Source organism: Paenarthrobacter sp. 10L420 (assembly GCF_056395385.1).
Window position 1 is genome coordinate 1 of record NZ_JBFTJK010000015.1, and the last position, 56,893, is coordinate 56,893.

Annotated in this window: 52 protein-coding genes, 1 tRNA gene and 1 other RNA gene (1 of these 54 cut by a window edge); 24 read left to right on the forward strand and 30 right to left on the reverse strand. The window is 62.7% G+C overall.

Features of this window, described 5'->3' with window-relative positions:
• From AC1DD5_RS18580 to AC1DD5_RS18600, 5 genes are all read left to right on the forward strand, one after another.
• On the forward strand, positions 1–993 hold a 993-nt coding region (locus AC1DD5_RS18580), incomplete at its 5' end, for a sugar phosphate isomerase/epimerase family protein (RefSeq protein WP_477522391.1).
• 30 nt (positions 994–1,023) lie between these two features.
• Positions 1,024–1,923, forward strand: coding sequence for a TolB family protein (locus AC1DD5_RS18585; RefSeq protein ID WP_442017433.1), 900 nt, complete (start codon positions 1,024–1,026; stop codon positions 1,921–1,923).
• A 4-nt stretch (positions 1,924–1,927) separates the two neighbouring features.
• Complete coding sequence (locus tag AC1DD5_RS18590) at positions 1,928–2,962, forward strand: Gfo/Idh/MocA family protein (protein WP_442017434.1); 1,035 nt, start codon at positions 1,928–1,930, stop codon at positions 2,960–2,962.
• On the forward strand, positions 2,959–3,435 hold the full coding sequence (locus AC1DD5_RS18595; protein ID WP_442017435.1) for a heme-degrading domain-containing protein: 477 nt from the start codon (positions 2,959–2,961) through the stop codon (positions 3,433–3,435). The genes AC1DD5_RS18590 and AC1DD5_RS18595 overlap by 4 nt, the downstream gene beginning before the upstream one ends.
• The gene (locus AC1DD5_RS18600) at positions 3,435–3,608 is read left to right on the forward strand and encodes a hypothetical protein (RefSeq protein ID WP_442017436.1); all 174 of its coding nucleotides are present in this window, start codon (positions 3,435–3,437) and stop codon (positions 3,606–3,608) included. The genes AC1DD5_RS18595 and AC1DD5_RS18600 overlap by 1 nt, the downstream gene beginning before the upstream one ends.
• A gap of 85 nt (positions 3,609–3,693) precedes the next feature.
• Here the strand turns inward: AC1DD5_RS18600 and AC1DD5_RS18605 are convergent, their stop codons facing one another.
• The 3 genes from AC1DD5_RS18605 to AC1DD5_RS18615 form a co-directional block, all read right to left on the reverse strand.
• Positions 3,694–4,119: a ChaB family protein gene (locus tag AC1DD5_RS18605; protein WP_442017449.1), complete on the reverse strand. Its 426-nt coding sequence runs from the start codon at positions 4,117–4,119 to the stop codon at positions 3,694–3,696.
• 101 nt (positions 4,120–4,220) lie between these two features.
• A complete protein-coding gene (locus AC1DD5_RS18610; RefSeq protein ID WP_442017437.1) occupies positions 4,221–4,889 on the reverse strand; it encodes a response regulator in 669 nt (222 codons plus the stop codon).
• A 2-nt stretch (positions 4,890–4,891) separates the two neighbouring features.
• On the reverse strand, positions 4,892–6,463 hold the full coding sequence (locus AC1DD5_RS18615) for a sensor histidine kinase (RefSeq protein WP_442017450.1): 1,572 nt from the start codon (positions 6,461–6,463) through the stop codon (positions 4,892–4,894).
• 286 nt (positions 6,464–6,749) lie between these two features.
• On the opposite strand from AC1DD5_RS18615, the gene AC1DD5_RS18620 reads away from it, so the two are divergent.
• From AC1DD5_RS18620 to AC1DD5_RS18640, 5 genes are all read left to right on the forward strand, one after another.
• A complete protein-coding gene (locus tag AC1DD5_RS18620) occupies positions 6,750–7,760 on the forward strand; it encodes a Bug family tripartite tricarboxylate transporter substrate binding protein (protein WP_477514460.1) in 1,011 nt (336 codons plus the stop codon).
• Positions 7,757–8,260: a tripartite tricarboxylate transporter TctB family protein gene (locus AC1DD5_RS18625; RefSeq protein WP_216921747.1), complete on the forward strand. Its 504-nt coding sequence runs from the start codon at positions 7,757–7,759 to the stop codon at positions 8,258–8,260. Before AC1DD5_RS18620 ends, AC1DD5_RS18625 begins: the two co-directional genes overlap by 4 nt.
• Positions 8,260–9,870, forward strand: coding sequence for a tripartite tricarboxylate transporter permease (locus AC1DD5_RS18630; protein WP_477514461.1), 1,611 nt, complete (start codon positions 8,260–8,262; stop codon positions 9,868–9,870). Before AC1DD5_RS18625 ends, AC1DD5_RS18630 begins: the two co-directional genes overlap by 1 nt.
• The gene (locus tag AC1DD5_RS18635) at positions 9,867–10,259 is read left to right on the forward strand and encodes a universal stress protein (RefSeq protein WP_442006904.1); all 393 of its coding nucleotides are present in this window, start codon (positions 9,867–9,869) and stop codon (positions 10,257–10,259) included. Before AC1DD5_RS18630 ends, AC1DD5_RS18635 begins: the two co-directional genes overlap by 4 nt.
• Before the next feature lie 88 nt (positions 10,260–10,347).
• The gene (locus AC1DD5_RS18640) at positions 10,348–10,878 is read left to right on the forward strand and encodes an N-acetyltransferase family protein (RefSeq protein WP_477514462.1); all 531 of its coding nucleotides are present in this window, start codon (positions 10,348–10,350) and stop codon (positions 10,876–10,878) included.
• Positions 10,879–10,910: 32 nt separating this feature from the next.
• On the opposite strand, the gene AC1DD5_RS18645 is transcribed toward AC1DD5_RS18640, so the two are convergent.
• Entirely contained in the window at positions 10,911–13,046 is a 2,136-nt protein-coding gene (locus tag AC1DD5_RS18645) for an amylo-alpha-1,6-glucosidase (RefSeq protein WP_477514463.1), read from the reverse strand.
• Positions 13,047–13,086: 40 nt separating this feature from the next.
• On the reverse strand, positions 13,087–14,169 hold the full coding sequence (locus AC1DD5_RS18650) for a glycosyltransferase family 4 protein (RefSeq protein ID WP_477514464.1): 1,083 nt from the start codon (positions 14,167–14,169) through the stop codon (positions 13,087–13,089).
• A 218-nt stretch (positions 14,170–14,387) separates the two neighbouring features.
• Here AC1DD5_RS18650 and AC1DD5_RS18655 point away from each other — a divergent pair, with 218 nt between their 5' ends.
• Entirely contained in the window at positions 14,388–15,089 is a 702-nt protein-coding gene (locus AC1DD5_RS18655; RefSeq protein WP_477514465.1) for a DsbA family oxidoreductase, read from the forward strand.
• 81 nt (positions 15,090–15,170) lie between these two features.
• Here the strand turns inward: AC1DD5_RS18655 and arfA are convergent, their stop codons facing one another.
• The 5 genes from arfA to AC1DD5_RS18680 all read right to left on the reverse strand — a co-directional run bounded on the left by arfA (position 15,171) and on the right by AC1DD5_RS18680 (position 21,133).
• A complete protein-coding gene (gene arfA, locus AC1DD5_RS18660) occupies positions 15,171–16,709 on the reverse strand; it encodes an arabinosylfuranosidase ArfA (RefSeq protein ID WP_477514466.1) in 1,539 nt (512 codons plus the stop codon).
• 46 nt (positions 16,710–16,755) lie between these two features.
• Complete coding sequence (locus AC1DD5_RS18665; RefSeq protein ID WP_477514467.1) at positions 16,756–17,658, reverse strand: carbohydrate ABC transporter permease; 903 nt, start codon at positions 17,656–17,658, stop codon at positions 16,756–16,758.
• Positions 17,659–17,660: 2 nt separating this feature from the next.
• The gene (locus tag AC1DD5_RS18670; protein WP_477514468.1) at positions 17,661–18,581 is read right to left on the reverse strand and encodes a carbohydrate ABC transporter permease; all 921 of its coding nucleotides are present in this window, start codon (positions 18,579–18,581) and stop codon (positions 17,661–17,663) included.
• A 36-nt stretch (positions 18,582–18,617) separates the two neighbouring features.
• Entirely contained in the window at positions 18,618–19,952 is a 1,335-nt protein-coding gene (locus tag AC1DD5_RS18675; RefSeq protein ID WP_477514469.1) for an extracellular solute-binding protein, read from the reverse strand.
• 182 nt (positions 19,953–20,134) lie between these two features.
• Positions 20,135–21,133: a LacI family DNA-binding transcriptional regulator gene (locus tag AC1DD5_RS18680; RefSeq protein WP_477514470.1), complete on the reverse strand. Its 999-nt coding sequence runs from the start codon at positions 21,131–21,133 to the stop codon at positions 20,135–20,137.
• A 160-nt stretch (positions 21,134–21,293) separates the two neighbouring features.
• Between AC1DD5_RS18680 and AC1DD5_RS18685 the strand changes: the two genes are divergently transcribed.
• A complete protein-coding gene (locus tag AC1DD5_RS18685; RefSeq protein ID WP_477514471.1) occupies positions 21,294–21,980 on the forward strand; it encodes a TetR/AcrR family transcriptional regulator in 687 nt (228 codons plus the stop codon).
• A gap of 102 nt (positions 21,981–22,082) precedes the next feature.
• Here AC1DD5_RS18685 and AC1DD5_RS18690 read toward each other — a convergent pair whose 3' ends face one another.
• Together AC1DD5_RS18690 and AC1DD5_RS18695 are read right to left on the reverse strand one after the other, a co-directional pair.
• On the reverse strand, positions 22,083–22,727 hold the full coding sequence (locus AC1DD5_RS18690; protein WP_442018678.1) for a LytR C-terminal domain-containing protein: 645 nt from the start codon (positions 22,725–22,727) through the stop codon (positions 22,083–22,085).
• 22 nt (positions 22,728–22,749) lie between these two features.
• Positions 22,750–23,049, reverse strand: a complete 300-nt coding sequence (locus AC1DD5_RS18695) for a type II toxin-antitoxin system VapB family antitoxin (protein WP_062069994.1) — start codon at positions 23,047–23,049, stop codon at positions 22,750–22,752.
• A gap of 137 nt (positions 23,050–23,186) precedes the next feature.
• Here AC1DD5_RS18695 and AC1DD5_RS18700 point away from each other — a divergent pair, with 137 nt between their 5' ends.
• Positions 23,187–24,107: a Cof-type HAD-IIB family hydrolase gene (locus AC1DD5_RS18700; RefSeq protein WP_477514472.1), complete on the forward strand. Its 921-nt coding sequence runs from the start codon at positions 23,187–23,189 to the stop codon at positions 24,105–24,107.
• A gap of 47 nt (positions 24,108–24,154) precedes the next feature.
• Positions 24,155–25,744 (forward strand): stealth family protein, encoded by a 1,590-nt coding sequence (locus tag AC1DD5_RS18705; protein ID WP_477514534.1) that lies wholly within the window; start codon positions 24,155–24,157, stop codon positions 25,742–25,744.
• Here the strand turns inward: AC1DD5_RS18705 and AC1DD5_RS18710 are convergent.
• The 4 genes from AC1DD5_RS18710 to AC1DD5_RS18725 form a co-directional block, all read right to left on the reverse strand.
• On the reverse strand, positions 25,722–26,705 hold the full coding sequence (locus AC1DD5_RS18710; protein WP_477514473.1) for a phosphodiesterase: 984 nt from the start codon (positions 26,703–26,705) through the stop codon (positions 25,722–25,724). The genes AC1DD5_RS18705 and AC1DD5_RS18710 overlap by 23 nt on opposite strands.
• Positions 26,706–26,845: 140 nt before the next feature.
• A complete protein-coding gene (locus AC1DD5_RS18715; protein ID WP_442018676.1) occupies positions 26,846–27,328 on the reverse strand; it encodes a glutathione peroxidase in 483 nt (160 codons plus the stop codon).
• A gap of 99 nt (positions 27,329–27,427) precedes the next feature.
• Positions 27,428–29,011, reverse strand: a complete 1,584-nt coding sequence (locus AC1DD5_RS18720; protein ID WP_477514474.1) for a M23 family metallopeptidase — start codon at positions 29,009–29,011, stop codon at positions 27,428–27,430.
• 197 nt (positions 29,012–29,208) lie between these two features.
• Positions 29,209–29,586 carry a MarR family transcriptional regulator gene (locus AC1DD5_RS18725; RefSeq protein WP_442004331.1) on the reverse strand — a complete coding sequence of 126 codons (378 nt, stop codon included), beginning with the start codon at positions 29,584–29,586 and terminating at the stop codon, positions 29,209–29,211.
• A gap of 96 nt (positions 29,587–29,682) precedes the next feature.
• Between AC1DD5_RS18725 and AC1DD5_RS18730 the strand changes: the two genes are divergently transcribed.
• Together AC1DD5_RS18730 and AC1DD5_RS18735 are read left to right on the forward strand one after the other, a co-directional pair.
• Positions 29,683–31,122, forward strand: coding sequence for an MFS transporter (locus tag AC1DD5_RS18730; protein ID WP_477514475.1), 1,440 nt, complete (start codon positions 29,683–29,685; stop codon positions 31,120–31,122).
• 92 nt (positions 31,123–31,214) lie between these two features.
• Positions 31,215–32,138: an oxygenase MpaB family protein gene (locus AC1DD5_RS18735; RefSeq protein ID WP_477514476.1), complete on the forward strand. Its 924-nt coding sequence runs from the start codon at positions 31,215–31,217 to the stop codon at positions 32,136–32,138.
• A gap of 186 nt (positions 32,139–32,324) precedes the next feature.
• On the opposite strand, the gene AC1DD5_RS18740 is transcribed toward AC1DD5_RS18735, so the two are convergent.
• A complete protein-coding gene (locus AC1DD5_RS18740; RefSeq protein ID WP_477514477.1) occupies positions 32,325–35,786 on the reverse strand; it encodes a bifunctional proline dehydrogenase/L-glutamate gamma-semialdehyde dehydrogenase in 3,462 nt (1,153 codons plus the stop codon).
• A gap of 123 nt (positions 35,787–35,909) precedes the next feature.
• Here AC1DD5_RS18740 and AC1DD5_RS18745 point away from each other — a divergent pair, with 123 nt between their 5' ends.
• Complete coding sequence (locus AC1DD5_RS18745) at positions 35,910–36,845, forward strand: LysR substrate-binding domain-containing protein (protein ID WP_477514478.1); 936 nt, start codon at positions 35,910–35,912, stop codon at positions 36,843–36,845.
• A gap of 173 nt (positions 36,846–37,018) precedes the next feature.
• Here the strand turns inward: AC1DD5_RS18745 and AC1DD5_RS18750 are convergent.
• Positions 37,019–37,103 (reverse strand) — tRNA-Ser (locus AC1DD5_RS18750).
• Between the two features lie 303 nt (positions 37,104–37,406).
• Here AC1DD5_RS18750 and AC1DD5_RS18755 point away from each other — a divergent pair.
• On the forward strand, positions 37,407–37,730 hold the full coding sequence (locus AC1DD5_RS18755) for a hypothetical protein (protein WP_477514479.1): 324 nt from the start codon (positions 37,407–37,409) through the stop codon (positions 37,728–37,730).
• A gap of 14 nt (positions 37,731–37,744) precedes the next feature.
• On the opposite strand, the gene AC1DD5_RS18760 is transcribed toward AC1DD5_RS18755, so the two are convergent.
• The gene (locus AC1DD5_RS18760) at positions 37,745–38,233 is read right to left on the reverse strand and encodes a hypothetical protein (protein ID WP_477514480.1); all 489 of its coding nucleotides are present in this window, start codon (positions 38,231–38,233) and stop codon (positions 37,745–37,747) included.
• A 464-nt stretch (positions 38,234–38,697) separates the two neighbouring features.
• Here AC1DD5_RS18760 and ffs point away from each other — a divergent pair.
• The 3 genes from ffs to recR all read left to right on the forward strand — a co-directional run bounded on the left by ffs (position 38,698) and on the right by recR (position 42,839).
• Positions 38,698–38,794, forward strand: an RNA gene (gene ffs, locus AC1DD5_RS18765) — signal recognition particle sRNA small type.
• A gap of 34 nt (positions 38,795–38,828) precedes the next feature.
• Positions 38,829–42,206: a DNA polymerase III subunit gamma and tau gene (locus AC1DD5_RS18770; protein WP_477522392.1), complete on the forward strand. Its 3,378-nt coding sequence runs from the start codon at positions 38,829–38,831 to the stop codon at positions 42,204–42,206.
• Between the two features lie 33 nt (positions 42,207–42,239).
• Positions 42,240–42,839, forward strand: coding sequence for a recombination mediator RecR (recR, locus tag AC1DD5_RS18775; RefSeq protein WP_216921891.1), 600 nt, complete (start codon positions 42,240–42,242; stop codon positions 42,837–42,839).
• Here the strand turns inward: recR and AC1DD5_RS18780 are convergent.
• Positions 42,793–43,917 (reverse strand): hypothetical protein, encoded by a 1,125-nt coding sequence (locus AC1DD5_RS18780; protein ID WP_431118125.1) that lies wholly within the window; start codon positions 43,915–43,917, stop codon positions 42,793–42,795. The two genes, recR and AC1DD5_RS18780, sit on opposite strands and share 47 nt — an antisense overlap.
• Before the next feature lie 206 nt (positions 43,918–44,123).
• On the opposite strand from AC1DD5_RS18780, the gene AC1DD5_RS18785 reads away from it, so the two are divergent.
• The gene (locus tag AC1DD5_RS18785; RefSeq protein WP_431118123.1) at positions 44,124–45,470 is read left to right on the forward strand and encodes an aspartate kinase; all 1,347 of its coding nucleotides are present in this window, start codon (positions 44,124–44,126) and stop codon (positions 45,468–45,470) included.
• Between the two features lie 72 nt (positions 45,471–45,542).
• On the opposite strand, the gene AC1DD5_RS18790 is transcribed toward AC1DD5_RS18785, so the two are convergent.
• Positions 45,543–46,139 carry a TetR/AcrR family transcriptional regulator gene (locus AC1DD5_RS18790; protein WP_477522393.1) on the reverse strand — a complete coding sequence of 199 codons (597 nt, stop codon included), beginning with the start codon at positions 46,137–46,139 and terminating at the stop codon, positions 45,543–45,545.
• 140 nt (positions 46,140–46,279) lie between these two features.
• Between AC1DD5_RS18790 and AC1DD5_RS18795 the strand changes: the two genes are divergently transcribed.
• Positions 46,280–48,772: a beta-glucosidase gene (locus AC1DD5_RS18795; protein ID WP_477522394.1), complete on the forward strand. Its 2,493-nt coding sequence runs from the start codon at positions 46,280–46,282 to the stop codon at positions 48,770–48,772.
• A 157-nt stretch (positions 48,773–48,929) separates the two neighbouring features.
• On the forward strand, positions 48,930–49,229 hold the full coding sequence (locus AC1DD5_RS18800; protein WP_216921958.1) for a DUF4193 domain-containing protein: 300 nt from the start codon (positions 48,930–48,932) through the stop codon (positions 49,227–49,229).
• A gap of 103 nt (positions 49,230–49,332) precedes the next feature.
• Here the strand turns inward: AC1DD5_RS18800 and AC1DD5_RS18805 are convergent, their stop codons facing one another.
• The 9 genes from AC1DD5_RS18805 to AC1DD5_RS18845 all read right to left on the reverse strand — a co-directional run.
• A complete protein-coding gene (locus AC1DD5_RS18805; RefSeq protein ID WP_477522395.1) occupies positions 49,333–49,527 on the reverse strand; it encodes a hypothetical protein in 195 nt (64 codons plus the stop codon).
• A complete protein-coding gene (locus tag AC1DD5_RS18810) occupies positions 49,524–49,883 on the reverse strand; it encodes a LapA family protein (protein WP_477522396.1) in 360 nt (119 codons plus the stop codon). Before AC1DD5_RS18810 ends, AC1DD5_RS18805 begins: the two co-directional genes overlap by 4 nt.
• A 201-nt stretch (positions 49,884–50,084) precedes the next feature.
• Positions 50,085–50,315, reverse strand: coding sequence for a hypothetical protein (locus AC1DD5_RS18815; RefSeq protein ID WP_442004313.1), 231 nt, complete (start codon positions 50,313–50,315; stop codon positions 50,085–50,087).
• Between the two features lie 255 nt (positions 50,316–50,570).
• Positions 50,571–51,632, reverse strand: a complete 1,062-nt coding sequence (locus AC1DD5_RS18820) for an L-idonate 5-dehydrogenase (protein ID WP_477522397.1) — start codon at positions 51,630–51,632, stop codon at positions 50,571–50,573.
• Positions 51,632–52,402 carry an SDR family oxidoreductase gene (locus AC1DD5_RS18825; protein WP_477522398.1) on the reverse strand — a complete coding sequence of 257 codons (771 nt, stop codon included), beginning with the start codon at positions 52,400–52,402 and terminating at the stop codon, positions 51,632–51,634. The genes AC1DD5_RS18820 and AC1DD5_RS18825 overlap by 1 nt, the downstream gene beginning before the upstream one ends.
• Positions 52,399–53,391, reverse strand: coding sequence for an NAD(P)-dependent oxidoreductase (locus tag AC1DD5_RS18830; RefSeq protein ID WP_477522399.1), 993 nt, complete (start codon positions 53,389–53,391; stop codon positions 52,399–52,401). Before AC1DD5_RS18830 ends, AC1DD5_RS18825 begins: the two co-directional genes overlap by 4 nt.
• A 53-nt stretch (positions 53,392–53,444) precedes the next feature.
• Positions 53,445–54,587 carry a substrate-binding domain-containing protein gene (locus AC1DD5_RS18835; RefSeq protein WP_477520199.1) on the reverse strand — a complete coding sequence of 381 codons (1,143 nt, stop codon included), beginning with the start codon at positions 54,585–54,587 and terminating at the stop codon, positions 53,445–53,447.
• Between the two features lie 73 nt (positions 54,588–54,660).
• Positions 54,661–55,758 (reverse strand): ABC transporter permease, encoded by a 1,098-nt coding sequence (locus AC1DD5_RS18840; RefSeq protein ID WP_442018658.1) that lies wholly within the window; start codon positions 55,756–55,758, stop codon positions 54,661–54,663.
• 8 nt (positions 55,759–55,766) lie between these two features.
• On the reverse strand, positions 55,767–56,893 hold the 3' portion of the coding sequence (locus AC1DD5_RS18845; RefSeq protein ID WP_477520198.1) for a sugar ABC transporter ATP-binding protein. The gene runs 379 nt beyond the window's last position; only the last 1,127 of its 1,506 coding nucleotides appear in the window; the start codon falls outside the window, past its right edge; it ends in the stop codon at positions 55,767–55,769.

Genomic DNA, 56,893 nt, shown 5'->3' on the forward strand with positions numbered 1-56,893 from the left:
CCGTACACCCTGTTCACCGGCCAGTGGGCCGACCTCCCCTTCGAGGAAGTCGCGCGCCTCGCCTCGGGCTGGGGCTACGACGGCCTGGAAATCGCCGTCTCCGGAGACCACCTGGACGCCTGGCGCTGGGACGAACCCGGCTACGTCGAATCCAAACTCGCCGTCCTTGAAAAGTACAACCTGAAGGTCTGGGCCATCTCCAACCACCTCAAAGGCCAGGCCGTGTGCGATGACCCCATCGACTTCCGCCACGAAGCAATCGTCGGGTCCAAAGTCTGGGGTGACGGGGAGCCCGAAGGCGTCCGTCAACGCGCCGCCGAAGAAATGAAACACACCGCCCGGCTCGCCCGCGCATTGGGGGTCGACACCGTGGTGGGGTTCACCGGCTCCTCCATCTGGCAGTACGTCGCCATGTTCCCGCCCGTCCCCGAAAAAGTCATCGACGCTGGCTACCAGGACTTCGCCGACCGGTGGAACCCCATCCTGGACGTCTTCGACGAATGCGGGGTCCGCTTCGCCCACGAAGTCCACCCCTCCGAGATCGCCTACGACTACTGGACCACCGTGCGGACCCTCGAAGCGATCGGCCACCGGCCCGCGTTCGGCCTGAACTGGGACCCCTCCCACTTCATGTGGCAAGGCATCGACCCCGTGTCTTTCATCTGGGACTTCAAGGACCGGATCTACCACGTGGACTGCAAGGACACCAAGCTCCGCCCCACCGGCCGCAACACCGTCCTGGGTTCCCACCTGCCCTGGGGCGACCCGCGCCGCGGCTGGGACTTCGTCTCCGCCGGACGAGGCGACGTGCCCTGGGAATCCTCCTTCCGGGCACTGGCCGCGATCGGCTACAACGGCCCCATCAGCATCGAATGGGAAGACGCCGGAATGGATCGCCTCCACGGCGCCCCCGAAGCCCTCGCCGCCCTGAAGAAATACGACTTCCCCGCCTCCCAAACCAGCTTCGACGCCGCCTTCAGCAGCAAGGACTAGTTCAGCAGCAAGGACCAGGAAAGGACCGACGTGATCCGCACCCTTCAATCCGGCCAGCGCTGCGAGGTGTGGATCGCGTCGGTCAGTGGGGAGTCGGCACTGCTCTACACCACCGATGACCTTCTTCTCGAAGCGCCCAACTGGACCCTGGAGGGAAGCTCACTCATCCTCAACGGGGATGGCAAGCTATGGCGTTTCGATCTCGACGCAGGCTCTCTGGAACCTATCTCCCTCACTGGGGTCCCGGACCTGAACAACGACCACGTCCTGGCACCTGACGGCCAGGGCATCTTCGTCTCCGCGAACGACGGCCACATCTACCGTGCTTTACTGAGCGGCGGACCGGTCACGCGCATCACCGACGACGACGGCTCCTTCCATTTCCTCCACGGCGTCAGCCCGGACGGCAAGGAGCTGGCGTATGTGGGGATCGAAGCGGGAGACTTCACGCAGCCAGGTCGCCTGATGACCATAGCGTCCGACGGCGGCGCCAGCGCCAGCGTGGATGTCGGCCGCTTTGATGTGGGCCCAGGCCACTGCGACGGGCCGGAATACTCGCCCGATGGGGAATGGCTTTACCTGAACACGGAGTCCTTTTCGACCACACAGGGTCACGCCCAGCTCGCCCGGGTTCGCGTGGACGGCACTGGCCTCGAACGGCTCCTCGAATCCGAAACAGTCGACTGGTTCCCGCATCTCTCCCCCGATGGCAGGTACGCCAGCTACATTCGGTTCCCCAGCGGAACCGCAGGACACCCCGCGGACCTGCGGGTCGCCGTCGTGCTTGTTTCTACAGACGACTGGGCCACGCCGCTGCATACATGGCCACTTTTCGGTGGCCAAGGTAGCCTCAACGTCAACAGCTGGTCGCCGGACTCCCGGCGTTTTGCGTATGTGGCCTACCCGCTTTCTGACTCGACGAAGGACTAAGCACGTGACCCTCAGCAATGGCACCTCCGACGGAACAATCCGCTGGGGCATCCTCGGCACAGGATTTATTGCCGGACTCCAGACGCAGGACCTGAAAGAGAACGGCTTTACCGTGCAGGCTGTGGGCTCGCGCTCATTGGAGTCCAGCAAAGCATTCGCTGAGCTGCATGGAGTGATGACCGCCCACGACAGCTACGAGGACTTGGTGGCAGACCCGCTGGTTGACGTGGTCTACATCGCTACGCCGCACCCCTTCCATCATGCCAACGCACTCTTGGCCCTGAATGCCGGAAAGCACGTGCTGGTGGAGAAGGCCTTCACAATGAACGCCCGCGAAGCCCAAGAGATCGTGGATCTGGCCGAGTCAAAAGGGCTTGTGGCCCTGGAAGCCATGTGGACGCGCTTCCTCCCGCACATGGTGCGCATCCGCGCACTCATCCAGGAAGGCACCATCGGCGAGGTCCGGAAGGTGGTTGCCAGCCACAACCAGAGCCTTCCCAAGGACCCTGCCCACCGGCTCAACGATCCCGCCCTGGGCGGTGGAGCGTTGCTGGACCTGGGCATCTACCCGATCTCCTTTGCCTTCGACATCCTTGGTACGCCTGCCGTAATCCGGGCAAGCGCCTCCATGTCGGCCACGGGCGTGGACAGGCAAACGGCGGCGATCTTCGAGTACGCCGACGGGCAACAGGCCATTGTGGACTGTGAGCTCGACGCCGCCAGCGCCAACCGCGCCATGGTGATTGGCACAGAGGGCTACATCGACATCGAACACACCTGGTACAACCAAGTGCCCTTCACCGTTTTCCGCGTTGATGGCGAGGTGGTGGAGCGTTTCGAGCAGCCCGTGAAGAGCCGGGGAATGCAGTACCAGGCGGCCGAGCTGGAACGCCTGATCCGCGCCGGTGAGACCGCTGGCACCATCCTGCCGCCGAGCGAAAGCGTGGCCATCATGGCGGCCATGGATGAAATCCGCCGCCAGATCGGGCTGTCGTACGCGGCGGATGCTGTTGTTTCAGAAGAAGGTGCAACGAAATGACTGAATCTGCCCGCCTTGTGGAACTCCGCCAGCAAGAGGAAGAACTCGTCTTCGCAAGCTTTGACCACCACGACGCTTGGCGCCTGGGTTCGCTCATCGCCAACCACGCGATCGCTTCCGGTTATGGCGTTGCCATCGACATCCGCCGGCACAACCTTGTGCTCTTCCGCTGCGTCCTGCCTGGAGCCACGGCCGACCAAGAGGAGTGGATCCGCCGCAAGTCTGCCTCGGTGCTGCGTTTTGAACACAGCACCGCCTTGTTAACTGAGCAGTTCTCCGCCCGCACCCACAGCCCCCTGGGAGGCGGCTGGCTTGCGCATGAGGATTACACCCTCGCTGGTGGCTCGTTCCCGATCCGGGTGCGGGGTGCGGGTGTTATTGGTGCCGTTACTGTGGCTGGCTTGAGCTCTGATGAGGACCACCAAATGGTGGTTGATGGGATCCGGAATTATCTGAAGACGGTGGCGGGGTGATGTCAGCCGATGATCCAGAGTCCGTGCAGGAAACCCTCCACTGGCTATCCCAGCCCGGCATTCGCGAAGACCTTGCCCAGGCACGGCGCGACATCGCCGACGGCAATACCATCAGCGGCGACGATCTTCGCCGTGAATTCGAGTTGCCTATGAGAAAGTCTTACAAGATTTAGGAGACTTTATTGCGTTCTAATAAAGCGCCATAAGATGAATAAATCCCTGGCCGCTCCAAATTTGCACGGCCCAAGAGTGCAGAGACTAGCCCCCTCGCGCCTTCCGGGTTGCGGAGTCGTTGGCTTTCTGCAGCGCCGTGACGAGTTCATCCTTGCTCATTTTCGAACGGCCCTTGATGTCCAGCTCTTGGGCGCGCTGATAGAGATGTTCCTTGGAGGCGTTGGCGTCCACTCCCCCGGCGGTTGGTTTCGTTGATCCAATGCCCTCTTCCGCGTGCGGGTCCGAAGGACCGCGTTCCTCCTTCGCCTCCCAATGGTCGCCAACCTTCTCGTAGCTATGCTTCACCGCGGCAAAGGCGGTGCGGGCCGCCCGGCTCTCATCGTTGTCGTAGGTCTCCATAGCAGAGTCGTAGGTCTTGGCGAAAGTGTCCTGGGCCTTCTGCTCAGAACGCTGCAGCGTCGATGGGAGTTCGTCTTTACGGGCATGATCGTTCTTGCCGGTCTTAGGCATAATACTCACGCTCCTTTGTCAGAAAGCCTGATCATGGACGTGCACCCAGTTTATCAATTGACCCTTGGGGCAAGACGGACGGGCACCCCGTCACAAGCGGCTCACCGCCCCTTCAGCACATACCTTCTCTCAGGACGCCCGACGCCGTATTTGAGCCTCACTTCCAGCGCACCTTCATCGTGGAGGTACTCAAGGTAACGGCGGGCACTCACCCGGGAGGTCCCCAATTGCTCGGCAACTTCGGCGGCGGAGACGTCGCCGGGGGCCGATTTCAGTGCGGTCTCCACGAGTTCCAGTGTCTCCACGCTGCATCCCTTGGGCAGCGTACGTTGAGCAGAGTCCAGCCCGAATACCCGGTTGACATCCGATTGCTCGGCCACGTCCTTGGTAGCGTCCAGCCCTTGGTAAGCATTCAAATAGTGCTGCAATCGCTCCTGAAGATCAGACTGCGAAAACGGCTTGATCAGGTAGTGCACAATACCCCCGCGCAGTGCTTTGCGCACCGTCTCGGTTTCCCGGGCCGCGCTGATCACCAACACGTCAAGGTCCGGGGCAACGTCCCGGAGCTGATGCATCAGGTCCAGGCCGTTGACGTCCGGGAGGTGGATATCCAGCAGCACAAGGTCCGGCTGCAACCGCTGCGTCTCAAGGATGGCCTGCGCGCCAGTGTGCGCTACCCCCACGACGCCGAACCCGGGCGTCCGTTGGATGAAACCGGCGTGGACCTTGGCCACCATGAAGTCGTCATCCACAATCAAGACTTTGATCATGATTACACTGCCCCTTTATTGAATTGTGCGGTGAAAACTGCCCCGTGGTCGTTGGTTACCGTCAGGTCGCCACCGGACCGACGGCAGATCACCCGTGAGAGCGCCAGGCCGAAGCCGCGGGCGTCGCCGGGCCCCGGCTCCTTAGTGGAAAAGCCCTGACGGAAAATGTCCTCTGCGGAGTCGGAGGGCACGCCTGGTCCGTTGTCCCGGACGGTGACTGAAACACCGTCCGCTGAGTTGACCACCAACACACTCACCGACGCCCCAACCAGCCCAGTGACGGCGTCGAACGCGTTATCCACCAAGTTGCCCACCACAGTGGTGAGGTCCCGGGACAGTTCATCATCGACGCGCGGAAGCCCGGACTGCGGGTCGAGTTGCAGTTCCACGCCGCGCTCGGTGGCCAAACTGGCTTTGGCTATCAAGAGGGCTGCGAGCGCCGGGTCCTGGATACGGCTGGTCACTTCATCGTTGAGCCGGGTCCGGTCCACGGTGGCGCCGTTGACGAACTGCACCACGGAATCATATTCGCCAATCTGGATCAGGCCGGAAATGACGTGGAGTTGGTTTGCGAATTCGTGGGCTTGGGCACGCAAGGTGTCGGTCACGGTTCGCGTGGCACCGAGTTCACTCTCCAGGGACGACAACTCGGTCCGGTCCCTCAGGGTTGTCACGGAGCCGATGTCGCGCCCATGGGACTTCAGGGCCACCCTGTTCATGACTACCAGCCGGTCCCCCACGAGCACCAGTTGGTCGGGGTCTGACTGTTCCCGGGTTAATCCCACCTTCAGCGCGTGGTCCACATGGAGAGACCCAAGTTTTCGGCCCACACAGTCTGCGGGCAATCCGAGGAGTTGACGGGCGCTCTCATTTGCCACTGTAATCCGCTCGTGCGGGTCCAGCGCCACCACCCCTTCCTTGAGGCCTTGCAGCATCGCTTCACGGTTTTCCACGAGCCCGGTGATCTCCCGGGGCTCCATTCCGAGGGTTTGCCGTTTGACGCGACGGGACAGCAGAAGGGAACCGGCGACGCCCAGGACACTCGCGACGCCAAGGTAGGTGAGGAGGTTGGGGACCACGTCTTCCAGCCGTTCAAGGGCGGACGGATAGTTCCTGCTGATGGAGGCGATGCCGATCATGGTCCCGGAGTCGTCCAGTACCGGCACATGTGCTGAGAGAACTTTCCCTTCGTTGCCGGCAAGGACTCCGGTCCAGGCCCGGCCTTCCTTGACCCTGCTGTCGCCCAGCAGGAGCGGCTTGCCCAGCTGGCTGGGATCCGAGGACGTCACTACTGTGCCATCCAGCTTTGCGAGTGCCACGTGGGAAGATCCAGATACAGTGCGAATGGACTCGGCCACGGCGGGAAGGGATGACCCGTTGCGGGGTTCGGCGGTGGGCAACAGGGCGCGCACAGTGGGGTTGTTGCCCAGGGCCTCTGCCGCGGACAATGCCCGGCGTCCTTCAGTGCGTTCAAAAGCAGCAGCAGATTGGGCCAGGGAGATGGCTACAACAGCGACCAGGACCGCCAGGACGATCAACAACTGCAGCACAAGGTACTGCCCTGCCAAGGACATTCCTCTTCGTCGAGTCACTGTTTGGATCCTTTGATGATTCCACTATGCAAGGGCCGTTAACAGCTTCAAAAGCAGTCCGCCTTGGCGTATCGGAACTATACCCTAAGCACGCTGAGCACCAGCGGGGCCAGGCCCTATGCGAAGGCAAAGGCGTGAACGCAATGAACTTAAAGATCACTGCGAACACAAGAGTGATGACCGTCACGCCGGCACCTAGCATCAATTCACGGGGGCACAACGCTGATCGCCCCGCACTGAATTTTTCGATGATGAGAAGAGGAACACCATGCGCCAGATCCGCGCATTGCGAGTCGCCGCCGTCGCTGCCGGCATCGCCCTGATGGCCACCGGTTGCGGCGCCACAGGTAAGAGCTCCACTGGTTCTGCCAGCTCCGGCGCTGCAGCCGGACCCGTCACCGGACTCCAGATCATGGTTCCCAATACTCCCGGCGGCGGTTACGACACCACCGCACGGGCAGCCGCCAAGGTGCTCGACGACGAGAAGATCGCCAACAACACGGAGGTGTTCAACCTTGCAGGTGCAGGCGGCACGGTGGGTCTCGCCCGCGTCGTCAACGAAAAGGGCAACGGGGACCTCACCATGCTCATGGGTCTGGGTGTTGTGGGTGCCAGTTACACCAACAAGTCCGAGTCGAAGCTGACCCAGACCACCCCGCTGGCACGGCTCATTGAAGAGCCCGGCGCCATCATGGTCAGCAAGGACTCCCCATACAAGACCATCGATGACCTCGTGAAGGCTTGGAAGGCAGATCCAGGTTCGATCTCCGTGGGTGGCGGTTCCTCGCCTGGTGGTCCCGACCACCTCTTGCCCATGCAGTTGGCAGGCGCAGTTGGCATTGACGCCACGAAGGTCAACTACGTCGCTTATGACGGCGGTGGAGATCTCCTTCCAGCCATCCTGGGCAACAAGCTTGGCTTCGCTGCTTCCGGTGCCGGCGAGTACCTTCAGCAGATCAAGTCCGGTGAAGTACGCGTCCTGGCCACCAGTGGCGAGAAGCGTCTTGAAGGTGTTGACGCTCCCACGCTGAAGGAGTCCAAGATCGATCTGGTCTTCACCAACTGGCGTGGCATGGTGGCCCCTCCGGGCATCAGCGAGGACGACAAGAAGTCCCTGATTGCCGCACTGGAGAAGATGCACGAATCCGCTGGCTGGAAAGAAGCTCTCAAGACCCACAGCTGGACCGACGCCTTCATCACCGGTGACGAGTTCCAGAAGTTCCTGACGGACCAGGACAAGCGGGTGGCGGACGTGCTCACCAAGCTTGGCTTGGCGTGAGCACTCTGGCAACAGGCCTCAAAGGCCGCGCCGAGCTGGGGGTAGCCCTCCTGCTCGGCGCGGTAGGCGTCCTTGTCTTCCTCGACGCCAACGGCCTGGTGACCCCATATTCGAAGTCGGACCCGGTAGGGCCCAAGGCGGTTCCCTTCGTTGTTGCCGGGCTCCTGGTGGTCTGCGCAATTCTGCTGGCCATCAACGTTCTCCGCGGTGGCAAGGGTGAGGTGGAAGGCGGCGAGGACATTGACCTCGCGCACCCCGCCGATTGGAAGACCGTGCTTCCTCTTGCAGGAGCATTCATCCTCAACATCCTGCTCATCGACTGGGCCGGCTGGGTCATCTCCGGCACTGTCCTGTTCTGGGGCAGCGTGCTGGCACTTGGCAGCCGGCACTACGTCCGTGACGGGATCATCTCCGTTGCACTATCCCTGGCCACCTTCTACGGCTTCTACCTCGGCCTTGGCATTGCGTTGCCGGCCGGACTCCTGGAAGGAATCCTCTGATGGACGTCTGGTCCTCTTTGATGGACGGTTTCGCAACCGCCCTCACCCCCATGAACCTCTTGTACGCCATGATCGGCGTGCTCCTGGGTACGGCCGTTGGTGTTCTGCCAGGGCTCGGCCCGGCCATGACTGTGGCGCTGCTGCTTCCTGTTACGGCCGCTCTTGAGCCCACCAGCGCCTTTATTATGTTCGCCGGCATCTACTACGGCGGCATGTATGGCGGCTCAACAACTTCCATCCTGCTGAACACACCCGGCGAATCGTCGTCTGTTGTGACGGCCATCGAGGGCAACAAGATGGCTAAAGCCGGCCGGGCAGCCCAAGCGCTGGCGACTGCGGCCATTGGTTCCTTTATTGCCGGTACCATCGGTACGGCCCTGCTGGCAGGTCTTGCACCGTTGGTGGTTCAGTTCGCCGTGAGCCTGGGCGCACCGAGTTACTTCGCCATCATGATCCTCGCTTTGCTGGCCGTCACCGCAGTCCTGGGTTCATCCCGGCTCAGGGGCTTTGCCTCCTTGGGACTGGGCTTGGCCATCGGTTTGGTGGGCATTGACTCCGTTACGGGACAGCGCCGCCTGACATTCGGTCAGCCGATGCTGGCCGACGGCCTGGACATCGTGGTGGTGGCAGTGGCCATCTTCGCCGTGGGTGAAGCACTGTGGGTTGCCGCGCACTTGCGGCGTTCACCGCTTCACATCATTCCCGTCGGACGGCCTTGGATGGGCAAGAAGGACTGGGCCCGCTCCTGGAAACCCTGGTTGCGTGGCACGGCGTTCGGCTTCCCGTTTGGTGCACTCCCCGCCGGTGGTGCCGAGATCCCCACCTTCCTCTCCTATGTCACCGAGAAACGGCTGACCAAATATCCGGAGGAATTCGGCAAGGGAGCCATCGAAGGCGTCGCGGGCCCGGAGGCGGCCAATAACGCTGCAGCCGCCGGGACCCTGACCCCAATGCTTGCCCTCGGCCTGCCCACCAACGCCACAGCCGCCGTCATGCTCGCGGCTTTCACCTCCTACGGCATCCAGCCCGGTCCGCAGCTGTTCTCCAGCCAAGGTCCCCTGGTGTGGGCGCTCATCGCGAGCCTCTTCATCGGCAACCTGCTGCTCCTGCTCATCAACCTGCCCCTTGCACCCCTGTGGGCAAAGCTGCTGCAGCTTCCGCGGCCCTACCTCTACGCCGGCATCCTTTTCTTCGCTACGTTGGGCGCCTACTCGGTGAACCTGCAGGCGTTCGACCTGGTGATCCTGCTGGTGCTCGGAGCCTTGGGATTCATGATGCGGCGCTTCGGGCTACCTGTGTTGCCCCTGATTCTGGGCGTCATCCTCGGCCCGCGCATCGAAGGCCAGCTGCGCAGGACTCTCCAGCTGTTCGCCGGTGACCCCGCCGGGCTGTGGAGCGAGCCAATCGCCGTCGTCGTCTACATCATCGTGGCTATCGTCATCCTCTGGCCGCTGCTCTTCAAGCTGGTCCGCCGCAACCGTCCGGTGCCAGCCAGCGTGGTCCCGGCGCACCCCAGTGAAGCACTCCTGACGGAGGACGCCGCCATCCAAGCAGACAAAACCACCACCCCGCTCCAGCACGACATCCACCACAACAAGGAGAAGCCATGACCATCGTGGTGGGCTACGTCCCCACGCCCGAGGGCGAAGCCGCATTGACCCAAGCCATTGCCGAAGCCAAGAAAAGCAACGACACCCTGCTGGTGATCAATTCTTCCAAGGGCGACGCCTTGGTGGACAACAGGTATGCGCAGGAACCGGAGATCCAGACCATCGAGGAGCGCCTTGCCCTGCAAGGCATCGAGCACATCATCAAGCAGCCCGTCCGCGGCCACGATGCCGCTGCTGAGGTACTGGATGCGGCGGACGAGCACAACGCGGAGCTGATTGTGATTGGCCTCCGCCGCCGCAGCCCGGTAGGCAAACTCATCATGGGCAGCGTCTCGCAACGGATCCTGTTGGAAGCGGACTGCCCGGTGCTCGCGGTGAAAGCCGACTAAACGCAAAACCGGGAGATTGTGAACAACTAATGCCCTTAAGATTCGTTCTTAGGGGCATTAGCCGTTCACAAACTGCAAGGAGGGCCACGTGGCCGAGACCATTCGAACAGCAACAGCGGACGACGCCGGGAAGCTGGCTGAGCTTGCGGCCGTCACCTTCCCGCTGGCGTGCCCACCGGGCGCCTCACCGGCGGACATACAGGCCCATCTCGAGAAGACGCTCGCCGAAGCGAACTTTGTGGATTACCTCGCCGATCCGAACATCACCATTTTGGTGCTCGACGACGACGGCCAGCTCAACGGGTACACCATGCTGATTGCCAAGCCGGCAGGCGACCCGGATGTAGCTTCTGTCCTCTCGGCGCTCCCCTCCACGGAACTCAGCAAGTGCTACGTCCACCCGGACCACCACGGCCAAGGAGCCGCATCCCGCCTCATGAAGGCCTCCATCGCCGACGCGGCGGAGAAGGGCGCGGCCGGACTCTGGCTCGGCGTTAACAGTGAAAACGCCAAGGCCATCCGTTTCTACGAAAAGAGTGGTTTTCAGAGGGTGGGCACCAAGTCCTTCAAACTGGGCGACACCGTGGAACATGATTTCGTCATGGAGCACGCGCTCTAGCCAATGGCAGCTCGGCCTGAGGCCGTGGCCAGCTAGCCGAACAAGTCCCCCGCCAAGGGTGGTCGGGGATCGGAGTGCAACTCCAAGCCGGCCGGCAATCCTGTCACGGTGCCATTGCCCGCGGAAGCCTGGATGGTGACCCGCGAGCGCCCCAGCAGCACGTTTTCGGCTTTGAACTCCCCGAACGCGTCCGGGAGGATGGGCGCCAGATGGAGTACTTTCCTGGTGAAATCGGGGTCAAACCGCAGCAGGATGCGGGCCAGCTGAATCGGGGCCGCAGCCGCCCACGCCTGCGGGGAACACGCCGTCGGATAGGGCACCGGCTCCGGGAAGTCCGAGCGGTCAAAGCCGCAGAACAGTTCCGGAAGCTGACCGCCAAAGTGCTCAGCGGCGTCGAACAATCCACTCGCTACCCGGCTGGCTTCCTTGACGAAGCCGTACCGCATGAGTCCAGTCGCCACGAGAGCCGTATCGTGCGGCCAGACCGAGCCGTTGTGGTAGCTGACGGGGTTGTAAGCTCCCATGTCCGAACCCAGGGTGCGGATCCCCCAGCCCGTGAACATCTCAGGCGACATCAGCCGCTCCGCCACAAGTGCAGCCTTGTCCTCGTCCACAATGCCCGTCCACAAACAGTGGCCCATGTTGGACGTACAGGAATCCACGGGTTTCTTGTCCTTATCCAGGGCAAGGGCGAAATAGCCCTTGTCCGGCAGCCAGAAAGCCTCGTTGAACGCATCCTTCAGCGCTTCGGCCCGGTCGGCGCAACGGCGCTCGACGGCGGTATCGCCCGCGGCGCGCGCCAGCAGCGAACGCCCAACGTAGGCGCCGTAGGCGTAGGCCTGGACCTCGCACAGGGCAATGGGGGTTTCAGCGATCTTGCCGCCGGCGAAGTTGATGCCGTCCCAGGAGTCCTTCCACCCTTGATTGATCAGGCCGTGGCTGTTGGGGCGTTGGTATTCGATGAACCCGTCGCCATCCCGGTCACCGTAGTTTTCCATCCAGGAGATAGCACGATCGGCATGGGGAAGGAGGGACTCGATGATGTCCGCGCCCAAGCCCCATCGGCTCAGCTCCCCCAGCAGCATGACGAAGAGAGGGGTCGCATCGATCGTCCCGTAGTAGGCGGTTCCGCCCAAGGAGAGTCCTGCGGTGACTCCCAGCCTCACCTCGTGGGGCATCCGGCCCGGTTCTTCCTCGGAGTCGACGTCCTCTTTGCTGCCCTGAAGTCCGGCCAGTGTTTGCAACGAGCCCGCTGCCAGTCCGGGATCCACCATGAGTGACATGTACGACGCCACGATAGAGTCGCGTCCAAAAAGTGCCATGAACCAGGGTGCGCCTGCTGCGACTGCAGCACGCCCAGGGTGTTCGTGGTCGAAGATCCGCAACGAACCAAGATCGCTCTGGCTTCGTTCCAGGACTTCCTCAACGTTTCTGTCCGTGACAGCGATCCGGGGAATGTGCTCTGCCCACGCCATGTGCCGCCGTACCCCAATGGTGTGGTGCAGCGCCGTGGTTTCCGTGAACGGGTCATCGGGTCGTTTTCCGTTGATCAACGGAATGGCAATGACGCTGGTACTCCATTGACTGCGGGGAGGGATGGTGATGTGGAACGTTAATCCTTCCGGATTCGCTTTGGCTCCCGAAGCCCGGAACACCACGCCACGGCGTTCCCCGTTGGCGTGGACGGACTCAATGTGCAGCTCCTTCTTGTGGGCAGTCTTCTCGGCGGCTCCTGCCCTGCTTGCCCGGCCACCCTTGACGTCGAAGAGGTCTGCGAGGTCGGCGTCGATGAGCAACTCGATTTCGCACGGCGCCGGCTGGCCGGAGTAGTTCCTGATGGTGAGATCATCCCGCAGGCCGGCGCCCACGTGCCGCTCATGCTGGACCACCAGCGGACTGTCGAAGCGGCCATCGCTGGAGCAGGCCCGGCCAACATATTCGGCCTGAAAGGCGGTTCGGTTGGTGGTGACCAATGGTTCCCGAAGGGCACCGTTGATCCTGAGGATCCAACGCGACACGATCCGGGTGTCCTGGTAGTAGGTGCCTTGGGAGCCGCCGCCGTGGATGTCACCGGAATGGGCTGAGATGCAGAAGGATGAACCTTCGACGATGGTCACGGCGCCCAGCTCGGAAGCGCCTGCCTCCGTATCGGCGTTCCAAGCAGTCATGGCCCACGAAGCCTTCCTCGGGAAATGTCCTGCTTATCAATCACAGGTTGATGGGGGCTTGCCTCTGATTGTCTTGCAACTTGCCGTCGCCGGGAAGGCCTCCGGCCTTGAATTCTTCGATGACCGTGGCATAAAGCTCCAGATGGTCCGCCGCCATCCGTGCTGCGTTGAAATACTCATCCACGGTACGCCGGCACTCCGCACGGCTAAGCCCTTGCACGTCCTGTACAAACCCTGCGAGTTCATTGGTCTGCGCGAGATATCCTGTGACGCCATGCTGGACTATTTCCGGTGCCGCGCCCATGGGGGTGGACAGAACTGGTGTTCCTGTGGCCAACGCCTCAATCATGACCAGCCCGAACGGTTCATGCCACTGGATGGGGTTGATCAGGGCCATCGCTCCACCCATCAGTTCGTACTTCTCCGGATCTGAGAGTTCGCCGAGGAATTCTTCCTGTGACCCAAGGATCGGCTCCACGACGTCGTGGAAGTAGTCCCGCTCCTCCTTGGCATGCATCTTGGCCGCGATGCGCAGCGGCACACCGGCCTCGCGGGCAACTGCCACCGCCTCCAGCAAGCCTTTGTCCGGGCACATACGTCCAACAAAGCATGCGTAGCCGCCGGCCCCGTCGCCGACAGAAACCGTGGACAGGTCCAGGCCATGGTGGATGACTGCGGATATTTGCAGGTCGGAAATGCGGCTGCATTGGTCACGCGAAATGCCGATGATTGCGGTGTCCTGGGCCATATCCCGGTAGAGCCCTGCATACCTCGGTGTCAGCGGGCCATGGACGGTGGTCACTACGGGAACACCCGGCGGCCGGTGGGCGTAGAGGGGCCCGGCAAGGGTGTGGTCGTGGATAATGTCCACGTCCTTCATGCCGGCATAAGCCTTGATGACGTGGTGCAACTCGCTGAGCGTCTGCCCCAACTCTTCAGGCTCGCTCGGCCCAAAGCCCCGCAATTGGGGAACCGGGCAAGTACTGTCGGCTGCCGTGGCCAGGAGCACCTCGTGCCCGGCATCGGCCAAGGCCCGCGCCAAGGCGTCCACCACCCGCTCCGTGCCGCCATACCGTTCCGGGGGCACTGTGAACCATGGCCCAACGATGAGTCCAATGCGCATGCTGAAGGCCTCCACAAATATGCGAACCCACGCACGGGGTTCAACCTCGTGTTGATCGCGGCCCCAGACACACGCGATTCCTGGGGCGAAGAGCGCCCCACCGGCTAGCTGCATAACCTGCTTCACACATTAGGCTGGGCACGCCCGCCCCGGCAATGGGTGACGAAAATAACAGACTTTTCCGGAATGCCCCCGCGGCCCTGGAGGTTGATCACAGCATGAAGATTGAGATCTGGTCCGACGTCGCGTGTCCGTGGTGCTACATCGGCAAGCGCCGTTTTGAGACTGCCCTGGCACAGTTCCCGCACCGTGATTCCGTGGACATTGAGTGGAAGAGCTACCAGCTGGATCCCTCAATCCCGGAGCACTATGACGGCACGGAACTGGATTATCTGAGCAAGCGCAAAGGCATGGCTCCGGAGCAGGTCAAGCAGATGTTCGCCCACGTCACGGAGACCGCCAAGGGCGAAGGCTTGGACTACCAGTTCGACAAGGTAGTGGTTGCCAACAGCTTCACGGCTCACCGCCTCATCCACCTGGCCGCAGCCCATGGCCGCCAGGATGCCGCGAAGGAACGCCTGCTCAGCGATCACTTTGAGCATGGCAAGGACATCGGCAACCAGGAGTATCTGACGGAACTTGGCACCGCTCTGGAACTCCCCGCGGGCGAAGTGGCGGAGCTGTTCACCACTGACAAATATTCAGACGCCGTCAACGAGGACATCAATGAAGCGCGCGCCATCGGCGTCACCGGCGTTCCGTTCTTCGTCATCGACCGCAAGTACGGCATCTCGGGCGCCCAGCCGGCTGAGCTCTTCAGTGAGGCGCTGAACCAGGCATGGCAGGAAGCCAATCCCCTGATCCCCGTGGGCGCATCCGACGCCGAGGCCTGCGGTCCGGACGGCTGCAGCGTCAATTAAAACAACGCGAGGTCACTTATGGCCCATAATCCCCCTCGGGATAGGCCATAAGTGACCCAGCGTTGCTCTTAAAGGGCGGCGCTAGGCCTTCACAACCTCAAGCTCGACGACGGCCCAGGACAATGCGGGCAGCGTGAGCCGAAGCTCCGAACCAGTCGCCTTGACGCCTTCCAGCGGCTTCAGACCGACGCGGCCCTGCTGGTCCTGCGTGTTGGTGGTGAACCTGTCGCCGCCCTCGGGGATCTCCAGGACTTCGGCGCGGAGAACCTGGCGGGCGTCGAAGCCGCGCAGGGCAACCTCGACGTCGGCAGCTTCTTCCAGCCCGCGGTTCGCGAAGAACAATGCCGCCCGGCCCGTTTCCTCGTTCCACGTCGCGCTGACGTCCACAAGGTCCGTGTCCCCGAAGCGGCTGTTCGAGTACTTGTCCGAGTCCACCGAAAGCCGAAGGATCTGGCCCTTGGCGAGCTCAGCCATCCGCGCGAACGGGTGGAAAATGGTCTGCTTCCAGGCCGGTCCGTTCTCTTCTGACAGGATGGGCGCGATGACGTTGACCAGTTGCGCCTGGTTGGCGATCTTGACGCGGTCGCCATGGCGGAGCAGCGAGTTGAGCAGGGTGCCCACCACCACGGCATCCGTCACGTTGTACTTGTCCTCGATGATGCGGGGGTGCTCGCGCCAACCAGCCTTGATCACGTTGTGAGGCTGGTCCTCAGTGTCCAGGCCGCGCTGGTACCAGACGTTCCATTCGTCGAAGGACAGGTTGATGTGCTTCTTGTGCTTGCCCTTGGCCCGCACGGCGTCCGCGGTGGCGATCACTGACTCGATGAAGTAGTCGGTATCGACGGCGGATGCCAGGAAGCTGCCGACGTCGCCTTCGTGCTCGTAGTAGTAGGCATGGAGGGAAACGTAATCCACCTCGTCGTAGGTGTGGGTGAGGACCGTCTGCTCCCAGGCACCAAACGTTGGCATCCGGGAGTTGGAGCTGCCGCACGCAACAAGCTCAATGTCAGGGTCCACGAAGCGCATGGCCTTGGCCGCTTCCTGGGCAAGTCGCCCATACTCCTCGGCGGTCTTGTGGCCGATCTGCCAAGGACCGTCCATTTCATTCCCCAGGCACCACAGCTTGATATCGAACGGGTCCTTGTGGCCGTTCTTGGCGCGCAGATCGGACCAGTAGCTCCCGCCGGGGTGGTTGGCGTACTCCACGATCTCGCGGGCAGCATCCACTCCCCTGGTGCCCAGGTTGATGGCTTCCATGATTTCCGTGCCGGCCTGCTTGGACCAATCCACGAACTCGTGCAGGCCGAAAGCATTCGTCTCCACCGTGTGCCAGGCACCGTCCAGGCGGCGGGGCCGGGTTTCGCGCGGGCCGATGCCGTCTTCCCAGTTATAGCCGGAGACGAAGTTGCCGCCGGGGTACCGGATGACGGTGGCGCCCAGTTCCTTGACCAGCTTCAGGACGTCCTGGCGGAAGCCGTTCTCGTCGGCCTCAGGGTGTCCGGGTTCGTAGATGCCGCTGTACACACAGCGGCCCATGTGTTCCACGAAGGAGCCGAAGAGGCGTCTAGGTACCTCGCCGATGGTGAAATCGCGATCGAGGGTGATGCGTGCGCGGGACATGTATCTCCTTGGTTGTGTTCAAAAGGTGGTGAGCGAAGGTGCCGGATCAGGTTCCGGCGAGTCCCGTCGTCGCGACGCCCTTGATGATCTGGCGTTGGAAGAACAGGAAGACGACGATGAGCGGCAAAGCGGCCAACAAAGCGGACGCCATGTTCTGGGCGTATTGGATGCCGTAGGCGCTCTTGATGGTCTGCAGGCCCACCGGGAGGGTCAGCAGGTTGCCGTCGTTGGTTGCGATGAACGGCCACAGGAAGTTGTTCCACGCACCGATGAACACGAAGATCGCGACGGCGGCCAGGATCGGGCGGGACAACGGAAGGATGATCTGGGTAAAGATGCGCAAGCGGCTGGCACCGTCCATCACGGCGGCTTCCTCGAGTTCCCGCGGGATCTGGTCGAAGAACTTCTTCAGCACGAACACCATGGCCGGGTGGATGACCTGCGGCAGGATGATGGCCCAGGAAGTATCGATCAGGTGCAGGGCCAGCATTTGGTAGAACAGCGGAATGATCAGGACCGGCGGTGGGATGATGATGGACGCGATAATCACGGTCATCAGTACCTTCTTGCCCTTGAAATCGATCCTCGAGAGCGCATACGCCACCAGCGCCGAGATCACCAGGGTGATGGCCGTGATGGCCGCCGACGTGTAAAGCGAGTTCCACGTCCAGAGCGGGATGTTGCCGTCCTGGAACACTTTGATGAACGCGTCCGGGGTAAAGCCCGACGGCGGCAGCCAGGTGACATCCGGAGCCGCGGCATCCGTCTCGGTCTTGAAAGCGGTGGCCGTGGCCCAGGCAAACGGGATCAGCCACAACACCGCGATGAATCCGGCGGCGACGATCGCTGTGATTCTGCCGACGGTCAGCTTTTTCCGTGGCTGGTGGATCTTCAGTGCGGTGGTGGGTGCGGCGCCCGGCATGGGACGCGTGAGGGTGGGGGTTGCCATGGTTATGCACTCCTGCGGCGGGTGATGACGAACTGCATGATGGAGACCACCACGATCAGCCCGAAGAAGATGTAGGAGATGGCTGCCGAATATCCCAGCCGGTATCCGGTGAACCCGGTTTCGAAGATGTACTGCACCACGGGACGAGTAGTCCCAGCGGGACCGCCGGCCGTCATCTGGTACACCTGATCGAAGATCTTCAGGGACGCCAGGATCTGGAGCAGCACGATCATCACGGTGGTGGGCGTGAGTTGCGGCAGGGTGATGGAGAAAAACTGCCGCCAAGCGCCGGCACCGTCCAGGGACGCCGCTTCATAGTGTTGCGTTGGAATGTTCTGCATCGCTGCCAGGTACAGAAGGAAGTTGAAGCCCACGGTCCACCACAGCGTTGCAATGACGATCGCCCACATGGCCACATTGGGATCATTCAGCCACGCGACTCGAGGCAGTCCGATTCCTGCCAGGAACTCGTTGATGAGGCCGAGCTGCGGGTTGTACATCCAGGTGAAGAACAGTGAGACAACCGTGGACGCCAGGAGGTACGGGGCAAAGTAGGACAGCCGCCAGAGCCATTGGGCCGGGAGCCCGATATTGAGCAGCGCTGCCATCACCAGGGCCACCAGGACCAGCGGAACCGTGCTGATGACCGTGAAATATAGGGTGTTGCCCAGCGAATGCCACATATCGGCGTCGGCCAGTGCTTCGGCGTAGTTGTCGAACCCGATCAGTTTGTCGTTGGCGCCGGTAAGGGACTTGCCCGTGAGGCTCATGTAGAAGCCGTAGACCATGGGCCAGACGAGGAAGGCGAGGAAGAACACCAGGAACGGGGTGGCGAAGGCCCAGCCGCTCAGATTGTTGTTGGTGCGGCTCCGCGGCCTGCGCAGACTATCCGGCCTTGGCCGGGACAGCGTAGAGGTACTCATTCAAGAACTCCTTTGGTCGCTCGGTACGTTGGCCGGCTAGACCGGGTTAGGACGGGAAAGAAGCGTGTTGGTGCGGTGTTCGAAGGCATCCCAGCCGACTGATGCCTTGTCCCGCCCCAGAAGGACGTTCTGCACGTTCTCCGCGAAGTAGGTCTGCCAGTCCGAGCCGGAGCCGCTGAACCATGCTTCGGGGTCGTAGGCGATGATGTCCGCTGCGTTGGCGTAGTGGATCTGGGGCGTGAGCTCGCGGTAACCCTGGGATTTGACCACAGGTTGGAAGGCCGGAATGTGTCCCGCTTCCGCCCAGGACAGAGATCCCTTGAGGACGTCCGTGACGAATTTGTAGACATCGCGGCGTTTGTCCTCGTTCAGTGTGAGCTGCCGAGGGAGGACAAAGGAATGCGAGTCCGCGTAGGAGGCTGGTGTCCCGTACAAGGTTGGGATGGTGGCTGCGTCTACGGGTATCCCCGCATTCTTCATGGTGGGCAGTTCCCAGACGCCGCTGAACAGCATCCCCGAGCCGCCGCGCGCGAACTCCGCGATGCCCGTGCTGATGTCGCCGGCCTGGGCTGCGATGGTGTCGTCGAAGAGCGAGGTCATGAACTCCAACGACTCAATGGCTGCATCCCGGTCCACTTCCATGGCCTGGCCCGGCGTGAGCACTATGTCCGCTCCGTGCTGTTTATAGAGGGTGTAGAACAGGCGCCACATCTGGGAGCCGCTGCCCAGGTATCCGAAGGACAGGCCGTGGGCCTTGGTGACTTTCTGCATTTCCAGGGCCATGGCCTTGAACTCCTGTGGGGAGCTCACTTCCTGAAGCTGGCCGTTGTTGCCCAGGACTCCCGCTTTGCCTGCCACGTCAGTGTTGTAGAACATGACAAATGGGTGGGAGTCCAGCGCGATGGAGAAGACTTTCCCGTCTTGCTGGCTCTTTTCCCAGATTCGCGGGGCGAAGTTCTCGGGCCTGACGCCATTTTCAGCAAGCAGATCCAAATCCCAAGGCTCAATCAGCCCGCCGGGCGCATACCCGGGAACCCGGCTGGCGTGCATGATGGCCACCTCTGGGGGTCGCCCGCCCGCTGACGCCATGGCCAGCTTGGTGTAATACGGCGGGCCCCAAGCCAACACCGTGGGGTGGACCTTGAAGCCAGGGTTGGCCTGGTTGGCACTGTTGATCATGGCCTGCATCTTGATGCCGTCACCGCCGGACAAGAGATGCCAGAAATCAATGTCCTGAACCGTGTTTGCCTGGGCCGCACCTCCACAGCCTGTGAGGCCCGTGGCCAGGATCCCGCCTCCGAGGAGGGCCGATCCGGTCAATAACTGTCTCCGGGACAACTGTTTCCCGGTCAAAGATTCAAACTGCTTCACCCGTCACTCCTTTGGAAGGGTCCGCTGAAAAAGAACACAACTGCTGCGCAAATCCGGCTCCGGTGCATCTCCACTGCCGGGTAAAGGGTGGCCCGGGGGTGACGCGGCTCTCACATTACATCGTTGTAATATCTGAGGCAAGGAAAAATTGTTAGCGCGCACAGTTAAATTTCAAAGACCGCTTAGCCCGTGCTGTCTCGCTCCACAATGGTGTAGTCCACCGTGACGACGCGTTGTCCGTGGCCCCTGTCGGCCATGCGCGCAGTGAGGAGGCGCAGCGCTTCGGTGGCGATGGTCCGTTTGTCGAAAGATACGGTAGTCAGCGAGGGAACGGCGTACCGCCCGTCCATGACGTCGTCGAAACCTGCCACCGCGATGTCATCAGGAACACGAACACCCCTCTTCCACAGCGCATTGAGGGCACCAATGGCCAGCGAATCCGTGAAGCAGAACAAAGCCTCAGGCAGCGGGTTCGAATCAAGATAGCGGGTCAGCGCTTCGGCTGCAGATCCCGGCGTCCACGGTCCACAAGGAATCAGCAGGGATTCATCCCTGGGGATCCCGAGGATCTGGAGCGCAGCCTCGTAACCCTGGGTCCGCTGGATCGCTGTAGCCGACCGTCTTCGACGGTTGACCCCGAGCACGGCGATACGCCGGCGCCCGGATTTGGCCAAGGCAAGCGTCATATCCCGGGCAGCTGCGAAACTATCCACGTAAACCCGGTCCGCAAGCTCCTGTGTCACTTCGCCCAACAGCACGACGGGAGGCAAGGCCACCCCAACCTTGACGGCACTTTCATCCAGCACCACCGGATTGAGAATGAGCCCATCGATGAGGTTGGAGCGCGCGCGGGTCATCAACTCCTGCTCGCGCTGCGGGTCCGAACCGGTTTCCTCGATCTGGACGCTCCAGCCTTGCTCGTGGGCTACTTCCACAATGCTCTGCGCTATCTCAGCGGAGAACGGGGTGGCCAGGTCAGGCAAGGCCAAGGCGATCACACCGGAGCGGCCGTTGCGGAGTCCGCGGGCGGAAAGGTTGGGAACGTAATCCAGCTCCTGCATTGCCTGCTCAACCCTGAGCCGCGTTGGAGCGCTGACCGGCACGATTCCGTTCATGACGTTCGAGACGGTTTTCGGCGACACTCCCGCGCGGCGTGCCACATCCTTGACCGTTGCCCGCAACAGTCCCCCTTGTGAATTTAGTGTCCGGGTGAAGTTCGAGTCCGGTTCCCACGATGCTACGCGAGTTTGTGTTTACCCAATGCCCTCGCGAAGGCCTCCAACGGGCGTCACGAGTACGCAAACTGCAGGACTTGGTGACACATCATTGTAAAGTGTCTATATGCCCAGGATCACGGCCGCCACGAATGCTGCCCAACGCGCCGAGACCCAACGCCGTATTCTGACCGCCTTTGGCGAGCTCCTCTTTACCCATGGCCTTCCCGGCCTCACCATGACGGACGTCGCGCGCCACGCGGGCGTTGGCCGCACCGCCGTTTACAACTACTACGCAGACATGGAGCAACTGCTCATTGCGTACGCGCTGGATGAAACCGAGCGCTTCATCGTGGACCTTCGCGACTCGCTCGCAGCTCTTGATAACCCGGTGGACCGGCTGGCCCTCTACGTCCGCGCACAGGTAGAGGACCTCAGCCGCCGCCACCTTCCGCCGGGGCCAGCGATGGCCGCCGTCTTATCCCCGGCCTCGTTCGCTAAGCTCGCAGATCACGTGGGCGACCTCAACGTCCTCCTCCAGGACATCCTGACTGAAGGCGTCCAGCAGGGCTACCTCCCGGACACGGATGTCGCCCAGTTGGCGCGGCTCATCCACGGCACACTCTCAGCCAGCGCCGCACGACGCAACCGAACGCCCGACGGCGAGACTCCCCCGCCTGCCCCAGCCTCCGACGTCGAGCTCCAGACAGCGCAAACGGTGCGGTTCATCCAGCTAGGTGCGGGAGCGCAGTTCGACGAGGCGGGCAAGCCCATCCGTGTGGATGGTGCAGTCCCTGACACCCTGGCCGGCTAACGCCAGAGCAACAGGGCGGCGACACCCAAATCAGGGCATCGCCCACCACTTTGCGTGGCGAAAATCAGCCGACGCGTCGTCAGCCCGGCCTACTGGCCCGCCCTACTGAGCCGGGCGGGTGGGGATGATCGGCCATCGGGAAGTATCCGCAATCCTCAGGTCCTCACGCGGACAGCTGAGCTTGCCGGGAGTCTGATCGACGAGCTGCGGTTCCACCAAGCCCTGAAAGCCCCGGGTGAGGACTACGTCCACTGATTCGTCTTCGCGGTTGTCCTGGAAGTAGTCCGTTCCTGCCAAATTCCGCTGGATGTTGAATGCAGCTGCTTGGCCTTTGACTCCTGAAACCACCACGCCGATCCCCGAGTAGGCAGTATCACTGTTGTCCACAGACAGGACTTTGTGCCCCCGTGCTTTGAACTCGTCGGCAACAGTAGTAGCCAGGCCTGCACGCGATGTGGCATTGAAGACGTTGATATTCACGGTTTCGTTCGGCACGTAATCGAACGTGGTGGTGGGGCAGAGGCTGGTGGGCGCCTTGCTGGCGATCGCCGTCGGAATCCTGATGACGCCGTTCATGATGGCCCAGGCGCCGATTGCTCCGGCCGCTATGACACCAACCAGCAGGACAAGAACGATGGCGTGGAAGACCCGGCGCCGGAAGCGGCTGCGTTGGGCACGTGCGTCCTCGGCGAAGGTGGCACGAAGCTCCGGTCCGGTCACCACATGGTGCCCGTGTAACTGCGTCACATCTTTGGGACGCTTGCGCTGCCTAGCCATCGATCACCAGCACGCGTGCGTGGATGGCCGTCCTCTGGTGGAGCGCGGTGCGGACTGCCCGATGCAGCCCATCTTCGAGGTACAGCACGCCCTGGTACTGAACGACGTGCGGGAACAAATCCCCAAAAAACGTTGAATCTTCTGCCAGCAACGCCTCCAGATCAAGGGTGCGCTTGGTGGTGACGAGTTCATCGAGGCGAACAGGCCGCGGTGGAAGGGCAGCCCAGTCACGGGGCGCGGAATATCCATGGTCAGGGTACGGGCGTCCCTCGCCCACAGCTTTGAAGATCACCCTGCAAGCCTATGGAAGTTGCTGCGCTAACGGAACTTGTGACCCCCGGCACACGCAGGTTGTGGCCAAACGGTGACTATCCGAACGTCTGGCGTCACAGCTGTGATGCACACCTCGGGGACTGACAGAATAGGGGCATGACTCAATCGCTCCAAGGTACCGACCGGACCGCTGCCCACACGGCCCCAGCCCTCGCGCTGCTGCTGGACGTCGACGGCCCCATCGCCAGCCCTGTGACGCGCGACGTCAAGCCGGATATCATCGCAGACCTCGTGGCGCTGGCTTCGGCCGGCATCCCCGTCATCTTCAACACAGGCCGATCGGATGCCTTCATCAGCGAACAGGTCATGGGGCCGATGATCGCTGCTGGAATGCCGGCCGACACCATCATCCACGCCATCTGCGAAAAGGGCGCCGTGTGGTTCAGCTACACCGACGCCGGTCCTGGCCCCATCCACGTGGACCACGAGCTCGCCGTGCCCAAGGCATATGGGGATGACATCCGCAGGCTCGTTGCCGAGGACTACTCCGCGCATATGTTCTTCGATGAGACCAAGCGTGCCATGGTCTCCGTTGAGCAGCACGTTGAAGTGGCCAGCGAAGATTACCTGGCCGAGCAAAAACTCTTCGACGCCGATGCCCTGAACATCATGGGCCGCCACGGCCTGAACGCAGCCATCCTGGACCACCACGCCCCTGAGTCCGATGACACCGTGGACTACCGCCTGGACCCCACCATCATTTCCACGGACATCGAATCCGTCCGCTTGGGCAAGGACCTTGGCGCCAGCCGGGCCGTGGAATTGTTGGCCGCCCAGGGAATCACCCCACTCTCCTGGCGCACCGTAGGTGATTCCCGTACGGACTACGCCATGGCAGACTGGCTTCACTACAACGACCACGACGTGAAGCACGTGGACGTCCGGCCCGCAGACGGCGTTCCGGTGAAGCCCTACACCATTCTTACCGCCGCCGACCTCGAGCTGGCGGACGACGTCATTCACGACGACGCCGGCGGAGCCTTCCTGCGCAGCTGGCGCGACGCCCTCGCCATTTAGACTCCTGCATTCCCCAGAAACGACTCACAACAGTACGGAGAAAAGCCATCACGCAAGCACAGGTCGATCCGATTTACCACGGCAGCCCCACCGTAGAGGAAGATGCGATCGCCGAGGCGGTCTCACCTGCCGTCGTTGCCCACCTGAAGCACAGGTCCGACGTCGTCCGTCACCGCGGGCGCTACGCCCTCCTTAACGGCGACCTCACGCCCCAGCAGGCCATGGTTGCGGACCTCCTGGCCATCCGCGCTGCCTTGGACGCAGCCGGCGTGGACTTCATATTGGTGCGTGGCAACGACGAAAGGCCGGTCATCGCCGTCGACTGGGAGTCGCGCAAGGATGTGCGCGAGGCCCTGGTTGCCGCCTTCCGCAATGAGCCGTTCTACTCCATGACCGTCGATGCCAAGAAGAAAACCTCGGTCCTGGTGGCAGACGGCGAACTCTCGGCCAACCGGAAGGCACGCATCTTCCGCCTGTACCGGCCCAGGGTGGAGCTCGGCGGCGGGCTTTGGTACGGCCCTGCCCTTGGTGTCCAGTTGGAGCTGTGGAGGTTCGAAGGCGACCGCCTTGAACTCCCCGTGGAGAATTCCCTGACCCGGCGCACCATGCTGCGCCAGGACGCCGTTCGCGGTACCGTGCAGCGCCACGGCCTCACCTGGCCGACCATCGAGAACATGTTCGCTGACCATGCGAGCGACATCGACTTCGACATCGACATCGTCTTCTCGTGGGTGGATGGCAGCGACCCCGAATACATCGCCAGGAGGCGCGCCCAGCAGGCTGGGGCTGTCCTCGGCGAGGGCGACGACCATGAGGCACGCTTCCGGCAGATCAACGAGCTGAAGTATGCGCTGCGCTCGGTACACATGTTTGCACCGTGGATCCGCAGGATCTTCATCGCCACCGATTCGCCCGCCCCGGCGTGGTTGGCCGACCACCCCTCGGTGACGATCGTGCGCAGCGAAGAGTTCTTCGCCGATCCGTCAGTGTTGCCCACCCACAACTCGCAAGCAGTGGAGTGCCAGCTGCACCATATCGAGGGATTGTCCGAGCACTTCCTCTACTCCAACGACGACATGTTCTTCGGCCGTCCCGTTGGCCCTGACATGTTCTTCACGCCCGGAGGAATCACCAAGTTCATCGAGGCTGACACCCGTATTGGCCTGGGAGAGAACGACGCCGAACGGAGCGGCTTCGAGAACGCTGCGCGCGTCAACCGCAAGCTGCTGTGGGAACGCTTCGGACGGATCACCACCAGGCACCTGGAACACACGGCCGCTCCCCTGCGCCGGAGCGTGGTGGCCCAGATGGAGAAGGAATTTCCCGCCGAGTTCGCGAAGACCGCCGGCAGCCGGTTCCGGGCCGCCGACAACATTTCAGTGACCAACTCGTTCTACCACTACTACGCACTGCTCACCGGCCGCGCCGTTACGCAGACCAGCGCCAAGGTCAGGTATGTGGACTCCACCATGTGGGCCGGACTGCACTACCTGCCCAAGCTGCTTGCAAAGCGCCACATGGACTTCTTCTGCCTGAATGACGGCAGTTTCCCCGAAGTCGAGGCGAATGAACGAGCCGACCTGGTGACCGACTTCCTGGAGAAGTACTTCCCGGTTAAGGCACCTTGGGAGAAGTAAAGCCACCGGGAGAAACAAGCGGAAGCGAGGAGGTGTGCGTGCCCGGCGACGTGTGGGCCCCCACCCGGGACTCGTGCGGAATGCGGATGCCGGCCGCCCCCAGCCGTCGCTGAACCTCGGCTGCATCCAAGGGCTCGCCAACTGTGACGCCACCGGACATCGGAACCACGGAATGCACGATCGTGTGCTCGTAGACGTGGATCATGTTGTACGACTGCGCTCCGTCACGTCCGCGCTGTCCGCCGGCACGCACCCCCAGGTCCTGGGTATAGCAGGTAGCTGAGGCGACCGATACCGGGATGCCGGCGAAGCTCGCCGTCGTCGAGTAGTGCAGGTGGCCACCCAGGATGGTGCGGACGTCTGTGTTTCGGACGACGGCGGCCAGGGCGGCTTGGCCGCGCAACTCCACCAGCACGGCCAGGTCCTGGACGCACGGGACCGGCGGATGGTGAAGGGCAAGTATGGTGCCGTCCGGGGCGGGAGTGGCCAACTCTTCAGCCAGCCACTGAAGCTGGGATTCGGACAACTCCCCATGGTGGTGTCCGGGGACCGTGGTGTCCAGGGTGATGATCCGAAGCCCGTTGACGAAGTAGCTGCGGTCCACAGGATCCTGCGGCCGGCTCGCTACGGAGGCATCCAGGAACGCGGAACGGAAGTTCGCGCGGTTGTCATGGTTGCCCATGGCCCAAATGGCCTTCGCTCCGAGCGCATCGCACACAGGCTCAATCATTTCGCGGAGACGTTTGTAGGCTCGGAACTCGCCCTTGTCCGCAAGGTCGCCGGTAAAGATGATGGCCTCTGGCTTGATCCTGGAGGCAATGATCTGATCGCAGACCTCCTGGAGCCTGGCAGCGCTGTCAACAGAACCATGAAGTGTGTCTGGACCGGCCACCAAGTGAAGATCGCTCAAGTGCAAAAGCACATGACCTGGTTTGGGGTACTCGGCCTCGATGAGCTCCATAGCTGCCTTAGCGTTTGGTGGGAGACGGCGTCTCCCGTGTCATTCCAGTACTTCCAATCCAACCAGACAACAAGCCAACAAGAGGCCAACTGCCGGCGGAATGTTGGAAAATTTCTTTCTCCTTTCGAATTCGAGGACTCTTATGACAAAGCCTTTTCAACGGCGTCAACCAGTTCCTGCGCGTCAGGTTCAACCGTTGAGGGGAACCGTGCAACCAGCTCGCCGTCACGGTTTATGACGAACTTCTCAAAGTTCCACTTGACCTTGACCGGCTGCCCGGACTCATCCCGGGTCAGCTCGGCAAACAACGGATGCTGCTCTTTGCCCAGGACGTTGGCCTTGCTGGTGAGCGGGAAAGAGACGCCAAAGTTGCGTTCGCAGAACTCCGCGATTTCCTCGTCGGCGCCGGGCTCCTGGCCGCCGAACTGGTTGCAGGGCACGCCAAGGATTTCCAGGCCGTCCTCACGGTACTTTCCGTAGAGTTCCTCAAGGCCCGCGTACTGGCGCGTGAAGCCGCATTCGGAGGCCACGTTCACCACCAGTACCGCTTTCCCTTCAAAGCGTCCGAAGTCTGCTTCAGAGCCATCGTTGAAGGTGAGGGGAATGCTGTACAGGGTTCTCATGTGATCGCTTCCTGACGACGTCGTCTGGCGGGATTGCCGCCATCGAGCTTACGGGAGCTGCCGCAGCCATGAAACCTAGGGGTACCTACGCTCGCTGGCTTATGACGCGGGAAGGATGAGCGAAGACAACGGCACGATCACGCCGTCCGGCCGCTGGACCTTGTCCGGGCCAATGAGGATGTATCCAGGCGGAAGAACCACTGCCGGAGGCGTTGACGGAAGCACTGCCGCGGGGCTGGGCACGGGGGCCGCCGGCACGGGAGCCACGGGCGCCACGGTTTGAGTGACCACGGCCGGGGCGGGAGCAACCACCACGGGTGCCGGTGCTACAACTACCGGCGCTGGCGCAACTACCACGGGGGCTGGTGCAACAGCTACCGGTGCGGGCGCAGGGGCTACTGGAGCAGGGGCCGGGTTCACGGGCGCTGCGGGAGCAACCGGCGCCACGGGCTCGACGACGGCGGGCGGGGTGGCGGTGCTGGGAGCCACCGGCGACGTGCTGGGCACAGTCGTCGTTGTGCCAGGTGTTGTCGTACCAGGCGTCGTCGTACCAGGCGTCGTCGTGACAGGCGTCGTTGTGGTGGGCGTCGGTGTGGAAGTCGCCGTCGGGCTTGGCGTTGCCGTCGCGGTCGGTGTCGCTGTAGCTGTTGGCGTAGGCGTTGCCGTCCCTGTCGGGGTTGGCGTTGCCGTGGCCGTCGGAGTCGGTGTGACGGTCTGCGTAGGCGGTGTAGTGCCCGAAGTGGCGGGTGGCGCCTGCGTGACAGGCGGCGTCGTGCCCGAAGTGCCCGGCTGTGTGATCACCGGCGGAGCAACGCTCTCTTCGTGCTCGCCACCTATGACGGCCCGGTTGCTGCTGTCTGACACCGGCACGGCCCACTGCGGCGAGGCAGAGACGCCTGTTCCGACTCCAGGCTGGTAGTTCACCATGGTGATGTTCTGCAGCGGATCGATCTGCCGGAGCGGCAGGTAGATCCAGCCGTTTGGGTTGGTGTGCAGGCCGTTTACGATCGTCTCAAAGTGCAGGTGGCAACCAGTGGACCACCCTGTGGTCCCTACCTCGGCGATGACTTCTCCGACTCGCACGGACTGGCCTTGGGTAACACCAATCCCTTGAAGGTGGTTGTACGTGGTGACCAGGCCGTTGCCGTGTTCAATCTCAACACGGTTGCCTCCACCCCAAGGGTGCCAGCCGACGGCCTTGACCACTCCGGCGTCGGCGGCGTAGACCCTTGTGCCGCATGCCGCAGCGTAATCCTGGCCCCAGTGGAACTCGCCGGGAAGTCCGGTCAATGGACTGTAGCGGTAGCCGTACGGAGAACTCGGGTTGAGGACTTCCAGCGGCGCGTAAAGGCTGCCGGCCGGTGGACGCGACAAACCTGACGAAGCGACGGTCAGGCCGGAGGATCCGTCCTTGGCCACTGTCCGGACAAGTGCGCGGTCGAAGTAGACCATGGGCGTGCCAGCCTCTTGGGCCGGCGGCTCAGGCATGGTGTCGATCACTGTTGTTTCGGCTTCTGGCGGCACTAGGCTACCAAGCGAGAAAGGTCCAACGACGCCTTGCGCCACAGAACCATCCACGGAGCCGGTAGAGACGGAATTCAGGGGTTGGAAACCAAAAGCGAAAAAGGCTACGGCTGCCAGGATTCCGGCGATGAGCATGCGACGAAAAACGTCGGTGCGCACCAAGTCTACATATCGGTAAGATTCACTATGCTTGCCCACAAGAACACTCCCCAAAGCCAGCGGCACCAAACCCCAGCCTGGCGTGCAAGCACCATTGTTGCGGGAATCAAAATGAAAATAAAGGCTTTCCGGCCCCAGTGAAGCGCAGGGTTTCCTCAGTTTTTGCTCAAGGGATCTTGAGATTCGGGGAGGACGCCTTAGCCGAGGTTTTCCTTGAGCAGTGCACGGTGTTCCACGGCGGCGGATTCGTGCAGCGCGCGGCCGGCTTCTGTGAGTTCAAGAAACAGGGAGCGACGATCATCGGCGCACGTTTGGCGGGAGACCAGCCCTGCTTTTTCCAGCCTGTCCACCACCTTGGAAACGGCGCTTTGGGTCATGGGGGTGCGCTCCCCCAAAGACTTCATGCGGCAAGCGGCGTCAGTGCTTTCTGCCACGAGGTCCAGGATTTCGAACTCGTTCAAGCCGATATCGAACTTGGCTTCCAAGGCGCGGTCAATGGCTCCTGCGGTGCGGAAGTAGGAGTCCTGAATGCTTCGCCACTGCTCAACGAGCTGGCGGTCACGCGTCGTTGCCATGCCCCGATTCTAGTCCATTCCGCCATTAGAATCCACGTCATAATATTCTGCGTCATATTCCTTGTCATTCAATGACGCGTCATATAGCTTGGTGGCATGACATCACCCACCACCCTTCAAAGATCCGCCGAGACCGTGGTTGCAGCCGTACGTTGGACGCGCGCCCAGTGGCTGTTGCTGATGGTTGTCTGCACCGTCCTCGCCCTGGACGGGCTGGATGTTTCCATGGTTGGCGTGGCCCTGCCTTCCATCGGACATGAACTCAACCTCGGAACCGATTCCCTCCAGTGGATCGTCTCCGCCTACGTCCTGGGTTACGGAAGCCTCCTGCTCCTGGGCGGCCGGCTCGCGGACCTGCTGGGCCGCCGTCGCATATTCCTCATCGCCTTGGCGGTGTTCGCCGCAGCCTCACTCCTCGGTGGCCTGGTGGACGATCCCGCGATCCTGATCGCCACCCGGTTCGTTAAGGGTCTCGCGGCAGCGTTCACCGCGCCCACAGGCTTCTCGATCATCACCACTAACTTCGCCGAGGGCCGCGAGCGCAACAAGGCCCTCTCCATCTTCACCACGTTCGGCGCCAGCGGCTTCTCGTTGGGCCTGGTGGTCGGTGGGCTGATGACCAGCCTGAGCTGGCGGTGGACGTTCCTGGTTTCCGTGCCGATCGCCGTCGCCGTTGTCCTGCTGGGCATGAAGTTCATTCCGAAAGACAAGCCGTCCGCAGAAAACAGCGGGCATGACATCTGGGGTGCCGTGACGCTCGCGCTGGGCATGCTCGGCCTCGTCTATACGCTGGTTTCAGCGCCGGAGCAGGGCTGGGGATCTGTGGCAACTATCGCCGGATTCGCAGTATCTGCAGCGGTCCTTGCGGCCTTCGCGGTGATAGAGAACAAGGTCAAGCACCCACTGATCCGCTTCGGCATCCTCAAGGAAGGCTGGGTAGCCCGGGCCAACCTCAGCGCAGTGGGGCTTTTCGGTTCCTACCTGAGTTTCCAGTTCATCGTCACCATGTTCTTGCAGTCGGTGCTCGGTTGGACGCCTTTGGGCATGGCTTTGGCCCTGCTGCCCGCCGGATTGCTGGTGGCCACGAGTGCTCCTTTTGCTGACCGGCTGATCGAGAAATTCGGTGCCACCCAACTGATCCTCACGGGCCTCACGGCACTTGGCTTGGGCTACGTCCTGTTCCTCCGGGTGGGCACCACGCCCAACTACGCCCTGGACATCCTGCCCTCGGTGATCCTGCTGGGCATCGGATTCGCTCTGGCCTTCCCGTCCATCAACGTTCAGGCCACCACAGGCATCAAGGACTCTGAGCAAGGCCTGGCTGCCGGTTTGATCCAAACCAGCACCCAAGTGGGGGCAGCACTGGTCCTGGCAGTCACCACCGCTTTGGTGAGCGGACACGGAAAGGCGGCTGGAACCGTCAGCGCCCAGGCCATGCTGGAACAGTACCGCCCGGGCCTCATCCTCAGTGCCGCCGTCGCCATCGCGGCCCTGCTGGTGGCAGCAGCACCGTCAAGGCGCCGCATCCGCTCCTAGGTTTTGTGCACGGCTCCTGCCCTTTCGACCGCCTCCGCAGGGCAGGAGCTGTACACAAATTGCTCTGTACAGGTTCCGCGAAGAGCGGTCTCATGGGATGCATGAGGAATTACCTCACCGAGTACAGGTACGAACTTCAACGCACCTTCACGGGAACGGCCGGAACGCCACCCGAGTGGGTGCCGCGCCTGGCGGAAGGGAACGACGCCGGATATCACCTTCCCGGCTCGGCCGTCTGGGCGGTGCATGGCTCCATGGCCACTATTGTGGCCGGAATCAGGGTCCTGCTGATGCAGTCCCTGCATCCCGGCGCGCTTGCAGGTGTTTACGAGCACTCCGGCTTCAAGGAAGATCCTCTGGGCCGGCTGGCCAGTACCGTGCGCTGGATTTTCACGGTCACGTACGGCTCCAAGGAAGCTGCTGAGGCAGCAACGTACCGTGTCCGGAAAATCCACGAGCACGTCCGGGGAAGCTACGTGGACGGCACCGGAGCGTACCGCCCCTACGCCGCCAATGATCCCGAACTGCTCCGCTGGGTCCATGTCACCTACGCGGATTCCTTCCTTACTGCCAACCGCATCTGGGGCCATCCGATACCCGGCGGCCCGGATGCCTACGTCCGGGAGTGGGCGCAGGCCGGCCGGCTCATGGGCGTGGAGGATCCGCCCATCACCGAGGCCCAGGTTCGCGAGGAACTGGAAGCCTGGTATGCCTCCGGGATCTTGCGCTCGGATGACCGGCTGGCGGAAACCATTGCCTTTATACGCCGCCCGCCCTTGAGCCCACTCCTTCTGCCGGGATACCGGATACTGTTCGCTGCCGCCGTCGCAAGCCTTGAACCCAAGTACCGGGACATGCTGGGCCTGCGAGCCGCGCGACTGGGTCCAATCCCCTTGCCCGCCATCACCACCGGTCGCATTGTTCTGGGCATGGTCCGGCTGGCCCTTGGTTCACATGGTCCAAGCGAACTCGCAGCGCGACGGCGGTTGCAGAGGCTGGGATATGCGGAGGCCTGATGGTCCTGGCTTGTACCGCCACCACCCACTTTGAATCCGTAAGCATTTGACCCCGCCGCAATTCCTGGTGTGTCGGGCTCAAACCCAGCCAAAGTGGGTGGTGGACGTATGGCCTGATCAATCGACAACAACGAAGGCCGGGCAGGTCGGAACGAATCCGTCCTACCCGGCCTTCGTGGCCAGGCCTTAGATCAGGTGGTCCGAGAGGTGGTTCGGGGTACCGAAGCGGTGGGCCGTAATGGACACGGCCTGCTCACGGAGGAACGGGAGCATCTCGATGCGGCCGGCCTGCGTCACTTCACCGTGGTAAACGGCCACATCCGGACGACCACCCATGGCTGCGCTCAGCGCGGCAAAGTCGCCGCCGATCAGCCGGATCCGGCCGGCGTCGAACTTTGCTGCACGAGCCAGCCACGCGGCGTCGTCCTCGATCCGGACGCTGACGCCCAGGTTCGCGAACACATTCACCACAGCATCTTCAAGCACGACGGCGGAGCTCACCTTGAGCGCCGAACCGGCCACTGCACCGGCTGCTACTACTCGGAGCAGTTCAGCAAGCCGCTCGCCTTCGGAGAGGCGGATCGTCACGGGGAGGGAGCGGTAGCGGAACACGTTGCGCTCTGCGGACAGTGCAGAGACGTCCTTGCGGGTGCCGAATTCGGATTCCCAGGCGGCGGCGTCGCTGAAGAGTGACTGCTGGAGGGTCTGGAGCTCCTCAGCGGACACGTCCGCGGACTTTGCAGCGGCAAGGATCTGGGCGGCTGCCCCCTGAAGGACCATGCCACGCTTGGCCTTGGCTTCGGCGGGGAGCCAGCTGCCCAGACCAATGAGGTAGTTCGGTCCGCCGGCCTTGGTTCCGGCGCCAACGGCCGACTTCTTCCAGCCACCGAACGGCTGGCGCTGGACGATCGCACCGGTGATGCCGCGGTTGACGTACAGGTTTCCGGCCTGGATGGTGTCCAGCCAGACGCCCATTTCAGCGGAGTCCAGGGAGTGCAGGCCAGCGGTGAGGCCGTACTCGATCTCGTTCTGGATGGCAATGGCTTCCTCGAGGGTCTCAGCAGTCATAACACCCAGGACCGGGCCGAAGAACTCGGTGAGGTGGAAGTAGGAGCCACGCTTGACGCCGGAGCGGATGCCCGGGGACCACAGGCGGCCTGTCTCGTCCAGGCGCTCAGGCTTAATCGCCCAGCTTTCGCCTTCGCCCAGGGTAGTAAGGGCGCTCAGGAGCTTGCCATTGGCCGGCTCGATGATCGGCCCCATCTGCGTGGTGGCGTTCTCCGGGTAGCCGACGGTCAGCGAGCGGGCCGCGTCAATCAGCTGGTTGTGGAAGCGGGCACTCTTCGCCACCGAGCCCACCAGGATCACCAGCGAGGCTGCCGAGCACTTCTGGCCTGCGTGGCCGAAGGCGGAGTACACGACGTCCTTCGCGGCTAGATCCAGGTCAGCACTCGGGGTCACGATGATGGCGTTCTTGCCCGACGTCTCCGCGAGCAGCGGCAGGTCCTGGCGGAACGAGCGGAACAGCTCAGCGGTTTCGTAGCCGCCGGTGAGGATGACACGGTCGACGCTCGGGTGCGAGACCAGTTGAGTGCCGAGTTCACGCTCTTCGAGCTGCACGAGCGCCAGCACTTCGCGCGGCACACCGGCTTCCCAGAGCGCATCCACCATGACCGAACCAGAGCGGCGGGCCTGCTTTGCAGGCTTAATCACGACGGCGGAACCTGAGGCGAGCGCTGCGAGCGTCGAGCCTGCGGGGATCGCCACCGGGAAGTTCCACGGCGGGGTCACCACGGTGAGGTTCGCTGGGACGAAGGTGGCGCCGTCGACCGTTTCCAGGTCCTTGGCGCCCTCCGCGTAGTAGTGCGCGAAGTCGATTGCTTCGCTGACCTCGGGGTCGCCTTGGTCGATGGTCTTGCCGGTCTCGGAAGCCATGACCTCAAGGAGTTCTGCGCGGCGGGCTTCAAGGACGTCGCCGGCGCGGTGCAGGATTGCGGCGCGTTCGGCTGCCGGGCGGGCGCCCCAGGCCTTGCCGTGATCCACGGCGGTGGCGATGATGCGATCCAGTTCGGTGGCGTCGGAGACCTTGGTGGATTCCACGATTTTGTTGCCGGCAGTGGAACCGGGGATGCGCTTGAGGATGTCGCGGCCCCAGGCGCGGTTTGCCGGGAGCGCCGGATCTGTGTCTGGGGTGTTGCGGAAGCCCTCAAGCGGGGCCGGTTCGGATGGCAAGCGGCGGTCCTGCTTGCGGTTGGGGCCCGGAACCTTGTCCGTCATGCCGGCCAGGGAGTTCAGGAAGCGCTGCTGCTCACGCTTGAACAGGGCTTCGTTTTCACTGAGCTCGAAGACCGCCGACATGAAGTTTTCCTGGCTGGCACCCTCTTCGAGCCGGCGGATCAGGTACGCGATGGCGACGTCGAACTCGCCCGGGTGGACCACCGGTGTGTAGAGCAGGAGGCTGCCGACATCCTTGCGGACAGCCGTGGCCTGGCCTGTTGCCATGCCCAGGAGCATTTCGAATTCGATACCCTCAGTTACACCTCGCTGCTTGGCAAGCAACCAGGCGAAGGCGACATCGAAGAGGTTGTGTCCCGCGACGCCAATGCGGACGGCGTCGATGTGCTCCGGGGTGAGGGCGTAGTTGATGACGTTCTTGTAGCTGGTGTCCGAATCCTGCTTGCTGCCCCATGTAGCCACCGGCCAATCGTGCAGTGACGCCTCCACCTGTTCCATGGGCAGGTTGGCGCCCTTGACGACGCGGACCTTGATGGGTGCACCGCCCTGTGCGCGGCGGGCAGCGGCCCACTCCTGCAGTTCGTGCATGGCACCGAGGGCGTCCGGGAGGTAGGCCTGAAGCACGATGCCGGCTTCCAGGTTCTTGAACTCGGGCATGTCCAGGATCCGCTTGAACACGGCAATGGTCATGCTGAGGTCCTTGTACTCCTCCATGTCCAGGTTGATGAACTTGGGCTTGGGGAAGGACGCGGCCAGGCGGTACAGCGGCGTGAGCTTCTCCACCACGTGATCGACGGCTTCGTCGAAGGCCCACGGAGAGTGCGGCGCCACGGTGGAGGATTCCTTGATGGAGACGTAGTCAACGTCTTCGCGGGCAAGGAGCTTGAGCGTGCCATCCAGGCGGCGCTGGGCTTCGTGCTCACCGAGGACTGCCTCGCCGAGGAGGTTCACGTTCAGGTGCACGCCGTCCTGGCGGATCTTTGCGATGGCCGGACCCAGCTTCGCGTCCGTGGCGTCCACGATCAGGTGGCCCACCATGTCGCGGAGCACGCGGCGCGCGATCGGGATGACAACCTGTGGGACGATCGGAGCCATCACTCCACCTACACGGACAGCGCTGCGCATGTACCAGGGCAGGAACTTGGGCACCTTCGGGGCCAGCTCGGCGAGCTTGCGGCCGGCGACCGACAGATCCTCAGGGCGGATGACGCCGTCGACGAATCCGACCGTGAAGTCAAGGCCATTCGGGTCCTTCAAGACGCCGGCGAGGCGCTGGGCGGACACGTCCACGGGAATCTTGCTGGCTTCGGTAAGCCAGTGGCGGACCAACGCGATGGCTTCCTGTGCCAGTGCATCGAACTGCCCGGAATCCTGGGTGCGCGGGGCGGCGGCAACCGGGAGGGTGCTGGTCATTGGGGCTCCTTCTGGGACGGAGAAGTTTGTTTGTTTCCATCAGTATGGATCTACAATCACGTTAGGAAAAGCGATCTTTTCTGACGAATATTCATTACCCATCCCGAACCTTTGGAGGCCGCCTTGCTGGACGTCCGCAGGCTGCGTTTGCTGCACGAATTGAAGATCCGCGGAACGCTCGCTGAGGTGGCCGATGCCATGCAGTACAGCCCCTCTTCCGTGTCCCAGCAACTGACCCTGCTGGAGAAGGAAGCAGGCGTCGAACTGCTTCGCAAGGCTGGCCGCCGGGTGCAGCTGACACCTCAAGCCGAGATCCTGGTTGCACACACCGCCGCCCTCCTGGAGACACTGGAACGCGCCGAAACCGAACTGGCCGCGTCGCTGTCCACAGTCACAGGAACTGTCCGGTTGGCAGTGTTCCAGTCGGCCGCACTCGCGCTTCTGCCTGACTTCCTCAGCATCATGCGCCAGGAGTATCCGGAAGTGCGCGTGGAAATGACCCAGCGCGAACCCGAGACAGCACTTTACGAAACCTGGGCGCGCGACTTCGACATTGTGGTGGCGGAGCAATATCCCGGGCACGCCGCGCCTCATCACCCGGGGCTGGACCGGGCAACGCTGACCAGTGACGCCATCCGGCTGGCCACTCCCCCGGTCGGACTGGGCGGGGAGCTTGTTGCCTCACTGGCTGACACCGCAGACATGCCCTGGGTCATGGAGCCCCGAGGCGCCGCCTCCCGGCACTGGGCTGAGCAGGCCTGCCGATCCGCTGGCTTCGAACCGGACGTCAGATACGAAACGGCCGACCTTCAAGCACAGATCCGGCTCATTGAATCCGGAAATGCCGTTGCCCTCATGCCGGACCTCGTCTGGACAGGCCGGACACGCCCCGTCCAACTGCTGGACCTCCCCAGCCTGCCAACGCGGACCGTCTTCACGTCCACAAGGACGGCCGGCCGGATCCACCCCGCGATTCTTGCGTGCAGGGAAGTACTGGAGCGGGTGGCCGCTGCGCAGCAAGTTGATGCAGGGCAGCAAGTTGACGCAGGGCAGCAGTAGCCAGCTCACTTCCGCAGCGCCGGGCGTCCGTTGGCGACGCGCAAATTCGCCCACGCCTTCGAAACACACTGGCGACGCCCGGATATGGGTGTCCCCAGTCCGGGTCGCGGGCAGGAGCCAACGTAGGTGTCAGGAACGCAAAAGGCCCCGGTCCTGGGGACCGGGGCCAAACGCGGAGAATGGGGGATTTGAACCCCCGAGGGCGTTAACCCAACACGCGTTCCAGGCGTGCGCCATAGGCCGCTAGGCGAATTCTCCTTGCTTCCGAATCGAAAGCAGATACTACTGTACCTGAGAATTTCGGCATCGTGTAATCGGCCCGGCGAGGCCTCCAGGTGCGTCGGTCAAAACCGCGCCTTAACGGAAAAATGGACGCCCCCAACGCGCCCATTCTTGCGGTATCACCGTTGAGCTGCCGGGTCCGGCCCCTCGCCCCCAGGCCCCGCAGCTCACAATCTTGAGATTGCCCCAATCGGTGTACATACCCATGGTCCGCTGTGACCCGCAGATATGCAATGGTGTGCGCCGCTTTGCAGCCGAAGTTACTGACAGGATGTTCCCATGACGCAGCTTCACGCCCTGGTTGTTTACGTTCCCGAGACCCATACTCCAGCGGTCCTGATGGCAATAGGGGACGCCGGCGCAGGACGGATCGGCGACTACTCGCATTGCTCGTTTACCTCGCCCGGCACTGGCCACTTCACTCCCCTGCCGGGCGCACAGCCGTTCATCGGCGACGTCGGAAACAGCGAGCAGGTGCCGGAAACCCGGGTTGAGTGCGTGGTTGAGGAGGACGTGCTCGACGCCGTTGTGCTGGCTCTGCGAACGGCGCACCCTTACGAGGAGCCGGCTTTCATGACGTGGCCGGTGAGGGGGTGGCGGTAATCCATAAGTGCGCGTCAGGCGAAGATGGGCATTCGCCCAGCAGCCAACTCACCATTGATGACTGCGATCTCATCGGCTGACAGCAGCCTCACTCCCTCACCAACGGCATGGGTCGAAGCGGTGGCCCAGTCCACGACGTCGGACCAGCACCATAGCGAAACGCCCGCTTGGATGGCTGGGCGAGGGAATGGAAAGTCGGCCTTTCGGTCGCCAGCGACCCAGAGGGCGACCGCCTGCCTGGTTGCACCCAGCCGTTCAGCAATTTCGCTCCGGGTGACGTAGTCGAAATCGACGGACTGAACCTTCCCTCCGAGATCGTGGACCCGGGAAACAAGGCGGCGCGCAGCCTCTGTACCGCTGGGGGCATCTTGGAGGAAAGTCACATACGGAACGCCGGCCAAGCGGGAAACTATCGCGTCGAGTTGCTCCACGAGCAAGTCTTCAACCTGCTCCGAAAGTTCCCCGAGGCGGAGACGTACTTCGAATGGCTGCTCCGTGGTCATGGTTTCAGCATAGCCCGCTCTGTTGACAAATGACAACACCTAACGCCGCCCCCTGAGCAGTTCGTGCTGACCTGACACCGACGCGCGTCGCGCGCAAGGATCTTGGCTCGCTGGGTCGAGCTCTTAGGAGACCCGTCAACCCTTAACTGCGCGCCGTCAGATCCGCAGGGGCAATACATGTAGAACTTGTGACCTTGCCGCCTCAACCTCCATCCGGACGAGGTGAGGACACGAACCACGGCGAGCACGTCCTTATGAATCTCACTGGACACATCCTTTGGATCGACCCAGTCACCGCTACCCATCCAGCCCCATAGCCTCGCCCTCTCAAATGAACATCTCATGTAGTGCGAGGTTTACCACCCAGCCCCGACAAAATGTGGGCGCCAACCAGCCGCCGTCGAGCGTTTTCCACAGCCCTTTGTGCCGATTCGAACCAATAACCAAGTTCAGGTAAGCTTGTCGACGGCCCCTCATGTGGCGTCATCCTGTTGAACTCCCCCAGGACCGGAAGGTAGCAAGGGTAGATGGGCTCTGGCGGGTGCATGAGGGGTCTCTTATTTAAAATGTCAGTCCCTATAGGTAGGTTTCACTTGTGACTGTTACAACTGCCCTGTATCGAAGGTATCGCCCGGACTCTTTCGCGGACGTTATCGGGCAGGAACACGTCACCGAGCCCCTGATGACGGCCCTGCGGAAGAACCGCGTGAACCACGCGTACCTCTTCTCCGGCCCCCGCGGCTGCGGCAAGACCACCTCCGCGCGCATCCTGGCCCGTTGCCTTAACTGCGCCGAGGGACCCACCGACACCCCCTGCGGCAAATGCCCCAGCTGCATCGAACTCGCACGCGGCGGCTCCGGCTCCCTGGATGTCATCGAGATTGACGCCGCCAGCCACGGTGGTGTGGACGACGCCCGCGATCTCCGCGAGCGCGCAACTTTCGCCCCGGTGCGGGACCGCTACAAGATCTTCATTATCGACGAAGCCCACATGGTCACGTCGGCTGGCTTCAACGCGCTTCTGAAGATCGTCGAAGAGCCGCCGGAACACATCAAGTTCATCTTTGCCACCACGGAGCCGGACAAAGTCATCGGCACCATCCGCTCGCGCACGCACCACTACCCCTTCCGGCTGGTGCCGCCCGAGCCGCTCATGAAGTACCTTGAACTGCTCTGCCACCAGGAAAACGTTCCCGTGGCTCCGGGCGTGCTTTCGCTCGTCATCCGTGCCGGCGGCGGTTCCGTCCGCGATACCTTGTCCGTGCTGGACCAGCTCATGGCAGGCGCCGGACCCAACGGTCTCGACTACGAGCTCGCCGTCGCGCTTCTCGGCTACACGCACGCTTCCTTGCTGGACGACGTCGTGGACGCCGTCGCGGCCGCCGATGCCGCAACTGTCTTCCGCGCCGTTGACCGAGTCATCCAGACCGGGCATGATCCTCGCCGCTTCGTGGAAGACCTGCTGGAGCGCTTCCGGGACCTCATCATCGTCCAGGCCATGCCTGAGAGTGCACAGGCCATCCTCCGCGGCGTGCCTGAGGACCAGATTGCCCGGATGCGCAACCAGGCCACGAACCTGGGCGCTGCGGAGCTTTCCCGCGCTGCGGACGTCACCAACACGGCGCTCACGGAAATGACCGGAGCCACCTCCCCGCGGCTTCACTTGGAACTTCTCTGCGCGCGGATCCTGCTGCCCAGCTCCGAGGAAACAGAACGGGGCATTGCCGCCCGGATCGACCGCGTGGAGCGTCGCCTGAATTACGCTGGCGACGCCGGAATCCCGGCTGCCGCTTCCGGCACACCTTCCGCCGCGGCTTCTTCACCGGCGGTTGCCCCCGTTGCCCAGTCCGCTCCCGCGCAAGCACCGGCGGCAGCTGTATCGGTCCCGGCAGCCGCTCCAGCATCTGCACCTGCACCTGCACCAGTTCAGGCACCCGCACCTGCCTCTTCACCAGTTCAAGCACCTGTACCTGTGTCGGAAACGTCGTCTGCGCCCGTGTCGCGGGGGCCACTCTCCGCTCCGCGCGTCTCGACCAACGACTGGCCCGTGGACGAGTCGACGGCTGCACAGCGTCCTGTCCAGAATGCTCCCTCGACGAAGCCTGCCGCCGCGACGGCCCCTCCCGCCGCACCGCAACCGGCGCCGCAGACTGCACCCGCCTCGCAGACCACACCCGCTGCACAGACGGCGCCCGCTTCCCAGCCGGCCCCCGCGTCAAAGCAAGCTCCTGCCGCTGGTGGAGATGTCGAAGCTCTCCGTCGCGCTTGGCCCGAAGTCCTGCAGACGCTGACCAAGATCAAGCGCAGCACCTGGGCCTTGGTCGAACCGAATGCCCAGGTGGCACAGTTTGACGGTCAAGTGCTGACACTCGCCTTCACCACTGCTGGCCTTGCCGGCGCCTTTGGGCGCGCGGATCACTCCGAGAATCTTCGCCAGGCAATCCATAAGACCATCGGCATCGACTGCCAGATCGTCGCAGTGGCCGGCGGCAACAGCTCAGCGAGCTCTGAGCCAAACCCAAAAGCACCTACTAGCCGGGATCTTCCGGCGTCACCTGGCACCACAGCACCTTCGACATCACCATCAGTATCACTCTCGGCAGCGCCGGCCCCAAGCCCAGCGCCAGCTGTCCCGGTGCCGGACGTGCCAATGCCGGCCGCGTCTGCCCCTGCCCCGACCCCTGTTTCGTCGGTCGACTCTGCCTGGGGCTTGGCACCCGCTGGCCCTCAGGCAGCCGCACCGGTTCCCGCCGGGCCGGAGGCAGTCCCCGCCGTTGTGCACGCCCCGGCTCAGCAAGAACCCACGACGCCGGCACCCTCCGCTTCTGCTTCGGCAACGGGCGCGCCGCATAGGGAAGCCATGGTTCCCAGTGCTGCGCCAGAACCTGCCCAGTGGACGACGCCAGAACCCGCGCAGCAAGCCGCACCAGCACCTGCCTATCCAGAGACGCCAGCGCCGACCGCCCAAGCACCTGCAGCTGCAGAGACACGCGCGCCTGCTACCGCTTTGGAGCCGACTGGAGACTACTCCTACCCGGACGAGGATTGGGGTCCTCCGCTCGACGAAGATGCACCACCGCTGGACGAAGAACCGCCGATGGATTGGGAACCCTCACCCGCTTTTTCCGGTCCGAATACCACCCAGGCACAGGCTTTCTCGGAACGTCCGGCACAGTCCACGTCATCGGAACAAATCCCTGACCACCAAACCCCTGCGGAGCACACCCCCACATCGGCGGCGACTACAGCTGACAAAACCTCAGAAGCGGACGCTTCCCACGACCCCTGGTCCCGGGCAGTAGAACAAGCGCCGGGCACGTGGGTGGTCGGGACCGACTCCAACGTAGGCACCAAGCCAACGGCTGTGGTCGAGGCCGATGCGGATGGGTCGAGCACCCCCCACTACGAACCGGCCACGGCGCAAGCCCCGGACTGGCAGGCCCCGGCGGACAGGCAAGCCCCAGCGGCGCAAGCCCCAGCGGCGCAAGCAACGGCGGCGCAGGCCCCGACGAACACGGCTGACGCAGGAACCCCGACGTATGGCCACCCGACCAGCCCGGAGCAAACCGGCTCGTCGGGCTGGGACGTCGCTCCGGCGTCGAGCTGGCCCGGCACCCTCCCAGCGCAGACAGGTGCCCAAGCGCCTGCAGCGTGGCCCACTACAGCTACGGAAACCCAACACGCCAGTGGCTCCGTTGCCACGCTCGAGGAGGGCGCGCCGTCGGGCGGTCCTTCGGCCCGTCAGAGCCTGTACCAGCGCTTGACCAACAGTCCTGAAGCCCAAGCCGGGCGGGTGCAGGCGCCCGTGCGGACCCAAGCCAGGCCGGAGCCGGCACCGGAGGACATCCCCAGCCCGGAAGACGAGACCATCGAGGAATCGAGGGTCTTTGGGCGGGCTGCCGTGGAGCGTATTCTGGGCGGAAAGCTGATCGAAGAACGCGCCTTGGACGGTTCTCCCCTGCAACCCCGCTGATCACAGCATTGATACCAAACAAACGAGGACATTTTGTACGAAGGTGCAGTTCAAGAGCTGATTGACGAGCTCGGCCGGCTTCCCGGTGTGGGCCCGAAATCGGCACAGCGCCTGGCGTTCCACATCCTTGAGGCCGACCCCGAGGACATGAAACGGCTCGTTACGGCCATCACCACGGTGAAGGAACGGGTCAAGTTCTGCACTGTGTGCGGCAACGTCACCGAGCAGGAAATGTGCAACATTTGTCGCGATCCGAGGCGGGATCCGTCGGTCATTTGCGTGGTTGAGGAATCCAAGGACGTTCTTGCCGTAGAGCGCACCCGTTCGTTCCGTGGCCGGTATCACGTACTGGGCGGAGCCATCAATCCCATCGCTGGCATTGGCCCGGAGCAGTTGCGGATCCGCGAACTCCTCACACGCCTCAACGACGGTGCCATCCAGGAAATCATCATCGCTACGGATCCCAATCTTGAGGGCGAGGCCACTGCTACCTATCTGGCCCGCATGCTCAAATCGATCGGGATCACCGTCACGCGGTTGGCTTCCGGCCTGCCCGTGGGTGGGGACCTTGAGTACGCCGACGAAGTTACGCTGGGCCGGGCGTTTGAGGGCCGCCGGAACGCACTGACGTAAGCCGGCGTGACGATAACCAGCGCCCTGGCAGAAGCACCAAGGCAGCCACAGCTGCTTGAATCGCGAGGCCGGTGAGGGCGACGGGTACCGAAGGCGCAAGCTGATCGCTTGATTCCCCGCCGATACAAGGAGCATCACGGCTCGGCCCATCGGCGGCCCACTGCAGGCCGGACAACACCCATGCCAGTTCATGCTCCCTGGGGAGTGCCTCCGCGGCGATACTGCCGAAGAGCAGAACGGGATTGGACGCGGCCAGCCAAGCCACCCGCTCTGTGTGGGCTACCTCGACGGGGCGGAGACTCCCGACGCACTCGTACGCAGTGATCCGACCGGCGTCGTCCCGCTCCACGTTGATAGGCACTGACGCTTGATCCATCACCGCAGTGCCGGGGAGCAGCGCGATCATGGCCGCTACATTGCCCAGGCACAGGAACGCCACCAGCGCCGCAGCCAGGGCACCACCTGCCGCCGTTCGGGCCGAGCATGCGCGAGCACCAGCGCCGATGAGTCCAAAGAGCACAACTTCAAGGACAACAACCACGACGGCGGCACCGGCCACTGCGATCGGCCCGCCGACGCCAGCGCCCACCACGAGCAGCAAGATGCCTGACGGCACTGCGAAGACCGCCCCGCGGAAGAATCCGGCGAAAAGCGCGCCAAGGAAGGTTCGAGCGATTTGACGGAAGCCCCAGACTGCCCCGAGTAGGGCAGAAACGACTGCCATCAATCCGGCCATCAATATGTAGATGGCGCTTGGCAGGCTCGATTCAAACCAACCGTTGGCTTCGCCGAAGGCCACCACAGCTGCGGCCATCGCCCAGGCCAGAATCAATGCGGACGCGCAGGCAAACCAGAACCACCACGATCGCAAGGACATGCGGCTGTCATCCCAGGCCTCCCGCACAGCGGCTCCAAGAATGTCGGCGATCCCAGGTTGGTGGTTCAGCCTGTGTTCGCTCCCCGCGGTCCCGTCACGCCGCGGAAACCGGTCGTCGATCACGCCGCCGCCGATCACTTCATATTCCGAATCGCTGCGCGCCGGCCCAGGATCGTCCGGGTCCTCAGGAACCCTGGCCATGGCACCACGCAATGCTCATAAAAGGGATCGTACGCCCGGCGACCTGCTGCCGATACAGACTGTGTGGCCGCCATGTGGTCACAATTCCTGTGGGGACACAACACGGCGATAAACTGGCCAAATAAGCTACGCAGGCGTGCTCAAATTTGGAATTTGGAATTTGGCATGCCGCGTTCGAACCCTATTGATGCAGTGAGGGTGCGCGCATGACTATGCCCACTACCGAAGTGAAGATCGAAGAGCTCTCCGACGGAGCTGCCATTACCAAGCAGCTGATCGTTCAGAAGTTCGGCGGTTCCTCGGTTGCCGATGCTGATGGCATCAAGCGGGTCGCTCAGCGTGTTGTGGATGCGCAGAAGGCCGGCAACGAGGTTGTGGTTGTTGTTTCCGCCATGGGAGACACCACAGACGAACTCCTGGACCTCGCAGGGCAGGTCACGGACTCCGCTCCTGCCCGCGAAATGGACATGCTCCTTTCCGCCGGAGAGCGAATTTCCATGGCACTGCTTGCCATGGCCATCAACAAGTTTGGCGCCTCCGCCCAGTCCTTCACGGGCTCCCAGGCAGGCATGATTACCGACGGCATCCACGGTAAAGCCCGGATTATTGACGTCGACCCGCACCGCATCCGCACCGCCCTGGACAAGGGACACATTGCGATCGTGGCGGGCTTCCAAGGCATGAGCCGCAGCACCAACGAGATCACTACACTGGGCCGTGGCGGCTCGGACACTACGGCTGTTGCGTTGGCTGCAGCGCTCGAAGCCGATGTTTGCGAGATTTACACGGACGTGGATGGCATCTACACGGCCGATCCCCGTGTTGTGTCTTCGGCCCAGAAGATCGACCGCATCTCCAGCGAGGAAATGCTGGAACTTGCTGCTTCCGGCGCCAAGATCCTGCACCTCCGGTGCGTGGAGTACGCCCGCCGTTTCGGCGTGCCGCTGCACGTCCGTTCCTCATTCAGCCAGCACGAAGGCACGTGGGTCATCCCGGGCGCCGAAGAAAAGTTCACGATTCAAGAGGGAGTTGCCTTGGAGCAGCCAATCATCTCCGGCGTTGCACACGACCGGTCCGAAGCCAAGGTCACCGTTGTAGGCGTTCCGGACATTCCGGGCAAGGCCGCAGCAATCTTCCAAGTGATCGCGGACGCGCACTCGAACATCGACATGATCGTGCAGAACGTGTCCACCCACGGCACGGGCCGCACTGATATCTCGTTCACGCTCCCAATCGTGGAAGGCGCCGATGCTTTGGCCGCCCTGCGCGCAGCTGAAGGCCAGATCGGCTTCGAGAGCATCGAATACAACGAGCACGTTGGCAAGCTGTCCCTGATCGGCGCGGGAATGCGTTCACACCCCGGCGTTTCGGCAACGTTCTTCAAGGCCCTCTCCGACGCCGGCATCAACATTGACATGATCTCCACCTCGGAAATCCGCATCTCGGTTGTCACGAGTGCAGATGCCCTGGATGACGCCGTCCGCGCCATCCACGCTGCATTCGAGCTCGACGGCGATGCTGAAGCTACCGTTTATGGCGGCACCGGCCGCTAGGGTCACCCCGGGCAACGCCCCCAAGTAAGTCGCAGATAAGGCCGTTCTGAGCTCTCAGAACGGCCTTATCTGCTACCCAGTTGGGTGAGCCGGAGCCAGCAGGACGTCGATGAGCTGCCTTAGTCCCTCCGCCATGTCCACGTCTTTGTCATAGAGCCACTGCAACTGCAGGCCATCGAACGCCGCAACAACCAATCTGGACAGAATGGCTGCGTCAACGTCGCTCCGGACTTCACCGGTTTGCTGCCGCCGGGCGATGTCCTCACTAAGGCTCTGCACCACCTTCTCGTAACGCTCTTTGAAGTAGCCATGGGAGTCATGTCCGGGATCATTGGCTGTGGCCGATGCGACAGCGTACAGGGTAGTCAGCCCTGGCTCGTGCCGGTTCCGCTCGGCGATCGGCGGCATGAGGCTAAGCCCCACATCTTCCTGGCCGCCCACGGCTATGGACCGCCGGTCGCGCTCTGCCAGGACCGCGGTGAGGAGTTCCTGCTTGCCCTTGAAGTAGTGGAAGAGGGTTGCTTCCTTGACCCCAACGAGTTCCGCGACGCGCTTGAGCGCAGTCCCTTCGAAACCTTCGGTCGCAAAGACGTCCGTAGCCGTCTGGATGATCTGTTCGCGGCGTTCCGCACCCTTTGCGTATTGCCCGCGGGCCTTGGAAGTAGACATTGAGTCAGTCTATTTCACTCGCCAAAAACCGAGTCACCCTAGATTTATTATCTAAAAATCTAGTCACACTCGATTTTTGTCGCTAAAGTCTCCTGATAAGACCCAACGGTGGGTCATTGAGTTCATCAGGAGTCAAGTAAATGAACCCCACACTCTCGCAAGCAGTCCTCGCGACAGGCGTCCCCGACGCCGAAGAGCGCATCCGGGAGCTCGCACAGAGCCTCTCCCTGGAGCAGCAGGTCCAACTACTGACGGGAGCGGATGTCTGGTCCACCCACGCCATCCCCGAAATTGGCCTCAGTCGCGTCGTCCTGTCCGACGGGCCTGCAGGCGTCCGCGGCGAAGACTTCGACGAGCGCCACGACTCAATCTCCCTCCCGTCGTCGTCCGCCCTGTCTGCCACGTGGAGCGTGGAAACCGCTCGCCGCTACGGGCAGGTTCTCGGCCAGGAGGCCCGCCGCAAGGGCGTCCACGCCGTACTCGGCCCCACCATCAACCTCCATCGTTCACCGTTGGGTGGCCGTCATTTCGAATGCATGAGCGAGGATCCGCGGCTCACAGCAACCATGGCCGCCGGGTACGTTGCCGGAGTGCAGTCCATGGGCGTAGGGGCGACTCCCAAGCACTACCTGGCCAACGAGGCCGAGACGGAACGCTTCACTTCCGACTCAGTAGTGGACGAACGCCCGCTGCGGGAGCTCTACCTGGCAGCGTTCGAAGACGCCATCACGGAGGCTCGGGCCTGGCTGGTCATGAGCTCGTACAACTCCATCAACGGCACTACGGCGAGCGAAAACAAGCTGCTGGAAACCCCGCTCTCCACAGAATGGGGATTCGACGGCGTGGTGGTTTCCGACTGGACGGGAGTGCGTTCCATTGATGCTGCAAACGCCCACCAGGACTTGGAAATGCCGGGGCCTGCAGGCCATTGGGGACCAAAACTTCTGGCCGCCGTCAATGATGGTCGAGTCAGCCGGGAGGCCATCCTGGAAAAGGTCACCCGTATCCTGCGCCTTGCTGCCCGCGTCGGCTCCCTCGAAGGCTTCGAGCCCGCAGTCAGCGGGCTCCCCGCCAAACTGGACGGGGCCGCCGTCGCGCGTGAAGTTGCCGTCCGAGGCGCCGTGCTGGTCCGCAACGAAGGCGGCATCCTGCCGCTGGACGCCGCGACGCTGAACAGCGTCGCGGTGATCGGCCACAATGCTGCAGAGGCCCGGACGCAGGGCGGCGGAAGCGCCACCGTGATGCCTAAGTACACTGTCTCGCCACTGGAGGGGCTGCGGAATGCACTGCCCGACGGCGTTAGGGTCACTTACGCGCGTGGCGCCAAAGTGGCCGAGGGGCTTCAGGCGTTCCCCCGGACTTCACTGCACAATCCGGTCTCCAACGTCCCTGGGATCCGCGTGACATTCCTCGCGGAAGACGGCACGGAGATCTCCGGCGAAGACCGCCTGGCGTCACACTTGATCTGGTTCGGCATCGGCATCCCGGAGGGCGCCGCCATCATCCGGATGGAAACCGATTGGACAGCCGATTCGGCAGGTGTCCACCACCTCGGAGTGGGCACAGTGGGGCACATCCGTCTCTCATTGGATGGAGCCGAAGTCTTCAACGACGAGATCCAGGACGACACCGACGTCCTGGGTGCTGCGCTGTTCGATCCGCCCAAGACTGTTCACGCAATAGAGACCGCAGCGGGACAGAGCGTTCGTATCGAGGCGGAATACCGTCTGCCCAAGGAACAGATCATCCCGTTCACGGCCATCCTGCTGGGCGAAGAAACTGTGGTGGCGGATCCTCAGGCGGAGATCGACGCCGCAGTGGAAGCCGCCCGGACTTCAGATGTAGCTGTGGTGGTGGTCGGAACCAATGCCGCCATCGAATCCGAGGGCTTTGACCGTAAGGACCTGGACCTCCCGGGGTTCCAGAACCAACTCGTGGAGGCTGTCGCCGCGGTCAACCCACGCACGGTGGTGGTTGTGAACTCCGGTTCACCGGTGGTGATGCCGTGGCTCGAAAAGGTAAACGCGGTGCTCCTGGGTTGGTTCGGTGGACAGGAGTTCGGCAACGCGATTGCAGACATCCTGCTTGGCGCCGAGGAACCTGGCGGCCGGCTCCCTACAACGTGGCCGGCAGCCCTGGAGGATGTCCCGGTCCTGAACACCACCCCCGTGGACGGCAAAGTGGTCTACTCCGAGGGAATTCATGTGGGGTACCGCGCTTGGCTCAAGCAGCAGGGCGCTGGCGGCCCTGCTCCGGCGCTGCCTTTCGGCTTCGGACTCGGGTATACGACCTTCGAGTTCGGCACCGCCCACGCGCCACAGTCGGTCACGGCCGGCAACGATGTGCTTGTGCACGTCCCGGTGAAGAACACCGGCACGCGCACGGGACGTGAAGTTGTTCAGGTCTACCTCGAGCGCACCGATTCCGCCGTGGAACGTCCGGTCCGTTGGCTGGCAGGCTACGCAGGAACCCACCTTGCTCCAGCGGGGACTGACAGCGTTGAAGTCCGCATCCCGGCAAAGGCTTTTGCGCATTACGACGGCGGCTGGCAGTTTGAGCGTGGAGGCTTCCGGCTGCTGGTGGGTCGCCATGTTGCGGACACCTTCCAGACTCTGGACATCGAGGTGCGGTAATAATAGAGGGCAATTGGCGCGGCATGGCGGCCTTTTTTGGGCCGCCACGCACGTGGTTTTCGCCACAAGCGCCGAATCTGGGGTATGGTATGGAATTTTCATGGCATGCTGTACGTTGCATACCCGGTAACCCCCTAACACGAAGAGGCATCAAAAAGTGGCAGCCGACTACGACGAACTCCGTACCGATGTAAAAGAGAACCAGGAGCAGTCCCTCCAGGCGCTCCAGTCCGCCAGCGCCCCCACGGCGAAGAGCGTCGTTCTTGAACTCGACGAAACTGACGGCCTGGACGCCAACGGTCCCGGCGGCGAAATCGTCGCTGAAGAACTCATCATCCAGGTCATCCCCCAGGCAAACGACGAGTTCACTTGTAACTCATGCTTCCTGGTCCGCCACCGTTCGCAGATTGCCCGCGAAAAGGATGGCGTCGCCTACTGCACTGACTGCGAAGGCTAAAGACGACCACCACCCCGGCGGAACATGAATCGTCAGGGAGTGCCGCCGTCGGGATTAATTGCGGAAGGACCGGAGCGCGATGCTCCGGTCCTTCCGCAATTAACTACTTGTCGCCCGCTTCCTCTGTGCCGTCCTTGTCGGGCTGGGACTTACCGGGCTCCGACAGTCGCTCCTCGTCGGTGTATTCAGGTGCGACCACCGGGGAAAGAACGTCTCCAAGGATGCCGGCAGCCTCCCTGCCATCCTCCGGAGCAGGCCGGTCCGGCGACTCGTCGTCCTCCAGCGGAGCGTCCGTCATAACCCGCCTCCTTGTCCGCCGATCATCTTTTGGCGCCGGTGGTTGCTCACCCTGAGTTGAAGAATCCGCGCGCCGCCGGCAAGCGCCACCAGCACGCCTCCTCCAACAGCCGCGATGAACAGCGTGGTGCCGAGGGCGAGTGCCCCTTCCAATCCAAAGAACCGGACGGTGACCATGTCCTGGTTCTGGACGAAGAACACGATCAACAGGACCAACACCACCAGGCCCACAGCTACGGCCACCCAGATCGCTGCTGTTCGCGTGGGCCGGGAACTTGCCGGTGCCACCCTTGGCTGTATGTGGTCCGCCCGCCCAGAGCCTCTCTGGGCCATTGCCGCATCATCTTGAGCGCTCATTGACAGCCCCCTCATTTCCCAGAACGTATGCGTGCTCATCACTTGTCCATGCACTCATATAATAAGCATGCTTATAAGTGGCTCAACAGTGGCAGGGCAAGGCTGGATCGGAATAAGGAAGGACCGGAGTTCGCGGTCCGGTCCTTCGGTATTTGGGTGCCGTTGTTACTGTCGGTCACAGTTACTCATGGTTACTGGCGATCACACGGTGTAGTCGGTTGAAGTTGGTCCTGAATCGTTCCTCCGGACAGCGTAGTGATGACCCTCCGAATCGGTCTCAACCTCGAAATTCTTCAAGTCTTCCTCGGAAGCCGTTTCGAAGTCGTCGTGTTTATGCACAACAGGGGCATCCGTATCCCCATGGGTTGCCGGTCCGAAGACGGACTGCAGCCGCTCGGTCACGTGCTGAAAGGTTTCCAACTTGCGTCCCATGTTCTTCCACCTCCTTTCAACTGGAGAGAGAAAAAGCGGTAGGACGGCGTATGCCGTACCAGTACGCCAATTTTACGCCCGCGGGCCGGAAAAGGCGCGAGCGTTTGGTGCCGGAAGGGGCCGGGCCATGACTCCCAACGCGGCCAGAACGGACTCCACTGCGACGTTCAGTGGCGATTCCAAGGGAACCGCAATGTGGGGTTATTTTTCCGCTTCCGGAGACACCCATGACGGCGATCCTGCGCTCAGGATCGTTCATATGCTCCCCTTGGAACTGAAGTTCAGCAGGACTTTGCCGGACTCGGCTGAGTTCCTGGCTACGTCGAATGCCTCGAGGCCATGGGCGAGGTCGAACTCGTGCGTTATCACGGGGTCCACGAACAAGGATCCGTCGGCCAACGCTGCGATGACGTCATCGATTTCGTTGTTGAACCGGAAGGATCCCAACAGTTCCAGCTCACGGGTAATGGCCAGGGAGATGAAGACCGGCTGCGGCCCGGAGGGCAGCAGCCCCACCATGACTACTTTCCCGCCGCGGGTGGCTCCCTTGATGGCCGAGGCAAGGCCGTGGTGGCTGCCGGAAGACTCGATAACGACGTCGGCCTCCACAGACGCGATGGCCTCGGCGTCGTCGCCCTTCAAGACGGCATCGGCACCCACGGCCCGTGCGATCTCCAAGGGCTTGTCATGCATATCGACGGCGACGATCCGGGCAGCACCGGCGCGCTTGAGGACAGCGACAGCGAGGGCACCGATCGGGCCACTGCCGATCACCATGGCAGTCTTTCCCGCAACGTCACCGGCCCGGGCGACGGCATGCCAGGCCACGCTGGCCGGTTCCACCAACGCCGCGGTCCGCAGATCCAGGGTTTCCGGCAGGGCACGGAGCATCCGCGAGGGAAGGGTGGCGTAGCGGCTGAAAGCCCCATCGGTGTGCGGGTAGCGTGCCGCGCTGCCCAGATACGTGCAGCCCGGGGAAAGGTTGGGCCGCTCTGCCGGGTAGCGTGCCCCGCCCGGGGCGGGGGTTGCAGGGTGCACAGCCACCGGAGTGCCGGTCACAGGGCCGCTGCCATCGGCTGCCTGCTCGATGACGACGCCGACAATTTCATGGCCCAGGACCATCGAGGCCTTCAGGATGGACTCCCCGGCGGCACCATGCAGCCAATAATGCAGGTCTGAACCGCAGATCCCGCCGTAGGCGATCTCCACGATCGACTCATCCGGCGCCGGCGCCTTCAGCGGGATGTCTTCGATCCGCAGGTCACCTTTGCCATGGGCGACGACCGCGGGGCCGGAGGCCGGGAGGGTGATGCCCATCAGACCACCACCGTCATTCCGCCATCAACGAAGATCGTCTGGCCATTGACGAAATTGGACCCCTGGGACGCCAGCCACACAACAGGCCCGGCCAGGTCAGCGACCGTCCCCCACCGATGGGCAGGTGTCCGGCCCAGGATCCAGGAATTAAACGCCTCATCATCGACCAGGTTCTGCGTCATTTCCGTATGGATGTACCCCGGGGCGATGCCGTTGATCTGCAACCCCGACGCCGCCCACTCAGCCGTCATCGCCCGGGTCAGGTTACGCAGCCCGCCCTTCGCCGCCACATACGGGGCAATCGTCGGCCGGGCAAGGTCGGTCTGGACCGAGCAGATATTGATGATCTTCCCCCGGCCCCGGGGAATCATATGCCGCGCCGCTTCCCGGCCCACCAGGAACGCGCTGGTCAAATCCGTGCTGATCACCCTGTCCCAGTCCTTCACATCCAACTCAAGCATGGGAACACGGTGCTGGATACCCGCGTTGTTGACCAGGATGTCCAACGGGCCAACGTTGGCCTCGATCCACGCCACGCCATCAGCGGCTGAAGCCGCATCCGTCACATCAAACGCCCGCCTGTGGACCCTTCCCGCAGGATAGTCAGCCGCCATAGCGTCGGCTGCCGCCTCCAAACGTTCGGGATTGATTCCGTTGAGCACTACAGTTGCTCCGGCGTCGGCGAGGCCCCGGGCCAGGGCGTTGCCAATCCCCCGGCTCGAACCCGTCACCAACGCGACGCGTCCACTCAGATCAAATAGTCCACTCATAAAGAATCCTGCTCAATAGTCGGTGCGGTCTCTATGGCCGGTACGGTGATGTGGAGGTCACTGAGGTTTGCGATCGTTTGTCTCACGACGGCCAAGTCAAGGTCGCCCAGACCCTGATCAGTAAGGTCCTCGTAGAGTTTCAGGGCAGCCGATGCCATGGGCATGTCTGTTCCTGACCTGGACGCGCTCTGAAGGACAAAGGCCAAATCCTTATGCATGAACTTCGCTGGCCCGGTCGGCCTGTAGTCCTTCGAGGCCAGCCGGGGACCCATAAACTCCAACACCCGGCTGCCGGCCAAGCCCCCGGCCAACACCTCGAAGAGGGCCTCCACATCCATGCCCGATCGTTCGGCAAGCTCAGCAGCCTCGGCAAGTGCCGCCGTCGTGGTCCCGACGATCAGCTGGTTACAGGCCTTGGCGAGCGAGCCCGCCCCCAGTTCCCCAAGACGCCGCACCGTGGTTCCCATGGCCTCGAGCGCCGGACGAAGCCGTTCGTAATGCTCAACAGGACCGCCGGCCATAATGGCCAGGGTTCCACGCTCGGCGCCTTCCGTCCCGCCACTGACTGGGGCGTCAAGGACTACCGCATTGCCATTGCTGGCCTCGCTGACAGTTGCGCCGAACCGCAGAACCGCAGTTGGCGAGACGCTGCTCATGACTACGACCAACGTTCCGGGTCGAGGCGGCTCTTGCCTCCATTCAGCCAGAAGACCAGCGGCGGATTCCTCAATGAAGGGCAAATCGGGAAGCATGAAAATAACGAGCGGCTGGTCCCGTAGTTCTGCAATCGTCGAGGCCCGCGCACCGCCCCGACGAACGAGATCGTCGAGAGCGGCCGCTGACCGGTTCCATCCTGTGACGGACCAGCCGGCGTGGAGCAGGTTTGCTGCCATGCGCGAGCCCATCAGGCCGAGCCCGACGAACCCAACGCTGCGAGGTAGGCCGCTAGAACGCGGACCGAAGACCCGGGGATTGTTATCTTGTGTCAAAATCAACCTTTGTTCTGGGTCGGGAGCCGGTTTGGATGGCGCAGCCTCGAGGGCTACTTGCCCCAGATCTTGCGGTAGGCATCCTGGTAACCCATGGGGTCCCAAGCGTCAGTTGCCGTGGTGTTTTCCTTGGTCGAAACGTGGATCTGCGGGACGTAGCCGCTCGCAGGTTCGCCGGCGAAAGCGCGGTTGAGTTCGTCAACGAGCTGCCAGCCTTCGGATTTCAGGGGCGATGGAACCGTGGCTGTCTGGTAGTCGTCGGTCTTGATGCGCTGCAGGGCTGATGAATCACCGTCGCCAGCGCCCACATTGAAGGGTGCGCCGCCGGCTTTGACGCCACCCGCCCGCAGTGCTGCGGCTGCGTTCTCGTAGTAGACGTCGTTGATGGCCACTGAGTAGGTCCAGGCTTCGTTGTGCTTGCTGAGCAGGGAGGAGACTTCCTGAGGCATACGGGCACTGACGTCGGAGAGCGGTACATTGTCGTATTCCAAAACCTTCACCCCTGAACAGGTCTCCAATTCCTTCTTGATCATCTGGGATTTACCTTCGGCGAACGGGATGGAGGAGTCCGTGAAGATGACGACGCCGGCATTGCCGTTGGACTTTGCAATGACGTAGTCGGCACTGATTTTGGCGACGTCTTCGACCTTGGTGGTGATGTTGCTGAAGAGCAGCGGGTCGGTGCTTGGGCCAGGGGTGGACAAAGCCTGCCACGCCACGAGCGGGATCTTGGAAGAGTTGGCTTCTGCCACCTGCGCGGCTGTGGTCTTAGGGTCAAAGCCGCCGATGACAATGCCGTCAGGCTTGGTTGTCAGGGCCTGGCTGAAGGCGCTTTGAATCCCTGCCGGAGTTCCCAGTCCATCGATCACTTTGACGTTCCAGCCGATCGCTGCCGTGGCTTCCTGAAGTCCTTTGGCCACGCCGGCAACGCCGGGGTTGGTCATGGACTGGGCCACATACACGATGGTTTTGCCCGCAGCCGCTTTGGGGCCCGCCGTAGGACCGTCCCAAGGCGCATCGGACTTGGAGGCGCCGTCGACAGCTTTCTGGGCGGAGGTAACGACGTCGGCACACCCGCTGTTCCCGGTTGCGGCAGCCGTGGCCGCTGATTCGGAGGACCCGCTGGTGCAGCCCGTGAGTCCAAGCGCGAGGACGGTGCCAGTGACGAGCAGCAGGCGGGGGGTGGAAGGGTTCATGGTGGAGCCTTTCAGTATGGAGGGTTCCGTTGTGGTGAGCGGGATGACGAAAGCAGCTGACGAAGTAGGAGTGCTATAGGGAACTGGGGGCGGTGGCCGGTGGCAATGCAGCGGACGTCGCAGGTCCCGCGGGCGGAGGTGTTTCATCCCCTGGTGTGGGAGTTGCCGGGGGCGCTGCGACTGCGCCTGCCCGGAGTTTGCGCCTGGCAGAGTACCCGGCCAGGCCGACAGCAATGAGCAGGGTGACCCCGTTGAAGAGCGGGGTGACCCAGAACTGGGCTCCCAGCTGCGAGATGCCGGCGAGTCCGATTGCCAGCGTGATCACCGCGACGAGAGTGCCAATGACGTTGGCCCGGCCGGGTTTGATGGCGGTGGCTCCCAAGAGGGCTCCTACGAAAGCCGGTAGCAGGTAGTCCATGCCGACGCTGGGGTTTCCGATCTGCTGCTGCGAAGCGAGCAGCACGCCCGCGAAGCCGGTGACGACCGCGGAAAACGTGAAAGCGTAGATGGAATATCGCTTAGTGGGGATCCCCATCAGTGCAGCAGCCCGAGGATTGGATCCCAGGACGTAGAAGTAACGGCCCAGTGGAAGGCGTTCGAACAGGATCCACAAGAGGACAGCAACAACCAGCAGGTAGACGGCGACGATAGGCACCCCCGCGATCTTGGAATCGTAGAGGTCCTTGAAAGAAATCGGCAGGCCACCAGGACCGGGCACCACGCGGGCGCCATTGGTGATGGCACCGGTAATGGCATAAAGCACCGTCCCGGTCCCGAGGGTAGCCACGAACGAGTCGATCTGGCCGAATTCCACCAGCAGTCCGTTGACGATGCCTACCAATGCCATGACACCTATCGCTACGAGCGCTGCAAGGCCCCATGGCAGCCCACCATCAACGATGAGTTTGAGGACGATTACATGAGAGAGTCCCAGCCCGTAACCGATGGACAGGTCGAATTTTCCTGTCGCGATGGGGATCATGGCGCCGAGGGCCAGCAACGCGGGGATTGCCTGATTGCTGAGGATGGCATTGAAGTTTCGGCCTGAGAGGAACGTCTGGGGCAGGATCAATGCGAAGACTGCGAAAAGCAGGACGAGAATGACCACCAAGCCGTAGGGTCCCAAGAGATGGGCGACGCCCTGCCGGCTGCTGTTCTTAGTTTGGTTCATGAGGATTACTACTCCGAAGTATGGGCAGCACCCGAGGCCGCCGCAGTGAGGTTTGCAATAGTCAGGTCAGCGCCGGCAAGTTCCGTGGTCACAGTTCCCTGGACGAAGACGAGGGCCCGCTGGCAGACGCTGGCGACTTCCTCGAAATCAGTGGAGATCATCAGGACTGCCAGGCCTGCGGCCAGGGATTCTTCCAGCAGCTGATAAATGTCTGCCTTAGCCCCGACGTCCACGCCTGCTGTAGGTTCTTCGAGAATGAGGAGTTTTCGGTTGGCGCTCAACCACCGGCCAATCATGATTTTCTGCTGGTTTCCGCCCGAGAGCGTCGCGATGGCCACCTCAGGGAGGGCAGGCCGGACGCCATAGCGTTCAATCAGTCCCTCCGCGAGCCGCCGTTCTGTTTTTGGGTTGGTCCAAAGGAACGGATTCTTTGAGTGCACGCCTGGATTCGGGAGGAAATTCTCCCGCAGAGTCAGCTCGGGGGCACAGCCTTCATCCATCCTGTTGCTGGTCACGAATCCCACGCCGGAGGCAACCGCCTCGGAGGCGGTGCGTGGCTGATAGCTCTCCGAATCCAAGGTGATGCTGCCTGAATCAATACGGTATGCGCCTGCCAGCGCGCGTCCGATTTCCATGTGTCCGGCCCCGGTCAGGCCAACCATGCCCACCACTTCCCCGGCACGGACCGAAAAGGATACCGGCCGGTTCTGCGCTGTGGCCAGGTCCCTGACCGACAGGCGCTCGGGGTTATCCCGGACCGTGCTCTTGGAGCTGTAACTGACGGGCTTATGTCCCACGATGTCGACGACGAGTTCCCGCGGAGTCTTCTGCGAGATGGGGCCGCTGTGAATCAGCCTCCCATCACGCAGCACCGTGACAGTATCGGAAATGGCGAAGACCTCATCGAGCCGGTGGCTGACATACAAAAGACCGTGGCCCTTGCTCCGAAGCTTCTCCAGGACGTCAAAGAGCTTGCGGGAATCCGCCGCCGGGAGGCTTGCAGTCGGTTCGTCGAGCACGATGACTGACGCATTCGACGCCAGGGCCCTGGCGATGGCAACCAGGGACTTATCGGCCCTGGATAATTCAGAGACGTATCGGTCAGGCTGCAGGTGCGAGGCCACCGTCCGCAGCG

What these genes read in the sequence shown, in the direction of transcription:
- AC1DD5_RS18755 (WP_477514479.1), top strand. Translation starts at nt 37,407, where the DNA reads ATGACGCAGCTTCACGCCCTGGTTGTTTACGTTCCCGAGACCCATACT.
- AC1DD5_RS18610 (WP_442017437.1), bottom strand. Translation starts at nt 4,889, where the DNA reads ATGATCAAAGTCTTGATTGTGGATGACGACTTCATGGTGGCCAAGGTC.
- AC1DD5_RS18740 (WP_477514477.1), bottom strand. Translation starts at nt 35,786, where the DNA reads ATGACCAGCACCCTCCCGGTTGCCGCCGCCCCGCGCACCCAGGATTCC.
- AC1DD5_RS18780 (WP_431118125.1), bottom strand. Translation starts at nt 43,917, where the DNA reads ATGGCCAGGGTTCCTGAGGACCCGGACGATCCTGGGCCGGCGCGCAGC.
- AC1DD5_RS18825 (WP_477522398.1), bottom strand. Translation starts at nt 52,402, where the DNA reads ATGAGTGGACTATTTGATCTGAGTGGACGCGTCGCGTTGGTGACGGGT.
- AC1DD5_RS18820 (WP_477522397.1), bottom strand. Translation starts at nt 51,632, where the DNA reads ATGGGCATCACCCTCCCGGCCTCCGGCCCCGCGGTCGTCGCCCATGGC.
- AC1DD5_RS18700 (WP_477514472.1), top strand. Translation starts at nt 23,187, where the DNA reads ATGACTCAATCGCTCCAAGGTACCGACCGGACCGCTGCCCACACGGCC.
- AC1DD5_RS18795 (WP_477522394.1), top strand. Translation starts at nt 46,280, where the DNA reads ATGAACCCCACACTCTCGCAAGCAGTCCTCGCGACAGGCGTCCCCGAC.
- AC1DD5_RS18790 (WP_477522393.1), bottom strand. Translation starts at nt 46,139, where the DNA reads ATGTCTACTTCCAAGGCCCGCGGGCAATACGCAAAGGGTGCGGAACGC.
- AC1DD5_RS18645 (WP_477514463.1), bottom strand. Translation starts at nt 13,046, where the DNA reads ATGACTGCTTGGAACGCCGATACGGAGGCAGGCGCTTCCGAGCTGGGC.
- AC1DD5_RS18635 (WP_442006904.1), top strand. Translation starts at nt 9,867, where the DNA reads ATGACCATCGTGGTGGGCTACGTCCCCACGCCCGAGGGCGAAGCCGCA.
- AC1DD5_RS18785 (WP_431118123.1), top strand. Translation starts at nt 44,124, where the DNA reads ATGACTATGCCCACTACCGAAGTGAAGATCGAAGAGCTCTCCGACGGA.
- AC1DD5_RS18615 (WP_442017450.1), bottom strand. Translation starts at nt 6,463, where the DNA reads ATGTCCTTGGCAGGGCAGTACCTTGTGCTGCAGTTGTTGATCGTCCTG.
- AC1DD5_RS18670 (WP_477514468.1), bottom strand. Translation starts at nt 18,581, where the DNA reads ATGAGTACCTCTACGCTGTCCCGGCCAAGGCCGGATAGTCTGCGCAGG.
- AC1DD5_RS18595 (WP_442017435.1), top strand. Translation starts at nt 2,959, where the DNA reads ATGACTGAATCTGCCCGCCTTGTGGAACTCCGCCAGCAAGAGGAAGAA.
- AC1DD5_RS18715 (WP_442018676.1), bottom strand. Translation starts at nt 27,328, where the DNA reads ATGAGAACCCTGTACAGCATTCCCCTCACCTTCAACGATGGCTCTGAA.
- AC1DD5_RS18810 (WP_477522396.1), bottom strand. Translation starts at nt 49,883, where the DNA reads ATGAGCGCTCAAGATGATGCGGCAATGGCCCAGAGAGGCTCTGGGCGG.
- AC1DD5_RS18620 (WP_477514460.1), top strand. Translation starts at nt 6,750, where the DNA reads ATGCGCCAGATCCGCGCATTGCGAGTCGCCGCCGTCGCTGCCGGCATC.
- AC1DD5_RS18600 (WP_442017436.1), top strand. Translation starts at nt 3,435, where the DNA reads ATGTCAGCCGATGATCCAGAGTCCGTGCAGGAAACCCTCCACTGGCTA.
- AC1DD5_RS18805 (WP_477522395.1), bottom strand. Translation starts at nt 49,527, where the DNA reads ATGACGGACGCTCCGCTGGAGGACGACGAGTCGCCGGACCGGCCTGCT.
- AC1DD5_RS18605 (WP_442017449.1), bottom strand. Translation starts at nt 4,119, where the DNA reads ATGCCTAAGACCGGCAAGAACGATCATGCCCGTAAAGACGAACTCCCA.
- AC1DD5_RS18665 (WP_477514467.1), bottom strand. Translation starts at nt 17,658, where the DNA reads ATGGCAACCCCCACCCTCACGCGTCCCATGCCGGGCGCCGCACCCACC.
- AC1DD5_RS18835 (WP_477520199.1), bottom strand. Translation starts at nt 54,587, where the DNA reads ATGAACCCTTCCACCCCCCGCCTGCTGCTCGTCACTGGCACCGTCCTC.
- AC1DD5_RS18760 (WP_477514480.1), bottom strand. Translation starts at nt 38,233, where the DNA reads ATGACCACGGAGCAGCCATTCGAAGTACGTCTCCGCCTCGGGGAACTT.
- AC1DD5_RS18840 (WP_442018658.1), bottom strand. Translation starts at nt 55,758, where the DNA reads ATGAACCAAACTAAGAACAGCAGCCGGCAGGGCGTCGCCCATCTCTTG.
- arfA (WP_477514466.1), bottom strand. Translation starts at nt 16,709, where the DNA reads ATGTCCCGCGCACGCATCACCCTCGATCGCGATTTCACCATCGGCGAG.
- AC1DD5_RS18815 (WP_442004313.1), bottom strand. Translation starts at nt 50,315, where the DNA reads ATGGGACGCAAGTTGGAAACCTTTCAGCACGTGACCGAGCGGCTGCAG.
- AC1DD5_RS18735 (WP_477514476.1), top strand. Translation starts at nt 31,215, where the DNA reads ATGGGATGCATGAGGAATTACCTCACCGAGTACAGGTACGAACTTCAA.
- AC1DD5_RS18630 (WP_477514461.1), top strand. Translation starts at nt 8,260, where the DNA reads ATGGACGTCTGGTCCTCTTTGATGGACGGTTTCGCAACCGCCCTCACC.
- AC1DD5_RS18685 (WP_477514471.1), top strand. Translation starts at nt 21,294, where the DNA reads ATGCCCAGGATCACGGCCGCCACGAATGCTGCCCAACGCGCCGAGACC.
- AC1DD5_RS18725 (WP_442004331.1), bottom strand. Translation starts at nt 29,586, where the DNA reads ATGGCAACGACGCGTGACCGCCAGCTCGTTGAGCAGTGGCGAAGCATT.
- AC1DD5_RS18730 (WP_477514475.1), top strand. Translation starts at nt 29,683, where the DNA reads ATGACATCACCCACCACCCTTCAAAGATCCGCCGAGACCGTGGTTGCA.
- AC1DD5_RS18710 (WP_477514473.1), bottom strand. Translation starts at nt 26,705, where the DNA reads ATGGAGCTCATCGAGGCCGAGTACCCCAAACCAGGTCATGTGCTTTTG.
- AC1DD5_RS18655 (WP_477514465.1), top strand. Translation starts at nt 14,388, where the DNA reads ATGAAGATTGAGATCTGGTCCGACGTCGCGTGTCCGTGGTGCTACATC.
- AC1DD5_RS18650 (WP_477514464.1), bottom strand. Translation starts at nt 14,169, where the DNA reads ATGCGCATTGGACTCATCGTTGGGCCATGGTTCACAGTGCCCCCGGAA.